A 55,759-nucleotide genomic window follows, 5' to 3' on the forward strand; every position below is an offset into this window, starting at 1 on the left:
GCCATCACCTCCTGCACCAACACGTCCAACCCTTCCGTTCTCATCGCTGCCGGCCTTCTCGCCCGCAACGCGGTTGCCAAGGGTCTGAAGTCCCAGCCGTGGGTGAAGACCTCGCTGGCGCCGGGGTCGCAGGTCGTTGCCGAATATCTCGACAAGTCGGGTCTGCAGAAGGATCTCGATGCGATTGGCTTCAACCTCGTTGGTTTCGGCTGCACCACCTGCATCGGCAACTCCGGCCCGCTGCCCGCACCGATCTCCAAGACGATCAACGACAAGGGCCTGATCACGGCCGGCGTTCTTTCCGGCAACCGCAACTTCGAAGGCCGTATCTCGCCCGATGTTCAGGCGAACTATCTCGCCTCGCCGCCGCTCGTCGTGGCCTACGCGCTTGCCGGCACGGTCCAGAAGGACCTGACGAAGGAGCCGATCGGCGACGACCAGAACGGCAATCCGGTCTATCTCAAGGATATCTGGCCGACCTCGCAGGAAATCCAGGAATTTATCCTGAAATACGTCACCCGCGAACTTTACGAATCGAAGTACGCTGATGTCTTCAAGGGTGACGCGAACTGGCAGGCCGTTCAGGTTCCCCCGGGCCAGACCTATGCCTGGGACGACAAGTCGACCTATGTTCAGAACCCACCTTACTTCGTGGGCATGGGCAAGACCGGTACGGGCCTTACGAACATCAAGGGCGCCCGCGTTCTCGGTCTCTTCGGCGACAAGATCACAACCGACCACATTTCCCCGGCCGGTTCGATCAAGGCTGCTTCGCCCGCCGGCGCCTATCTGACGGAGCACGGCGTGGGCGTTGCCGACTTCAACCAGTACGGTACGCGTCGCGGCAACCATGAAGTCATGATGCGCGGCACCTTCGCCAATATCCGCATCCGCAACCACATGCTCGGCCCGAACGGCAAGGAAGGTGGCTACACCATCCACTATCCGTCGAAGGAAGAGATGTCGATCTACGACGCTGCCATGAAGTACAAGGCGGAGGGCGTTCCGCTCGTCATCTTCGCCGGTGTCGAATATGGCAACGGTTCTTCCCGCGACTGGGCGGCGAAAGGCACCAACCTGCTCGGCGTCAAGGCAGTCATCGCACAGTCCTTCGAGCGTATCCACCGCTCCAATCTCGTCGGCATGGGCGTCGTTCCCTTCGTCTTCGAGGAAGGCACGACCTGGGCGAGCCTTGATCTCAAGGGTGATGAAGTCGTCGAGATCGATGGTCTCGAAGGTGAAATCAAGCCGCGTGAAAAGAAGATCGCCAAGATCACCTACAGCGACGGTTCGGTGAAGGAAGTTCCGCTTCTGTGCCGCATCGATACGCTGGATGAAGTGATCTACATGAACAATGGCGGCATTCTGCAGACGGTTCTTCGCGATCTGGTTGCCTGACAAAGCTCAGACCAACAAAGGACGCCGGGATTTTTCCCGGCGTCTTTGCGTTTCATCATCTCTTTTTTTGTGATTGCCACTCACCCCTTCGTGACTTTCTATTGAAGTGGAATAGACGCTATTTTCCGGTTTGCATCCGGTTGGGTTGATCGCATCAATTCGTCTGGATATCTGCTCCGGACAAAGGTTCTTGTAATGCCGCTGAAATTGCCCCTGTCGATATGTCTTCTCGGCACGTTCCTCGTCACATCCGCGCATGCGCAGGAGGCTGTGAAGGGCGTTGTCGAGTTGTTTACATCGCAGGGATGCGCGTCCTGCCCGCCGGCGGACGAAGCATTGCGCAAGATGATCCAGAAGGGTGATGTGGTCGGCCTCTCCTACCATGTCGACTACTGGAATTATCTTGGCTGGACAGATTCCCTGGCATCGAAGGAAAATACAGAGCGGCAATATGGCTACATGCGCGCTCTCGGCCGCAACGGTGTCTATACGCCTCAAGCCATCCTGAACGGTCGCGACCACGTCAAGGGTGCGGATGTCCGCGGGATTTACGACAGGCTGGATGCTTTCAAGCGCGAGGGTCAGGGGCTGAACGTGCCGGTTGCGTCCAAATTTGCCGGTGACGAGGTGGAGATCGATATTGGCGCCGGTAGCGGCAAGGCCGATGTCGTGGTCGCCTATTTCACGCGCGAGCAGACGGTAGACGTGCAGAAAGGCGAAAACCAGGGGAAGAAAATGTCCTACTGGCACAGCGTCTATGACGTGCAGACCGTCGGCATGTGGGATGGTTCACCGATGACGGTGAAGCTTCCGGCAAGCGTGGTGGCAAAGGTGAAAAAGGGTGGCTGCGCCGTGCTGTTGCAAACGGCAAATGCCAGCGGCGATCCGGCGGCAATCGTCGGTGCAAGTATTTTACTGGGGAATGAAACACCCTGATCGCCTGTCTGGCGATGGAAGATCCGATCCGGGCATTGGGGGCTGGGGGTAAAGGGTCAATGCACCGGATCGGGTCATCTTGGTGCCTAGGCATCAATTGACAATAGGACTATTCCATTCAATTCGGGCCATGGTTTGACCGAAATACGGCAGGCCATGCTAAAATGGCTGCCTAAATGGTTACCTTTTTTACCCCTGCTTTTTTCTAAGGCAGCGTCCTTATGGGCATTGGCGGGTGTCTTTCTGCGTCGCAGACGCCGGGTTTCGCTGTCGTCCTAAGACCGTAAAACCCTCCTCCAAAGTTGCGATCTCATGTTCAATGGCTGTTCGAGACTTGCAATTTTGTCTTCTCCGGCTCACATTAATCGGACGACTTGGGTGGAATCGGAGGTATTGGATGACCGATCAACCGGATGTGCAGCAGGTTCAGACCGCTTCACGCGACAGTTCCACCGTTGTCGATCTCCGCGAGTACAAAAAAGACAAAGACCCTCTGCCAATTACATTCCACCGGCGTGAGCTGGATGCGATCCTGCGCATCTATGGCCGCATGGTGGGAGAGGGCGAGTGGCGTGACTATGCCATCGACCACTTGAGGGAAAAGGCGGTATTTTCAGTGTTTAAACGCTCGGGTGAAATGCCGCTCTACAGGATCGAGAAGAACCCCAAGCTGGCGGCGAAACAGGGCGCCTATTGCGTGGTGAATACGGATGGCCGCATTCTCAAACGTGGCCACGAACTGCCGCAGGTTCTCAAGGTTTTCGACAAGGTCCTGAAGCTCATCGAGTGAGATGGGACGACGGGTTACCCATTCCGCCGCTTGATGCCACAGCGGGTTGGGAGACGGTCAGGTTTCGAATTTCTTGTAAATAAAAAGGCGGCCGAATGGCCGCCTTTTGCATGTTTGTCAGTTGGGTTCCTGCCCTTACTTGTCACGGTTGCCCATGAACTGCAGGAGGAACATGAACAGGTTGATGAAGTCGAGATAGAGCGTCAGCGCGCCCATGATCGCCTTGCGGCCAGCCACGGCAACTTCGTCGCCATCGAAATACATTTCCTTGATCTTCTGCGTGTCATAGGCGGTGAGGCCAGCGAAGATCAGCACGCCAATCGCGGAGATCGCGAACTGCAGCGCGGAAGAGGCGAGGAAGATGTTGACGATGGATGCGATGATCAGGCCGAACAGACCCATGATCAGGAACGAACCCATGCCCGAAAGGTCTTTCTTCGTGGTGTAACCGTAAAGCGAGAGCGCGCCGAACGAGGCAGCGGTCACGAAGAACGTCTGTACGACGCTCTGGCCGGTATAGACCATAAAGATCGAAGACAGGGACACGCCCATCAGCGCCGCATAGACCCAGAAGGTTGTCTGGGCGGCGGAAACGCTCATGTTCTGGATACGGAAGCTAAGGAAGAACACCAGTCCGAGCGGTGCGAGCATGACGACCCAGCGCAGCGGTGACGCAAAAAGCAAAGTGGCAAAAGCTTCGTTCGAAGCTGCAAGCGTATATGTGCCGAACGCTGCGATGCCGGTGATGACCAGAGCCAGCGCCATAAGGTTGTAAACCTTGAGCATGTAGGCGCGAAGACCTTCATCGATCATCGCACCAGTCTGTGCACGGGTCTGGGCCATGCGGTTCTGGTAGTTATTGAAGTCAGCCATTGTTTCCTCTTTTGAGCTCCGTAATTGCTACGGTGTCGGGATACCTCCCGGGCGCCGCTGCGGAGCTTCAGCAAGCCTGCCCAAGAATATGATGGCAGAACGTGTCCGATACAAGGCCTTTCGCAGTCGAAAAGACACCATATGCGCGAAAAGCGCTCACGTTTCAGCGATCATTACAAAGAATTAATCGTTAAAGTTAAGCAGCGCACAACCGAAGATTATTCACCCGCCTGCCGCAAAACCGGAGCGGCCTTCTGCCCGAGAATTCGCCATGTGCCCATGAGGCCGATGCCTACCGTCATGACGAGGGCGACGACGACCGTGCCGATCGCCACATCCGGCAGGAAACTGGAGGGCAGCTTCATGATGCGGGAAATGACGAACCAGGCGGAGACGCCGCCGGCGAAAAGCGCAAAAACGGCGGTGGCGAGACCGAGCATCATATATTCATAGGAGAAGGCGCGGATCAGCAGGCTGCGTGTACCGCCCAGTGTTTTCAGGATGACCGCATCATGGGTGCGGGCACGGTTTCCGGCGGCAAGAGCGCCGGCGAGGACGAGGACGGAGGCTATGAGCGCAACGGCCGCTGCTGCGCGAATTGCGGTGGCAAGCTGGCCGACCAGCCGGTTGACCACATCGAGGGCGTCCTTCACGCGCACGCTTGTTATCGTTGGGTAGGCGTTGGTAACGGCGCGCAATATCTGGCCCTCCTCGCTTGCGGATGCGGAGGGGTCAGCGAGTGTGGCAAGCCAGGCATGTGGTGCGCCACGGAAGGTATTGGGTGAAAACACCATGACGAAATTGATCGACAGCGATTCCCATTCGACATTGCGCAGATTGGCGATCTTTGCCGTGATGCTGCGGCCGAGCACGTTGACGGTAACGGTGTCGCCGATCTTGAGGCCCAGTTCCTGCGCCTCTTTCGCCGCAAAAGAGACCAGCGGCTCGCCGCTATAATCCGGTCCCCACCATGTCCCTTCGGTCAGCTTGGCGTTTTCGGGAGCATCCTGCGAATAGGTTATGCCCCGATCACCGCGCAGCAGCCAGCGCCCGGATGGCGGCACGTCTATCTTCGTCACGTCCTCGCCATTAAGAGCAAGAATGCGGCCGCGCAGCATCGGCACCTCGGTCAGCGTGCCCTGAGGCGCTTCTTGCCTGAGAAGATCGCGGAAGCCCTGCAACTCGGTGCCCTGAATATCCACGAAGAAGAAATTCGGCGCTCGTTCCGGCAGGCTGTCGGTCAGTTCGCGGCGCAGATTGCCGTCGATAAGCGTCAGGGTCACCAGCAGCGTCAGCCCGAGCCCGAGGGAGAGAACGACGGAGGGGGTGAGCGCACCCGGTCGGTGAATATTGCCGATCGCCAGGCGAAGCGCGGCGGAATGAACGCGCGGGCTGCGTTTGGCGATGGCCTTGACGGCTGACGCCACCAGTCGCAGCACCACAAACGCGAAGGCGATGGCAGCAAGGAAAACCGAGGCGATGAAACGTTCTTCTGCCGAAAAGATGGCAAGTATGGCCAGCGCAGCCAACAACAAGCCCGTCACTGCGAGATAAGGCCAGGACGGCCAGCTGCCCTCCTCGAACCCCTGCTCTCGAAAAAGGGCGGTCGCGGGAACTTCGCGCGCCTGGCCGAGTGGCACGATGGCGAAGGCAAGTGTCGTCAAGATGCCGAACAGGGCGGCAAGACCAAGTGCTGCTGGATAAAAGGCAAGCTCTTTCGGCACCGGAAGCACACCCTCCAGAAACCGCATGGCGATCAGCGGGGCGATGGCGCCCACAGCGAGGCCGATGATGATGCCAACGGCGGCAATGAACACGATCTGGAAGAGATAGGTCATGGTGACAACGGAAGCCGGCGCGCCGAGGCATTTCAGCGAGGCGATCGTGGTGCGCTTGGAATCAAGAAAGGCGCGAACGGCGTTCGCAACGCCGACGCCGCCAACGATGAGGGCGGTCAGGCCCACCAGCGTCAGGAATTGCGAGAAGCGGTTGACGTTTTCGGTAAGCGATGGCGCTGCCCGGTCACTCGTGCGGATGGACCAGCCGGCATCGGGAAACGTCTTGTTGGCCGCATCGGTCATCGTGGCCCGCGCTGCAGGATCGTTCAGCATGATCTTGTAGGCGTGTTCGACCAGACTTCCGTTCTGAACGAGGCCTGAGGCGAAAAGCGCATCGCGGCTGACCATCAGCCTTGGGGCAAAACCGAAGCCGTCGGACAGGGCATCCGGCTCGTCGACAACCGTGCCGGTCAGTTTCAGCTTCACATTACCGAGAAGGATGTCGTCGCCGACCTTGATGCCCAGCCGCTCCAGGAGAAGCGGCGCGGCCACGGCGCCATAGGTATCGCCGTTCGCAGCCAGAAGCTCGCTCAGAGGCCGGTTTGGGTCTGCTACGAAGGCGCCGTAAAGCGGATAGGCGCCGTCTACGGCCTTGACTTCCGTCAGCGTCTGTTCGGAACCATCGGCAAGGCGCGCCATGGAGCGCAGCCCGGTGGAAACGGCGATTTTGCCGAGGCCATCGAGGTAGGCCCGTTCCTCTGCGGTTGCCTCCCTGTTGCGCAGCTCGTAGCGCACATCGCCAGCCAGTATCGATTGGCCTTCCGTCGCAATCGCGCTGGTGACGGCGCGTGACACGGAGTTGACAGCGGCAATGGCGCCGGTTCCGAGCGCGATGCAGGCGAGGAAAATATAGAAGCCACGCAAACCGCCGCGAATTTCGCGCCGCGCGAGCCTCAATGCGTTTTTGATGTTGGCAACAGACGGGAGAATGGAGCCGATCATGCCGATACCGCCCTGGCCATATGGGCAGCGGCGCTGTCACCCTCTATCTCGCCGGAGCGCACCTTGATCTGTCTTGAGCAACGGGCGGCCAGTGACGGATCATGGGTGACAAGGATCATCGTCATGCCGCGTTCGGCCTGTTTTAAGAAAAGAAGATCGGCGATCTGCTGGCCCGTATCCGCATCCAGATTGCCGGTCGGTTCGTCTGCGATCAACACGGCGGGGGAGGGTGCAAGCGCGCGGGCGATCGCAACACGCTGCTGTTCGCCACCGGAGAGCTGGCCGGGATAATGGTTGAGGCGTTCGCCGAGACCGACAGCGACGAGTTCCCGTTTGGCGATCTCGAAGGGGTTCGGCACGTTGGCCAGTTCCAGCGGAACGGCTACGTTTTCCAGCGCCGTCATATTGGCGATGAGGTGGAAAGACTGGAAAACGATGCCGATATTCTTGCCGCGGAAATCCGCGAGAGCATCCTCGCCGAGCTTATGCAATTCCGTGCCCGCTATGACGATCTCGCCGCTATCCAGCCTTTCGAGACCGGCAAGTACCATCAGAAGGGTCGATTTTCCCGAACCGGAAGGGCCGACGATGCCCACCGCCTCGCTTTCGCCAATGGCAAGATCGATGCTCTTGAGAACGTGAACGGAGGCGGCGGCGTTGCCGAGCGTGAGGTCGGCCTTCTTAAGCTCTATGATGCTTTTCGTCACAATTCTCGTTCCTATATATGATGAAAACAGTCTGGCGGTGTCGATGCGGACGGTATTTCAGACAATGCAAACCAAGTTAGGAAAGCCGTGATGAGATTTAAAGCTGCCCTGTTTCACTTCATCGTCATTTTCGCAGCCGCCTTTTCCGCCTCGGCGGCCATGGCGCAGGAGCGGACATTGCAACTGGTTGGCCTGGGCGACAGTCTCATGGCGGGTTACCAGTTACCCCCCACCGATGGCTATACGGTACAGCTTGAAGCTGCATTAAAGGCCAAGGGCATCAATGTTACCGTCACCAATGCCGGTGTGTCCGGCGATACCTCTTCAGGCGGTCTGGCGCGGGCGGAGTGGTCGGTTCCCGATGGCACGGACGGGGTCATTCTGGAACTCGGCGCCAATGATGCGTTGCGCGGTATTGCGCCGGAACAGACGGAAAAGAACCTCGACGCCATCATTTCCGGCTTTCAGAAACGCAACATAGCGGTGCTGCTAGTCGGCATTATGGCACCGCCGAACATGGGTGACGATTACGCCAAGCGCTTCAACCCGATCTATCCGAAGCTTGCAGAAAAATACAACCTGCCGCTTTATCCGTTTTTTCTGGATGGCGTGGTGACGGATGATAAGTTGAAGCTGGAGGACAAGATGCATCCCAATACGCAGGGTGTGGCGATGATGGTGGAGAAATCTTTGCCGGCTGTTGAAAGCTTCATCAAGACAATCGGTGCGCAAAAAAAATAAGCACTTGCGCCCGCCTGCATTGCATGATTCGCTATGCTTGTTCTGCCAAGAGATTCGGGGAGCTCGCCATGCCGAGACTGTTTATCGCCCTCGAAATTCCGCGCAATGCGGCTATGAGCCTGTCATTGTTGCGCGGTGGTCTGCCGGGAGCCCGGTGGATCGATGTGGAGAATTATCACATAACCCTGCGTTTTATCGGCGATATCGACGGGAGAACCGCCGATGAGGTCGTTGACAGGCTGGACCGGATCGACAGGCCGGAATTCCAGCTCAGTCTCAACGGGATGGGTTCCTTCGGCTCCAAGAAACCGCATTCGATCTGGGCGGGGGTTTCCCCCTCGCCGGAAATGAATGCGCTTCAGGCGGAGGTCGAAAGAATCTGTCAGAGGATCGGCCTGCCGCCGGATCCGCGCAAGTTCATGCCGCATGTGACGCTGGCGCGGTTGCGCTCTTCACGGCTGGACGATGTGGTGCAGTATCTTTCCGGGCGCGGCAATTTCCGCACATCCGCCTTCACGGTCGGTCGTTTCGTGCTGATGTCGTCCAAGGAATCGGTGGGTGGCGGACCCTACATCGTGGAAGAGGTGTTCCCGCTTCACGAAGCGCGGTCCAGCGCCATCTTCTCGAGCAACGAGCTGCATCCTGCAAAAAGCATGTTGTAGACGGCCAGAAATCCGTCGTCGCCACCGAAGTAGGGATCGGGGACGTTTTCGTTGCGTCCCGAAGCGTAGTCCAGGAACAGGTGGATTTTGTGCTTCCGGTTTTCGGGCGCCTTTCGGAGCAGTTTCGCGAGATTTCCTCCGTCCATGGCAAGGATGAGATCGAAGGTCTCGAAATCGGCCTGGCTGACCTGCCGCGCACGCTGCAGGGAAATATCGATCCCATGCTTGCGGGCGATTGCGATGGATCTGCGATCCGGGGCGGTACCGGTGTGCCAACCGCCGGTGCCGGCGGAATCGACAGTGAGTTGGCGAGACAGGCCTCCGGTTTCGGCAAGGTTTGTCAAAATGCCTTCGGCAAGCGGTGAGCGGCAGATATTGCCCATGCAGACAAAAATAACGGCTGTATGTTTCATTGAATATGCGTCGATCCGGTCGTTGAGGCGTTAATGTTTGTCCGAAACAGCGGATCGCATGTCAAGCGGAGGCAAGATGCATGAAATATCCCAGACTTGAACCGGAAGCCATCCGGCAGGCGCTTTTAAAACTCGAAGGCTGGTCCTTGCGCGAGGACGGGGCGGCAATCGTCCGGTCGTTCAAATTTGCGAGTTTTGCGGAGGCTTTCGGTTTCATGGCGGAGTCCGCACTCGTGGCAGAAAAGCTCAATCATCATCCAGAATGGTCCAACGTCTATTCGCGCGTCAGGGTCTGCCTCACCACCCACGATTCGCAAGGCGTTACCGAGCGGGATTTCCTGCTCGCAGAGGCCATGCAGAAGGCGGCAACGGGCCGTGGGAATTGAACGGCGGGCTTTAACTCCCATATAATAACCGTGACCGGAGGACCGTCGATCATGGATGATGTGAAAATCGGTGAAATTCTTTTGCCCGGGGAAACGGGCAGCGATGGTGAACGCGAACGCGTCGTGCGCGCCAAATTCTGGCCGAAGCTGAAGCGTGTGATGACCAAGGTGCCCTTCGCGCGCGATGCGGCAGCAGCCTATTATTGCGCGATCGACCAGGATACGCCGCTGCGTGCCAAGGGCATCATTCTGGCCGCGCTCGCCTATTTCATCATGCCGTTTGATGCCATACCGGACATGCTGGCGGTCGTTGGTTTTACCGACGACATCGCGGTCATTACGGCCGCGCTTGCGATGATCCGCGCCCACATCAAGATGGAGCATTACGATGCGGCGGATGCCATGCTGAAACGGCAGCAGGAGGCCGAATAACACGTCTGTGATGACGAGGCTCCTCGGAGCCGGGCAGGTGACAAATTGTTGCCTGAATTTGTGTGTCATAGACATGACGGGGAGGGCGTGCCACGCCTTTCTTCTCAGGGTGCGGGCGTAGCCGATCTGTAACACTTCAAGACGTTTTCGGCATTTTATACGTGTTGTTGACGGTTTGGTAACCGCTTCCTGACCACAATGAGAAAAGACGATCCGCACCTGAACGTGGCCGATCCATAAACATGGAGCCCGCCGCTGCTTCGGGCCAATGGAAGACAATAACCCGGCAGGAAATTCTATGTTTGTAAGAAGTGTAGCAACCGCAGTGGCCATTTTGCTGACCAGCGTCGGCGTAGCATCTGCACAGTCGCCCACGCGCATCCAGCAGTTCAATGCATGGGGCGCCTATTCGTACAAATCGGGCAACAGCACCGTCTGCTACGTTCTTTCCATCCCCACTTCCAAGGAACCGGCGAGCGTCGATCACGGCGATATCTTCTTCATCGTGTCGCAGCGTCCGGGCCAGAATATTTCCTACGAGCCGCAGGCCATGGTGGGTTACCCGCTGAAGCAGGGCTCCAAGGTCAATGTCACGATCGACAACAAGAACTTCGTGATGTTCACCAAGGACAAGGCTGCCTGGGTTGAAAATGCTGCCGAAGAACCCGCTCTCGTGGCCGCGATGAAAGGCGGCAAGTCGATGACGGTGAAGGCGGTCTCCGGCCGCGGCACCGCGACTTCCTATTCCTATTCGCTTTCGGGCATTTCGGCTGCTTTCAAGCAGATCGAAAGCTGCAAGTAATCCTGACGCTTCGTCAGCTTTGTGATTGGCCGGTCATCGACCGGCCATTTGCGTTTTTGCTTGTTTGATGCTAAAGGCGCGGCAACATTGACAGGCGGATGCGCGAAAAGTGCTCCGCCTTTGATTTTCTCGACATGCAGACGATTTTCCGCCTTTCCTAAAGGCCGGTCGTGCGATGCATTGGATGATGGGATAGCGTGATGTCCGTATTGCATGCCCCTGCCGGTCTGGCAGTTAAAACTCCCCTGATCGCCAATAGCGATCTCATGTCCGGCAAGCCGTCGCTGATCGGCATGACGCGTGAGGAAATGGGCGAGGCGCTGGCCGAGATCGGCGTGCCGCAGAAGCAGGTGAAGATGCGTGTCAGCCAGTTGTGGAACTGGCTATATGTGCGCGGCGTCTCGGATTTCGACAACATGACCAATGTTGCCAAGGAACTCAGGGAAAAGCTGAAAGCAGCCTTCACCATTGCCCGCCCGGAAATCGTCGAGGAGCAGATTTCCAACGACGGCACCCGCAAATGGCTGATGCGTTTTCCGCCGCGCGGTGCGGGACGCCCTGTCGAGATCGAGACGGTCTATATTCCCGAAGAAGGACGCGGCACGCTTTGCATTTCGAGCCAGGTGGGCTGTTCGCTGACGTGTTCCTTCTGTCACACCGGCACGCAGCGTCTGGTGCGGAACCTGACGGCCGAGGAAATTCTCTCCCAGCTTCTGCTCGCCCGCGACCGGCTCGGCGATTTTCCTGACGGTTCGACGCCGGTCGGCGCCTATGTGCCGAGCGAAGGCCGCAAGGTCTCCAACATCGTGATGATGGGCATGGGCGAACCGCTCTACAATTTCGAACATGTGAAGACCGCACTTCTGATCGCCACCGATGGTGACGGCCTGTCGCTCTCCAAGCGTCGCGTGACCCTGTCCACCTCGGGCGTCGTGCCGGAAATCTTCCGCACGGGCGATGAGATCGGCGTCATGCTGGCGATTTCACTGCATGCGGTGCGCGACGATCTGCGCGACATGCTGGTGCCGATCAACAAGAAATACCCGCTGAAGGAGCTGATCGAGGCTTGCCGCAATTATCCGGGTGTCTCCAACGCCCGCCGCATCACCTTCGAATATGTGATGCTGAAGGATGTGAACGACAGTCTGGAAGACGCCAAGATGCTGGTGCAGCTTCTGAGGGGCGTTCCAGCCAAGATCAATCTCATTCCGTTCAATCCGTGGCCAGGCACGAATTACCAGTGCTCCGAATGGGCGCAGATCGAGAAGTTCGCGGATTTCATCAATCAGGCGGGTTACGCTTCGCCGATCCGTACGCCGCGCGGCCGCGATATTCTCGCTGCCTGCGGCCAGCTGAAATCGGAATCCGAGCGCATGCGCAAAACCGAAAGGCTGGCTTTCGAGGCGATGATGATTGCCAACCACGGTGCGGACGACTGAATCGACGCCAATCGCGGCAGAAAGCTTGGTTCGTTACGGTTCTTTGATTGATTTCGGGCGGTCTTGTTTCTAATAAGACGGCAATAAGAAACCAACTGGAGGATACCTATGCGTGCATTCATTCTGGCGCTCGCAGCCGCGAGCGCCCTCGTTCTGCCGGCCAAGGCTGAAAACGTCACCGTTGCCGTCACCGCCATTGTCGAACATCCGGCGCTTGACGCCGCACGTGACGGCGTCAAGGCAGCGCTTGCCGAAGCCGGTTACAAGGAAGGCGAGAACCTCAAGTTCCTCTACGAGTCCGCGCAGGGTAATCCAGGCACCGCAGCGCAGATTGCGCGTCAGTTCGTGGGCGAAGCCCCCAATGTCATCGTGCCGATCTCCACACCGTCCGCCCAGGCTGTCGTTGCAGCGACGCGCGACATTCCGGTTGTCTTCACGGCTGTTTCCGATCCGGTTGGCGCACAGCTCGTTAAGGACATGCAAAAGCCCGGCCGCAACGTGACCGGACTTTCCGACATGCTGCCGGTTGCTGAGCATCTGGCGCTGATCAAGGAAATTTCGCCCAACGCCAAGTCCATCGGCTTTATCTACAACTCCGCCGAGGCCAACTCCGTCTCGACGCTTGCAGCGCTGAAGGCTGAGGCTGAAAAGGCCGGCCTGAAGGTCGTTGAATCTGTCGCCACAAAATCCGCCGAAGTGCAGGGCGCGACGCGCGCACTGGTCGGCAAGGCCGACGTGATCTACGTGCCGACCGACAATACCATCGTTTCCGCTTTCGAGGCGGCAGCTGGCGTTGCGAGTGAGGCGAAAATTCCGCTTTATGCCGCCGATACGGATTCCGTTGCGCGCGGTGCGGTTGCGGCTCTCGGCTTCAATTATTACGACGTTGGCAAGCAGACCGGTGCTGTCGTTGTTCGCATTCTCAAGGGTGAGAAGCCCGGCGACATTCCGGCAACCGTTGCCGTCGGCACCGATCTGGTGATCAATAAGAAGGCTGCTGAAAAAGCTGGCGTCACCTTCCCCGAAAGTGTGACGAAGCGCGCCACCAAGGTCATCGACTAAACCGGACTTCGGGCGGCGGTCACTCGCCGCCCGTTTTGCGCGGCACGCAATGGTGCCCGTATCCGCCGACGCGGCGGCAATAACAAGGACATTACCGTGAGCCAAATCGCTTTCTGGGGTGCCGTGGAACTGGGACTGGTCTTCGCCTTCGTGGCGATCGGCGTCTATCTCGCTTTCCGGGTACTTGATTTTCCTGATCTGACCGTTGACGGTTCCTTTCCGCTCGGCGCAGCCGTTGCGGCAGTGATGATCATCGCCGGCCTCAATGCCTGGGTCGCGACGGCGATTGCGATGGTTGCCGGCGCCGGTGCTGGCATCGTTACGGCCACGCTCAACGTTCGGTTCAAGATACTCAACCTGCTTGCGTCAATCCTGACGATGATCGCGCTATTTTCGGTGAACCTTCGGGTGATGGGAAAACCGAATGTGGCGCTGCTCAATCAGGATACGATGATCTCGCCGTTCTACGGTCTCGGTCTTTCCGAATATCTCGTGCGGCCACTCTTTATCGGCGTTCTGGTATTGCTCGCTGTCATTCTCGTCTGGCGTTTCCTTGAGAGCGACGCGGGCCTTGCCATGCGGGCGACGGGCGCGAATGCGCGGATGGCGCGCGCCCAAGGGGTGAAGACCGGCAACCAGATCTATCTTGGCATGGCGCTTTCGAATGCACTGGTCGCGCTCGGCGGCGCGCTTTTTGCGCAGACCAATGGCTTTGCCGATGTGACTGCCGGTGTCGGCACCATCGTCGTCGGGCTTGCGGCCGTCATCATCGGCGAAACGCTGTTCGGCTCGCGGGGCATTCTGATTGCGCTCATCGGCTGTGTTTTCGGCTCCATCGCCTACCGCCTTGCCATCCAGCTCGCTTTGTCGAGCGATGTGCTGGGTCTCAAGGCCTCCGATCTCAATTTCGTTACGGCGGTACTGGTAGCCATTGCATTGATCCTGCCTCGACTGCGCCGCGGGGGAGCAACATCGTGATTTCCCTTTCCGACATTCAGGTCATCTTCGGGCGTGGCACACCGCTGCAAAAGCAGGCGCTGGCCAAGATCGATCTTACCATCGAGGATGGTTCCTTCGTTACCGTGATCGGCTCCAACGGTGCCGGCAAATCCACACTTCTCGGCGTTCTCGCGGGCGATGTCCTGCCGACRGCCGGAAAGGTGATGGTTGGTGGCGCCGATGTCACACGCAAAACGACCGCCAGCCGGGCTGGGCGGGTGGCGCGCGTGTTTCAGGACCCATTGGCTGGCAGCTGTGGCGCGCTCACAATTGAGGAGAACCTTGCGCTTGCGGCGTCTCGCGGAGAGCGTCGCGGCTTGTTGCCGGCGCTTGGGCGCGGCAGGCGGGATTTCTTCCGGGAGCGTATCGCTTCGCTCAATCTCGGTCTGGAAAATCGTTTGAAGGACCGCATGGACCTGTTGTCCGGCGGGCAAAGGCAGGCGGTCTCGCTTGTCATGGCAACGCTTTCCGGTTCGGACGTGTTGCTGCTTGACGAACATACGGCAGCACTCGATCCCGGCATGGCGGAGTTCGTGATGGAGCTGACCCGCAAGGTGGTTTCCGAGCGCAAGCTGACGACGCTGATGGTTACCCATTCCATGCGTCAGGCGCTGGACTATGGCGACCGCACGATCATGCTGCACGCCGGTGAGATCGTGCTCGATGTGTCCGGCGAAAGCCGCAAGGGTCTTCAGGTCGAAGATCTTATCGACATGTTCCGCAAGATACGCGGCCAGACGCTTGATGACGATGAGCTATTGATCGGCTGATGAGTTATCCGAAAGGCGCCTGCGGGCGCCTTTTTTATTTGTGCGTCATCGCGTCTGGGTGAGGAAAATCTTGACGGCGAAAAGCGAAAATACACCGGCGATCGTATAATCCAGCCCGCGCAGAACCTTCTTGTTGCGCTGGAGCCAGGCCGACAGCACATCGGCGGCAACGACGATGCCGATGCCGATCGGCAGCGCCACGATGATTGACCAGAGCCCAAGGAAAATAAGCTTGCCGGTTACATGCGGATCGGATGCGCTGACGAATTGCGGCAGGAAGGTCATGAAAAAGATGATGACCTTTGGATTGAGCAGATTGACCCAAATACCGTTCAGCAAGGCGGATTTCAGTGAAGATTGCTGTTTTTCGCCCGTGGTCTTGACCATCACGAAATCCGAGCCCTTGCGGATCGCCTGAATGGCGAGCCAGACAAGATAGGCGGCCCCGCCGGTCTTCAGGATGAGGAAGGCTGTCGGCGATGCGACGATGAGGGCCGCGACGCCGAAGGCAACCAGCATCGTATGCACGGTAATACCGAGATTGGTGCCCACAAGGGTCATGAAACCCGCTGCCCGGCCCTCGCGTATTGACCGGCTGATCCATAGCGTCATGTCAGGACCGGGCGTTACCGCCAGAAGCAGGATGGCGACGGTGAAGGCGGCAAGTGTTGGCAGGCTCGGAACGAAATCCATCGCGGCACCCGTAAAGCTGGAGACTGCCGTTGCTTAACGCGAATTCGCGTTTCTGCCAATGTTTTTGCGCGCCGGGACATTGGTACGAAAACCGGGGATGATCAAAAGTGGATAGCCGCCGCAACTTTCAAAGTGCGGCGGCGTCGGGCGATCAGTTTTTGAGGAAGCTGGTGAAGGCGGCGGAATATTCGGTGTGCCAGCGCGACAGTGGCGGACGATTTTGGACGATGTCTTGAGCGGCCCAAAGAATACGTTTCTCGTCCGTCGGGCGATCCACTTCGCCATCCGGGCAGAGAATGTAGAAATCGCCCCTGGCGATGCTCTCGATCATGAAATCAACGGTCTGCTCGCCGGTCCAGGCTCCTGCTGGTTTTTCCGTCCTGCCATTTGCCGTGAGGCCGGTGAAGACGAAACCGGGGATCAGGAGATGGGCGGAAACCGCGCTGTTCGGAATATTGCGCAGCTCGTGCTGTAGCGCTTCCGTGAAGGCTTTGACGCCGGCCTTCGAGACATTATAGGCCGGATCGCCCGGCGGGGTGGTGATGCCCTGTTTCGAACCGGTATTGATGATGAGCGCGGCCTCGCCATGGGCGACCATGCCCTGCCCAAACACCCGGCTGCCGTTCACGACACCCATCAGGTTGACGTTGATGACTTTTTCCCAGTTGGCCTGAGCGCCGAAGATGGCGCTGCCCGGCTGGATGCCGGCATTGTTCATCAACACATGAACCCGCCCGAAACGCTGGATGACAGCGCGTTCCAGCGCCTCAAGCTCATCGAGTTTCGACACGTCGGTCGGTATTGCGACGATCTGTGCTTCGCCGTCCTTTGCGATGGTCAGAATATCAGCATGCGCTGCGGCAAGCCTGTCACCGTCGAGATCGACGAGGACGACGCTCATGCCGAAACCGGCAAATTTCCGGGCAGCGGCAAGTCCGATACCGGAGGCCGCGCCGGTGATGACGGCGACATTATCTTCCTTGAATGCGGGGTGGATGGTCGTCATAGGTTTTCCTTTCGCGTCGTTTTGTGCTGTTTCCAGCCGTTTGCAACGTTGCCTGCACCCTGAGTGGCTTCATTCACGGTCTTCAAGTTGATCGCGCCGCTTCATGTTAAAGCGCGAAATCGCATAATGCATGTGACAATTCGTTCGTTCCAGTCATGACGCGCTGTTGCGGGGATCTGACCTTTCGCAAATGCCTATTGCCCTTTCGTCCTATTCGTTGTTTTGTCGGGCATCTTTTCCGAAAATCGCTTCACAGTTTTCGGGTTGCACTGTAAAAGTGCCGAAATCCCAAGGAAATGGCGGTACCCCGATGCCGTCATCATGCAGATGGACATCATAATGGCACTCCCGAAAGACGTTAAGAAAGTCGTTCTCGCCTATTCCGGCGGCCTCGACACCTCGATCATCCTGAAGTGGCTTCAGACGGAACTCGGCGCTGAGGTCGTGACCTTCACCGCCGATCTCGGCCAGGGCGAAGAGCTTGAGCCGGCGCGCAAGAAGGCCGAGTTGCTGGGCATCAAGGAAATCTTCGTCGAGGACGTCCGCGAAGAGTTCGTGCGTGATTTCGTTTTTCCGATGTTCCGTGCCAACGCCGTTTATGAAGGTGTCTATCTGCTCGGTACCTCCATCGCCCGCCCGCTGATTTCCAAGCACCTGATCGAGATCGCCAAGAAGACCGGTGCCGATGCCATTGCGCACGGCGCCACCGGCAAGGGCAACGACCAGGTCCGTTTCGAGCTTTCGGCCTATGCGCTGAACCCGGATATCAAGATCATCGCCCCATGGCGCGATTGGACTTTCAAGAGCCGGACCGACCTTCTGGAATTTGCCGAAAAGAACCAGATTCCCGTGGCCAAGGACAAGAAGGGCGAAGCGCCGTTCTCCGTCGACGCCAACCTGCTGCACTCCTCGTCCGAGGGCAAGGTTCTGGAAGACCCGGCTAAGGAAGCCCCGGAATATGTGCACATGCGCACCATTTCCCCGGAAGCGGCGCCTGACAAGGCAACCGTTATCAAGGTCGGTTTCCGCAAGGGTGATGCCTGCTCCATCAACGGTGTGGAAATGTCGCCTGCCACGCTTCTGGCGACGCTCAATAATTATGGTCGCGAAAACGGCATCGGCCGTCTCGATCTGGTCGAGAACCGCTTCGTCGGCATGAAGTCGCGTGGCGTCTACGAAACGCCCGGCGGCACCATCCTGCTGGCTGCGCATCGTGCGATCGAATCCATCACGCTCGACCGGGGTGCCGCGCATCTGAAGGACGATCTGATGCCGCGTTACGCCGAGCTCATCTATTACGGCTTCTGGTTCTCGCCCGAGCGCGAGATGCTGCAGGCCCTGATCGACAAGAGCCAGGAGCATGTGGAAGGCGAAGTGACGCTGAAGCTCTACAAGGGCAATGTCATGGTGACCGGCCGCGAGAGCGCGAAGTCGCTCTATTCCGACGCGCTGGTGACGTTCGAGGACGACCACGGTGCTTATGACCAGAAGGACGCAGCTGGCTTCATCAAGCTCAATGCCCTGCGCCTGCGCACCCTTGCGAAGCGTAATCTCGGCAAGTAATTCTGCTGAAGCATGAATTGGAAAAACCCGCAGGTGGCAACGCCTGCGGGTTTTTTCATGTCTCTCTTCTGGAAACGGCGCGAAAGCCGATGTAGCTGGCAACGGCCACGAATTCCATAACCGGAATGATGATGCCGAAGCTGGTCAGCGGGGAACCAATGAGCGAGGCCATTGCCCCACCCGCAAAGCCAGATCCCATCTGGATGAAACCCATCATGGCCGATGCCGAGCCGGCGATATGCGGGAAGGGGGCGAGGGCCGCCGTGACCATCGAAGGCGTCAACAGCGCGATCCCGACGGTCGCCACTGCGACGGGCCCCATGATGGAGAGGAAGGATGGCGGCACGAGGAAAACCGACAGCATGATGAGAAGACCGCCCGTGCCGGAAAAACAAAGGCCAAGCACGACGGAACGCCGGTCGCCCAGTCTTGGCGCGATGTAACGCAACGCAATCGAACCGAAGAAATAGGCGCCTGTTTGCATCAGCATGCCGACACCGAAGGCCGTGGGAGACATGCCGACTTCGTTGATAAGGATGAAGGTCAGCATGGTGGCTTGCGCATAAAGTGCGCCGATGGAGCCGCCGAGCACGAGGGCGGCCAGAAGAAAACGCGGCTGCTTCAGCAATGTGCCATAGGCCGACAGAAGGTGTCGGGGTCGGATCCTGGTTTTGTCAGGCACCGTCGTTTCACGCAGAAAAAGCACCACCGAAAGGATGGCGATAGCTCCGAGACCGGCCATGAGGAAAAACACCGATTGCCAGCCAAAAGCCGCAAGTGACAGACCACCGATCGTCGGCCCCATCGCAGGGCCGATCGCCAGCATGATGCCGATGAGGTTCATGATGCTGGAGGCTTCCGGGCCGGTGAACTGATCGCGCACCACGGCGCGCGCAACAGTCATGCCAACGGAAGCGCCGATGCCCTGAACGAGGCGCGCGAACAGCAGCACTTCGATGGTTGGGGCCAAGAGGGCGAGCACACCGCCGCCCAGAAAGATCGACAGGAAGACGAGGCTCGCCTTGCGCCGCCCGAAGGCATCGGATGCCGGCCCGGCAAGCAATTGGGCTAAGGCAAAACCGGCAAAATAGAGCGACAGGCTGAGTTTTATGGCGGAGTCGCTGGTTGCGAAAACCCGTGTCAGTTCCGGCATGGCCGGCGTGTAAATCGACATGGAAATGGGCGCCAGCGCTGTCAGCAATGCTCCGAGCAAAGCCGTGCGTTTTCTGGACATGATCGTTTTCGACATTGCGATCAGCCGTTCTGGCCCTGCTGTTCCGGTTGCAGATTGTTGCGAAGCGTCTGCAGGAAGCTACGGAAAAGCGCGACTTCCTCTTCGTTCAGTCCCTGTGTGGCCTGAAGAACGAGCTGGTCGATTTCATGACCGACAGCTTCCAGCATGTCGGCAGAGGTTTTCGTCAGGACGATACGTTTGGAACGCCTGTCCTGCGGGTCCTGCTGGCGTTCTATCAGATTGAGTGACTGCAACTTGTCGAGATAGGCGCAGATCGTCATGGGTTCGATGCCGAGACGGGCGGCGATGTCAGCCTGTTTGCTGCCATCGATAACCGCAACTGTCAGCAATGCTCTTGCCTCGCCGGGGGTAAGGCCCAGTCCGGCTTCCGAGATACGGCGCTCAAATGCACTGTTCAGCAGGCGTGCGCCGCTGTTCAGCAAAAATGCCAATGAATCTTTTTCGCGTGTGCCCATGCTTCGCCTTTTGGTAAGTCAGCCTTACTAAGTTTCGGACGATAAGCAATGGCGCATAAATCATATTATCGAAAATTGCGTAAAGTATTCGTCAGTTTGATTGCGGGCCGTCCAACAACATTGCCTGTCATCGTCACGTCGAAGCAAAAAAAGACAATACGTCCTGCATTTTTTCCACTTCATCCGTTGTGCCAATGGAACGAGCAATCTCGATCCGGTCAGAAAAATACGTCACAAAGTCGAAATCCGTGTCGTCGGTCACGTCGGCAATGTCAATCACCTCGCCATTGGCATTCAGCGTCTGTGCCGGAAGTTCGGACGAAAGCTCAAGCCAGGTATCGTGGCTGATTTTTCCGGTATCGTAATATTCCTGCGCGATTTCCCGCAATTGCCGGGGGCTGACACGGGTGAAATCGATGCCGTCTATCGTTTCTTCAAAGCCGGTGGCCGCGTCGGATGGGGCTGCCTTGCCGAAATCGGGGCTTCCCACGGGTCTGCTGTTTTTGGGATTGTCCCTGAAAAGGAAACTATTGGCAGATCTTAAAGAATAAATCTCCATAATACATATCTCCATCATGGGATATTATTGCGGGAAATCAAAACATGCCGTCGACATGCCAGTCAATACTTGGCGGTGTTGACGATCATGTCTTCCACACCAAATTCCGGCATATTGAATTGGCGGTGGAGGCATGCCCATATGGGCGTAAACCGGAATTGTACAAGGAAGATGAAATGCCATCCACGACCGCGCCCTATCCCGCACTCGTTACCTGGAACGGTCAGAACGGTCTGCCGAAATTCGATGCGGTCAAGGATGAGGATTTTGCTCCGGCCTTTGAAGCCGCCCTTTTGTCCCATGAACAGGAAATCGATGCGATTGCCGGCAATCCGCAGGCGCCGACCTTCGAAAACACCGTGACCGCGCTTGAAATCGCCGGCGACGAACTTTCGCGCATTTCGGCGCTGTTCTGGAACAAGGCGGGTGCCCACACCAACGGCGTCATTCAGGCACTGGAGCGGGAAATCGCGCCGAAAATGTCACGGCACTATTCCAAGATCGGCATGAACGAGGCGCTGTTCAGACGCATCGACACGCTGTGGGAAACGCGCGATTCGCTTTCCCTGACCGGCGAGGAAAAACGCGTTCTCGAACGGCACTGGAAGGGTTTCGTGCGCTCCGGCGCAAAGTTGCAGAAGGACCGTCAGGAGCGTCTTGCGGCCATAAATGAAGAGCTTGCCGGTCTCGGCGCCAAATTCGGGCAGAATGTTCTGGCGGATGAAAAGAGCTGGAAACTTCTGCTTTCTACCGACGACGAGCTTTCCGGCATTCCCGGTTTTCTGCGTGATGCCATGGCGGGTGCCGCGCGCGAACATGGCGAAGACGGCAAATTTGCCGTTACCCTTTCCCGCTCCATCATCGAGCCATTCCTGACCTTCTCCGAACGCCGCGACTTGCGCGAGCAAGCCTTCAAGGCCTGGGTGGCTCGCGGCGAAAATGGTGGCGATACCGACAACCGCGCAACCGTCCGCCGTACGCTGGAACTGCGTGAGGAAAAGGCACAGCTTCTCGGCTACAAGAATTTTGCTGCCTACAAGCTGGACGACACGATGGCAAAAACGCCGGATGCCGTGAACGGTCTTCTGGGCCAGGTCTGGGAAAAGGCCGTGCTGCGCGCAGGTGAGGAGGAGGCTGAGCTTGCCGCCATCATCGCCGCGGAGGGCAAGAACCACGAGGTGATGCCCTGGGACTGGCGCCATTACGCCGAAAAGCTGCGGGCACAGAAATTCAGCTTCTCCGAGACTGAATTGAAGCCGTATCTGCAATTGGAAAAGATCATCGATGCGTGTTTCGATGTGGCCAACCGGCTCTTTGCAATTCGTGCCGTCGAGATCAAGGGTGTCGCCGCCTATCATCCCGATGTGCGGGTTTTTGAAATCCGCGACGACAAGGGCGACCTGAAAGCCATGTTCCTCGGCGATTATTTCGCCCGCCCGTCCAAGCGTTCCGGCGCGTGGATGAGTTCGTTCCAGTCGCAGCACAAGCTGCCTTTGAAGAACGGCACTGTCGGTGAAATACCGATCATCTACAATGTCTGCAATTTTGCAAAACCGGCAGAGGGAAAGCCTGCGCTGCTTTCGCTCGATGATGCGCGCACGCTGTTTCACGAATTCGGCCACGCCCTGCACGGCATGTTATCTGATGTCACCTATCCTTCCGTTTCTGGAACGGGTGTGTCGCGCGATTTCGTCGAGTTGCCGTCGCAGCTTTACGAACACTGGCTGACCGTGCCGGAAATTCTGGAGAAATATGCGCTGCATTATGAAACCGGGGCACCGATGCCAAAGGCGCTGCTGGACAAGGTTCTGGCAGCACAGACCTTCAATGCCGGTTTCAGCACGGTGGAATTCACTTCTTCGGCTATCGTCGATATGGCGTTCCATACCCGTGACAGCGTCGGCGATCCCATGGTCGTACAAGGTGAGGAGCTTTCCGCCCTGAACATGCCGAAGTCCATCGTCATGCGGCATGCGACGCCACATTTCCAGCATGTGTTTTCCGGTGATGGTTATTCGGCCGGTTATTATTCCTACATGTGGTCGGAGGTGCTGGACGCCGACGCGTTTTCTGCCTTCGAGGAAACCGGCAACGCCTTCGATGGTGAAATGGCGCGCAAGCTGAAAGAGAATATCTATTCAGTCGGTGGCTCGATCGATCCGGAGGAGGCCTATCTCGCTTTTCGCGGCAAGATGCCAAGTCCCGATGCCATGCTTTTGAAGCGCGGCCTCGTATAAAAGACTGTCATATTCTTGAGCTAGAACCTGAGCGCAGGGGGCATATGACAATGCCCCCCTTTCGCATTTGCAAAAAAAAGGTTATGAGCGCGCCAAACTAAATTGGCGCATCTCACGACGGTAGCGCCCAACCTCAGAGATTTTGAACAATGGCAATTCGCAACATCGCGATTATCGCGCACGTTGACCATGGAAAAACGACGCTCGTTGACGAGCTTCTGAAGCAGTCCGGCTCGTTCCGCGACAACCAGCGCGTTGCGGAACGCGTGATGGATAGCAACGATCTCGAAAAGGAACGCGGCATCACCATTCTTGCCAAGGCGACTTCGGTGGAGTGGAAGGGTGTTCGCATCAACATCGTCGACACCCCCGGCCACGCCGATTTCGGCGGCGAAGTTGAGCGTATCCTGTCGATGGTGGATGGCGCGATCGTTCTGGTCGATAGTTCCGAAGGCCCGATGCCGCAGACGAAGTTCGTCGTCAGCAAGGCGCTGAAGGTTGGTCTTCGCCCGATCGTCGCGATCAACAAGATCGACCGTCCGGATGGCCGCCATGAAGAGGTCATCAACGAAGTTTTCGACCTTTTCGCAAATCTCGATGCTACCGACGAGCAGCTCGACTTCCCGATCCTTTACGGTTCCGGCCGTGACGGCTGGATGAACGTCAACCCAGAAGGTCCGAAGGATCAGGGTCTTGCACCGTTGCTCGATCTGGTTCTCGAGCATGTTCCGGAGCCTACGGTTGAAGAAGGTCCGTTCCGTCTGATCGGTACGATCCTCGAAGCCAACCCCTTCCTCGGCCGTATCATCACCGGCCGTATCGCTTCCGGTTCGATCAAGCCGAACCAGGCCGTGAAGGTACTTGGCCAGGACGGCAAGACGATCGAAACCGGTCGTATTTCCAAGATCCTCGCATTCCGCGGCATTGAGCGCACGTCCATCGATGAAGCCCATGCAGGTGACATCGTCGCCATCGCTGGTCTTTCCAAGGGCACTGTTGCCGATACCTTCTGTGACCCTTCCGTCACTGAGGCGATGACCGCACAGCCGATCGATCCGCCGACCGTTACCATGTCCTTCATCGTCAACGACAGCCCGCTTGCCGGCACCGAAGGCGACAAGGTCACGAGCCGCGTCATCCGCGACCGTCTGTTCAAGGAAGCCGAAGGCAACGTCGCGCTGAAGATTGAAGAGGCTGAAGGCAAGGACTCGTTCTTCGTTTCCGGGCGTGGCGAATTGCAGCTGGCAGTTCTCATCGAAACGATGCGTCGCGAAGGCTTCGAGCTTGCAGTTTCGCGTCCGCGCGTTGTCATGCACAAGGATGAGAACGGCGCCATGATGGAGCCGATCGAAGAAGTCGTGATCGACGTCGATGAAGAGCATTCCGGCGTCGTCGTTCAGAAGATGTCCGAGCGCAAGGCTGAAATGGCTGAGCTCCGTCCCTCCGGCGGTAATCGCGTTCGTCTGAAGTTCTACGCTCCGACCCGCGGCCTGATCGGCTACCAGTCGGAACTTTTGACCGACACGCGCGGCACGGCGATCATGAACCGCCTGTTCCACGACTATCAGCCGTACAAGGGTGCGATTGCTGGTCGCGTTAACGGCGTTCTTTTGTCGAACGGTTCGGGCGAAGCTGTCGCCTACGCCATGTTCAACCTGGAAGATCGTGGCCCGATGATCATCGAGCCGGGTGAGAAGGTTTATGCCGGCATGATTATCGGCATTCACTCGCGCGATAACGATCTCGAAGTGAACGTGCTGAAGGGCAAGCAGCTGACCAACATTCGCGCCGCCGGCAAGGATGAAGCCGTAAAGCTGACGCCGCCGATCCGCATGACGCTCGACCGCGCGCTTTCCTGGATCCAGGACGACGAGCTGATGGAAGTGACGCCGAAGTCCATCCGTCTGCGCAAGATGTTCCTCGACGCCAACGATCGCAAGCGTTTCGAAAAGGCGAAGCTCGCAGTTTGATTGCGGCTTCCCGTAAAGAATTTGAAAAAACCCGGCTGCGAGCCGGGTTTTTTTATGCGCATGTTTTATTTGTGCATGAGTCGAAAGACCCTTGTGTCAAAGGTTAAGGATGCGTTAATTTTTCTCGGTCGTCCACATGAATAGGCTGTGGGTAAGCTTGCTGTCGTTAACCTTTATGGCTGGCAAGTTTTCATGGTCGGGGCCAGAATCGCGTTATGAAAACGTTATCCATAGATGTTCGCCGAGCCGAACCGCAAGATGCGCGCGCAATAGCCGAAGCGCACCGTCTGTCATGGCAACAGGCCTATGCCGGGCTGATCCCGCACCGACCGCTGACGCAGATGCTGGAGCGCCGCGGCGAAATCTGGTGGAAGAAGGCGACCCGGGGTTCCGCAACCATGCTGGTGGTGGAAGTGAAGGGCGTGGTTGCCGGATATGCCACGCTGGGCTTAAGCCGTGCGCGTGGGCTGCCGCATGACGGCGAGATCTACGAGCTTTATCTGCGGCCGGAATATCAGGGCATCGGGCTTGGCTCGCTGCTGTTCACGGAAGCTCGCCGGCTGCTGACCTCGCTCGGCTGCAACGGTGTTGTGGTCTGGTGCCTCGAAGATAGCGAGGTCGCCAATCGGTTTTTCCGTTCGCATGGCGGCCGGGACATCGCCGAGGGCATGGAAGATTTCGGCGGCAGGTCGCTGCGCAAGATCGGTTTCGTCTGGAACTAAGTACGCAGCCGGGTGATTTCACGCCGGTTTCATTTTTTCCGGTCGGCCATTCACAATCCCGATGCCCTCAAATTCGGCATTCTGCCTTATCCGCCTAAAGCCATGTTGCAATACGGCGACTTTCCCAGTATCGAAAACCAAATCCAACCCCGTCGAATGAGGGAAGCGAATGCGTATCGATGCAATTTCCATTGGCAAGAATCCGCCGGAAGACGTGAATGTTATTGTCGAGGTGCCGGTTGGCGGCCAGCCGATCAAGTACGAGATGGACAAGGACGCCGGTGCGCTGATCGTCGATCGCTTCCTCTACACGCCGATGACCTATCCGGGTAACTATGGCTTCGTGCCGCACACGCTTTCCGACGATGGCGACCCGATCGACGTTCTTATCTGCAATACCCGCCCGCTGGTTCCCGGCTGCGTGATCAATGTGCGCCCCATCGGCGTCATGATCATGGAAGACGACGGCGGCAAGGACGAGAAGATCCTCGCCGTTCCGGTTCCGAAGCTGACGCGCCGTTACGACAAGGTCCACAACTACACCGACCTGCCGGAAATCACGCTGAAGCAAATCGAGCACTTCTTCGAGCACTACAAGGATCTGGAGCCCGGCAAGTGGGTGAAGATGGGCGGTTGGCAGGATGTCGACGTTGCCAAGAAGCTGATCGTCGAAGCCATCGAGCGCTACAAGACGCAGGGCTGATTTCAGCCCGTTGCCTTAGACTTCCAGCTTTCTAAAAAGCTTTTCGAAATCCTCCGGGTCGGTATCGATCCGGAGGATTTTTTTACGCGCTGTTTCACCTGAAATGAAGGTGATGGACGATTTGGGCAGGCCGAATTTTTTCGCCAGCAAAATAACCAGGGCCTTGTTCGCCTTGCCGCCCTCAGGCACTGCACTGACGCGGGCCTTCAGATGGGCATTTCCGTCAGCATCCTGCTCCACGCCGTCAATGGCATCGCGTCCCCCGTTCGGGGTGAGGCGAACGGACAGGCGTATGTGATCGCCGTGTTTTTGCCAGAGGTCGCTCAAGCGACCATGGGATAGAGCGTATTCCACATGAAGGAGCGGATGAAGAAGATGATCAGCAGCAGGATGATCGGCGAAATATCGATGCCGCCGAGATTAGGCAGAATGCTACGGATTGGGCGCAGAACCGGCTCGGTGACGTTGACCAGAAAGCTGCCGATGGCATTCACGAACTGGTTGCGGGAGTTGATGACGTTGAAGGCGTAAAGCCAGGAAAAAATGGCGCTGGCGATCAGCACCCAGGTATAGAGGTTCAAAGCCAGATCGATGGTCTGAAACAGGGCAAGCATCAATATCTCCGTATCTTGATTGCAAGACATTTAGACATTCGCTCGTGAACCGGCAAGTGTTGCGCCTATAGGGCTGGCGATTCTTGTCGTATCGCTCTATTGCAGACTTCTCATATTGTCTCGAGAGCACCCAGCCGATGTCCCTGCCTTCTGCCGAAAACCGCTTCGGTGCATTCCGGCATAGTTCCTATCGCCGTTTTTTCAGCGCCCGGTTTTTTTCGGCCTTCGCAATCCAGATCGTCAGCGTTTCCGTGGGCTGGCAGATGTATGAGGTCACCGGCAATGCCTTTTATCTCGGCTTGATCGGTCTTTTCCAGTTTCTGCCATCGCTGCTTTTGATCCTTGTCACTGGAACGGTGGCTGACAGGCACAATCGCCGGCGCATTATGGCCGTATGCCTTCTGATAGCGGCCGGTTGCGCGGCGGCTCTGCTTGGCCTGACGCTGGCACACAGCTTTTCTCCCTGGCCGGTCTTTACCATTCTCGTCGTGTTCGGCATAGAGCGGGCTTTCATGGGGCCGGCGGTGCAATCGCTGGCTCCCAATCTCGTGCCTGTCGAGGATTTGCCGAACGCCATCGCCTGGAACTCCTCTTCATGGCAGATGGCGTCCATTCTTGGCCCTGTCGCCGGTGGCCTGCTTTATGGTCTCGGCGCTTCCGTGGCCTATAGCGTGGCGCTCGTGCTGTTCATCGTGTCCGCTATGCTGGCGGTGACGATCCGCAAACCGGAGCAACGGGGTCCGGCGAAAGCGATCAGCCTCGAGACCATGCTGGCCGGGTTCAAATTCATCTCGCAGGAAAAAGTGGTTCTCGGCGCCATCTCGCTCGATCTTTTTGCCGTGTTGCTCGGCGGCGCTGTCGCCCTGATGCCGATTTTTGCCAAGGAAGTGCTGACACTCGGGCCTTGGGGGCTTGGGCTTCTGCGCGCGGCACCCGGTATCGGCGCCATAACCGTCGCGGTCATTCTGGCGTTCAGGCCCATCCGCCACCATGCCGGCCTGCTGATGTTCGTCGGTGTCGGGTTTTTCGGCATTTCCACCGTGGTATTCGGACTTTCTCAAACCGCATGGGTGTCCATTGCCGCTTTGGTGGTCATGGGCGCATCGGACATGGTGTCGGTTTATGTGCGGGAAACGTTGATTGCGCTCTGGACGCCGGATGAGGTGCGCGGGCGCGTGAATGCGGTGAACATGGTGTTTGTCGGGGCGTCCAACGAGCTGGGCGAGTTCCGCGCCGGCACCATGGCCCATGTCGTCGGGGCCGTGCCAGCCGTCGTCATCGGCGGGGCGGGCACGCTTGCGGTTGCGGTCATCTGGGCACTCGGCTTTTCGAAGCTGCGCAGGATCGATAATCTCGACGCACCACGCTGACGCGCCTCAGCGCTGCGGTTTGCCTTCGAAAACCAGATCAAGGAAATTGCCAAGCCAGGACCGGAGCGGTGTGTCGAACAACATGCGCCCCTCCAGATGCTGGCTGCCGACCTGTGCATTGGGCATGCCGAAGCGCTGTGCGCCACGCACCACCCAGCTGTGCATCATCGCGCGGGTCAGTTCTGCGTGAAACTGCAGTCCCCAGGCGTTTTTTCCGTATCGGTAAGCCTGGTTGGGATAGGTTTCGCCCGATGCCAGAAGCTCCGCTCCCCGCGGCAAATCGAACCCTTCGCGGTGGAAATGATAAACCATCTTCGGCCAATGCGGCATCAGCAATCGCCCGTGTTCGGTCGCATGAAGCGGATACCAGCCGATTTCCACCTTGCCTTCACGGTCGGCCTCTACCTTACCACCCAGATGTTTGGACAGCATTTGTGCGCCGAGGCAGATGCCGAGAAACGGTTTGTTTTCCTTCAGCGGCACTTTCAGCCAGTCAATTTCGGCTTTGATATAGTCATGCGGGTCGTTGGCGCTCATCGGGCCGCCGAAGATGATGGCGCCCGCATGTTTCTGCAGCGTTTGCGGCAGATCGTCTCCAAGCGCGGGGCGCCTTATATCCAGCCGATAGCCTTTTTCCACCAGCATCTGGCCGACGCGGCCCGGCGTGGAACGTTCCTGATGCAGGATGACGAGCAGCGAAGGTTGTTTTCTCTGTTGCCTGGAGGGGTCAAACAGCATCGTCTTCGTTTTCGCTTTCTTCAGCGGGTCCGGACCTGGTGGCGGCCTGCTGACGTTGCAGAACCCTGTCGCGCACGGAAACACCGAGTAGATCGGCCACGCGCCAGATCACATGATCTTCCATCTCGCTTCGTTCGCCGTCAGCGTAAACAATATCCCAGAGGATGCCAATAAGCTCCACGCGCTGCTCTTCATCGAGATGGCGGCGGATATCGGTGGTGAAGCGATAATAGTCTACCGCTTCCTTGCCTGCCTCCTGGCCGGCGGCAAGAAGCGCGTCCAGCTTGCCGGCATCGAGATGATAATAGTCGTGGAGGATCTCACGAAGGCGATCACGCTCGCTTTTGGAGACCGTGCCGTCCGCTTCCATCACCTGAAAACAGAGGGCGGCCACCGCGACCCTCAGATCATCGGGGCTGAATTCATCCGCATGCTGGCCAACGAGGTTTTGTATAAACGACTGGATCTGGTTGAACATCGATAGCCTGTCAGAAGAGTTTTAGCCGGGTTTTGGGTTCGGCTTCCACGCCGGGTTTCTTGACGCCGGGATCATCCGGTGCACCACCGAAAAATGGCACTGGTTCTGTCTTCGCATCCGCTGGCCTGGCTTCCACCGGAACTTCATTTGTTGCCGGCTTTTTCTCCTTCGGGGCAGACACGTCCGGCTTGACCTCGATGGGTGCGGGTTTCGTCACAACAATGGGCTGAGGTGCCACTTCAACAACGATCGGGGTCGGAGCCTGTTCGGTCCTTGCCGGTGCTGCTGCAATCGCATTTTCGATTGTCAGGTCTTCGACAGGTCCTTCAAGCTGGCCAAAAGGCGCCTTCCACTCGAAGGCGTCGAGACGGCCTGTCACGGGCGAAACCGGAAGCCATTTTTCCGAAGTGACACCATCTGCCACCCAGACGGGATCACGCGGTGCGCGCAGCGCCTGCGCCATCCAGTAACGCACCCGCCCCTGATCGCCGGTTTCGGCTTCCTCGATGTCGGCCATCAGCAGGAAGATGCTTTCGCGCGGCTCGATCCGGGCGGCGGCTTCCGCTTTGGCACGCGCCTTGGCAAATTCCTTGGCGTCGAGAGCTGCCTGCGCCACGGCAAACAGGGATTCGATGTTGTTGGGTTTCAGGCTCTCAAGCCGTTCGGCACGTTTAAGGCGATCGATGGCCGTATCGCCGCTGCGCGCCCGAACATAGAGATCTGCGATCTGCGAGTGGGGATCGTTCTTCCATACCGGTTCCAGAACCGCTGCGGCCTTGCGCAGATTGTCTTCGCGCAGATAGGATTTTGCTGCGATCAATGCTGCGGGCACAAGGCTTTTTGCAAGCTTCAGGGCTTGTTTTGCGTCTTCGCGCGCACCCACCGGGTCGCTCTCCAGTTTTTCACCGGCCTTTGCGGTAAGAAGCACAGCTTTCAGCCGCTCCGCCTCGCCGCGTTGGATGACGCCTGCTGCTTTTTGCTGGTCGAGCAGGCGGATCGCGTCATCCCACTCGCCGTTGCGGCAGCGGGTTTCCAGCGTCGCCTGTGCTGCCCAGGGCAGGTAAGGGGCTTTTTCGGCTGCGTCCTCGGCATATTGCTGGGCTGCTTCATGGGCTCCCTGTCGGCGCGCCTCGATATAAAGGCCGCGAAGGCCAAGTTCGCGGGTTTCAGGATCGCGGGCCATCGCCTCGAATTTGCGCCGCGCCTCGTCATATTTGCCTTCGATGAGGTCGGCCTGCGCATCGAGCAGGTGGATCAGCGGCTCCTGATCAGCACTGAGAAGCCCCTGCGTGCGGGCCGTCATCTTGCGGGCCAGAATGGCGTTGCCGGCGCCGGCGGCGATGAGGCCGGTGGAGAGCGCCTGATAACCACGGTCGCGCTTGCGGGCGCGAAAATAGCGTCGTGCCGCGTTCGGCGATGTCCATATGGCATTGACGACCCACCAGACCAGCATGACGGCCGCAACGAATGCAGCAACGATGGAGGCGGCGACCATCAGGCTCATTTCGATCAGCTGGCCCTGCCAGACGATTGAGAGGACACCGGGCCTGTCCGCCAGCCAGGAGAAACCGAAACCGAGCGCCAGAACGATGAGGACGAAAGTCAGAATTCTGGTCATGCCTTACCCCTGCTTGCCGGTGCTGGTGATGGCGCGGTTTAACGTGCCTCCCACCAGGTTTTCGACCTCGATGCGCACATCCAGAGATTTTTTATAGTCGGCGGATGCTGTCTTGGCGGCCTCCGGAAGCCCATTCCATTCAAGTGCCGCACCCTGCAGATCTCCGTTGCGCAACTTGTTTTCCATGCGCGCGATCGTGGCGTCGGGGGTCTCGCCTTCGATGTTTCCGACGGGGCGGACCTTCACCAGCGAAAAGGCGCTTTCCGTCAGACGTTCCATGATGCCCTGATTGGGGTCGGGCCGATTGATCGCCGAAAGCATCGCATTCGCAACGTCGGGGAATTTCTGCATCAGCTCCGAGCGCGACGGCACGCCGGTTGCGGCGAAAGACTGCAAGGATGCGATTGCCGGATCGTCCGGGGTTACCTTGGACAATGTGTCGAGTTCAGTGAGGAACGGCCCACCGCGATCGATCGCGGCTTTCAGTGCGGCCGAGGCAATGGCGCGGGCGACTTCTATATCGTCGCGCGGTTCATTGATCTTGGTTTCCGCGTCAGTCAGGCGGCGTGTCAGCTCCGCCGTTGCTGAGGCCTGCGCGGAGCGCTCTGACGTGAGCGCGGATTCCAGCGCGGTTATTTTTTCCGAAAGTGCGTCCACCTGCGGGGCTTCGCCCTTTGCGCCCTCAAGAGCGGCGATGCGCTGTTCCAGCGCCGAGGTATCCCCTCCTGCTGCGGGAACATTGGCGAGCTGCTGACGCAGGCTCCCTAGCTCGGTTCTCAATGCGGCAATCTCATCGCTTCCGGTCTTGCTCACATTAAACGAGGGCAGAATGCCGGCATATTGCATGCTGCCAGCAGCTGCGAGCGCCACGAGGCCACCCACGATACCCGCCGCGATCACACCGGAGGTTGCCGCCTGTTTGCGCTCGGGTTGCTGTGGCGTGGATGGCTTGGCAGGTCCGGAGGATGACGCGCCTGTCGATTGCTTTGCACCAGTAGTCGCGCTTCCGGATGCTGCGGACGACGATGTGGAAGCAAAAGTCGCAGGCTTTGCGCCCGCCGCGGAAGCGGAAGCAGCGCTTGCGTCAGTCGCGCTGGTCACCGGTTTCGCTTCGGGTTTCGGCGAAGCTGTCTCGGGCTGGTTGCCGGCAGGTTTTTCCACCTGGGGCTTGCCGGTTGCCGGTTCCGCCTTGTGAACGTTCGGTGCAGGCTCCATGGGTGTTTTATGCGTCTGTTCCCAGACGGGAGCAGGGCTGGACGTTTCGGCTGCTTCTGGCTTGGGAGGAACGTTTGGCTGAGCTGCTGCCGGTGTCGTCTCGCCGGTCTTGTCATCAGTCTTTGCAGCATCCACGTCGGCGGAAATTGCTTTCACGTCTTTTGCGTCCAGGTCGATGGTGACCGGTTCGGCGTTTGACTTGGAGTGGCGTGGCGGCTTTCCCGATACCATGACAACCTCATTTCTGCCTGCAATAGTCTAAACCTAGTCAGTGACGGCGGCAAAGGAAAGAGGCGAGCCTGAATTAGGTTCCAGACTTTCGGTGGAGAAGTTCAAACATGGCTGCCTCGTTTGCCCCTTCGGCGGCTGCGGCGTTCGCGCGGAAGATTTCCGGAACCAGTGAAAGCACATTGCGGCTGATGCAGACGAATTGTGTGGTGGTCAGCGCCGCCACATATTTTTCCGACGATGCGTGGCGGAAAAAGGCCCGTGCGGCTTCCGACGAATAGAGCAGGACCACATCGGCAGCTGTCTTCACAAGTGCTGTTTCGAGCATATCGTCTGAAAGATCTGACGGCTGCATTTCGTAACAATCGACGGTTCGGAAGGAAATTCCCGCGGCGGCAATGCCGTCCTCGAACACGGCGCCTCGCGGCGTGCCGGCAAGATAGAGCAATGGATCTGTGCTCTCCGTTAGGGGGCGATGCTCCGAGACAAGCCCCGCGAGAGCCACCGCATCGCCAGATCCGGTGAGGATGTTTCGGAAGCCGATTTCCCTCGCCGCTTCCGCCGTCGCCTCGCCGACGGCGAAAAGCGGTTTTGAAAGATGGGACGCAAGTCGGTGGCGGAAATCTCTAAGCGCCCGCAAGGCCTCGGCGCTGGTCACGGCGATGGCCGACAGCGGCTCCGATAGCGCTGATATTGCGCGCTCGCCGTGGTGGACGGGATGAAACAGCGGAAGAAGCACCGGCTCGTGACCGAGGGCTTCAAGCTTTGCGGCCGTCTTTTCGCCCGAACGAAGCGGCCGGGTGACGACGATCCGCATCGGCTCAGCTCCAGCCGTCGAAGAAGTTGCTGCCTGCCCTGGCGCGCACGTCTTCACCGGCCTTGCGACCCAAGTCCTCGGCATCCTTGCGAGCACCGGAAATCTCGACGCTGTGGCTCGTCTGTCCGTCCGGTGTGAGAATCAGGCCGGAGAAATGAAGTTCCTCGCCGTGGCAGGTAGCAAAGCCTGCAATCGGGGTGCGACAGGAACCATCGAGGGCGGCCAGAAAGGCGCGCTCGCAGGTAACGGCATCGTAGGTGGGTATGTCGTTGATAGGTGAAAGCAACTCGTCCATGCGTGTGTCGCCAATACGGCTCTCGACGCAGATCGCGCCCTGCGCGGGGGCTGGTGGAAATTCCTTCGGGTCGAGAATGTCCGTCGGGACATTCTCCATGCCCAGCCGTTTCAGGCCGGCAAAGGCGAGAAGCGTAGCATCCGCCTGGCCTTCCTCCAGTTTGCGCAGGCGGGTTTCGACCTGGCCGCGAAAGATGATGACGCTCAGGTCGGGACGCAGGCGGCGGATCAGCGCTTGGCGGCGCAAGGATGCGGAGCCGACAACGGCGCCCTGCGGTAGTTCCAGAAGCTTCGGTGCGGTGCGACCAATGAAGGCGTCGCGCATATCCTCGCGCGGCAGGAAAGCGGAAAGATAAAGGCCCTTCGGCAAAACGGTCGGCATGTCCTTGGAGGAATGCACGGCAATATCGAGCTCGCCGGAAAGAAGCTGGCTCTCCAGTTCTTCCGTGAACAGGCCCTTGCCGCCGATCTCCGACAAAGCGCGGTCGGTTATCCGGTCACCCTTGGTGGAAAGCACGACGATTTCGAACATATCTTCCGGCAGACCGTGTGCCGACATCAGCCGGTTACGGGTCTCGTAAGCCTGTGCGAGCGCCAGAGGGCTGCCGCGCGTGCCGATTCGGAAAGGTTTTGTTTGCATCCGCGTCTATCCATTGTTACCGGAGTTGTCTTAGACCAACTCAGCGCATGATCGCAATGAACGAACAGAATTGATGACCCCCTTTCTTCGTATCCTCGGCATAGAGACAAGCTGTGACGAAACCGCTGCATCCATTGTGGTTCGGCATGCGGACGGACGTGGCGAGATCGTGTCCGACGTCGTTTTGTCGCAGCTTGAGGAACACAGCGCCTATGGCGGCGTGGTGCCCGAAATTGCTGCCCGCGCCCATGTCGAGGCGCTGGACACGCTGGTGGAAGAAGCGCTGGAACAGGCGGGTGTCACCCTTGCCGATGTCGATGCCATCGCGGCCACATCCGGCCCCGGCCTCATTGGCGGTCTGCTGGTGGGCCTGATGACCGGCAAGGCGATTGCGAAGGCTGCAGACAAGCCGCTTTACGCCATCAACCATCTCGAAGGCCATGCGCTGACGGCGCGTCTGACCGACGGTCTTTCCTTCCCCTATCTGATGCTGCTGGTCTCCGGCGGCCACACCCAGCTCGTGCTGGTTCGCGGTGTGGGTGAATACGAGCGCTGGGGTACGACCATTGATGACGCGCTTGGGGAAGCCTTCGACAAGACTGCGAAGCTTCTGGGGTTGCCCTATCCCGGCGGGCCTGCGGTTGAAAAGGCAGCAGCGAAAGGCAACCCTGACCGTTTTGCACTGCCGCGCCCGATGGTCGGCGAGACGAGACTCGATTTTTCCTTCTCCGGTCTGAAGACAGCGGTGCGGCAGGCGGCAACCGCGATCGCTCCGCTTTCGGATCAGGATATTGCCGATATCTGCGCCTCCTTCCAGAAGGCGGTGTCACGCACGCTCAAGGACCGTATCGGTCGTGGCCTTGCCCGCTTTAAGGAAGAGTTTCCGCATCTCGAGACGGAGCCCGCTTTGGTCGTGGCCGGCGGCGTTGCCGCCAATACGGAAATCCGCCAGACCCTCCAGGCGCTTTGTGATGTCCACGGGTTCCGCTTTGTCGCACCGCCGCACCGGCTCTGCACCGACAATGCCGCGATGATTGCCTGGGCCGGGCTGGAGCGGATGGCATGCGGCCGAGAACCCGATGCGCTGGAGATCGCGCCGCGCTCGCGCTGGCCGCTTGATGGCAGCGCGGAGACATTGATCGGTTTCGGCAAAAGGGGAGCCAAGGCCTGATGCAGCGGGAGAAAATCGTCGTCATCGGCGCTGGCGCCTTCGGAACCGCGCTCGCCGTCGTCATCGCGCTGGAGAACCGGCATGACGTGACCCTGCTCGGCCGTGATGCGTCCCTGATGGCCGATCTTAGGGCTGATCGTATTCACGAGGCTGTCCTGCCGGGTGTAGACCTGCCGGATGCGCTGGAATTTTCCGTTGAGCCGGATGTGCTGGCCGATGCAGGCATCGTGTTGTTTGCCATGCCCTCTCAGGCCCATGCCGATGCGGCGCGCCATTACGGTCCTTATCTGGCTAATGATTGTGTCATCGTTACCTGCGCCAAGGGCATCGACCGGGTGTCCGGCCGGCTGCTGACGGAACTTCTGGAAGCGGAACTGCCGCATCATCCAATCGCCGCTCTCTCCGGTCCGGGGTTTGCGGCCGATATCGCGCGCGGACTGCCGACGGCGATGGCGATAGCGGCGGAAGACGCTGTCATCGCCGAGCGGCTGGCGACCACGATTTCCGGCAGAACGTTCAGGCTTTATGCCTCGACCGACCGCACGGGCGTGCAGCTTGGCGGCGCACTGAAGAATGTGCTCGCCATTGCCGCCGGCATCGTTGAAGGTGCGGGCCTCGGCGATTCCGCACGGGCGGCGTTGATTTCGCGGGGGCTTGCCGAGATGTCGCGTCTGGTCGTTGCCATGGGCGGCAAGGCCGATACCGTGCGCGGTCTTTCCGGCCTTGGCGATCTCGTGCTGACCGCCACAAGCCACCAGTCGCGAAACCTGCGTTTCGGCATCGCGCTTGGCCGGGGCGAAGGCAAGGACATGTCCGGCGGGCTGGTGGAGGGCGCCTTTGCGGCAGCCGTTGCCGCCCGGCTCGGCGAACATCACGCTGTCGACATGCCGGTGACCGAGGCGGTTGCGGCCATCATCGACGGCAATCTGGACGTGGCGAGCGCCATGCAACAATTGATGACAAGGCCCATCACCACTGAATGAGTGCGGCCTTCGGATAGTTTTTACGCATGTCCTGGTCCCAAAACCGCTTACACTTTTGGGAGGCATGCGCCAGCGAGGAGACGAAAATGCTGTTTGCCTTTATCTGCAAGGACAAGCCCGGCCATCTGAACGTGCGCATGGACACGCGCCCGGCTCATCTGGAGCACCTGAACAAGTTGAACGCCGAAGGCACGCTGAAGATTGCCGGACCGTTTCTGGATGCCGAAGGCAAGCCGAATGGCAGCCTTGTCATCGTGGAAGCTGCCGACATCGATGCGGCTAAGGCCCTTGCCGATGCCGATCCCTATGCAAAGGCCGGCCTGTTCGAAAGCGTGGATGTGAAGCCCTATAACTGGGTCTTCAACAATCCGGGGGCTTGACCGGCCATGGCGAATTACTGGCTTTACAAGTCTGAGCCGTTCAAATGGTCCTGGGAAATGCAGAAGGCCAAGGGCGAGGCTGGCGAAGAATGGACCGGCGTGCGCAATTATCAGGCCCGCAACAACATGCGCGCCATGAAAATCGGCGACAAGGGTTTTTTCTACCACTCGAATGAAGGGCTTGATGTCGTCGGCATCGTGGAAGTCTGCGCCCTTTCGCACCCGGATTCGACCGCAGAGGGCGATCTGAAGTGGGATTGCGTGGATATCCGCGCCGTTTGCGACATGCCGAAACCGGTTTCGCTGAAGGATGTGAAGGCCAATCCGAAACTCGAAAAGATGTCGCTGGTCACATCCATGCGGCTTTCGGTGCAGCCTGTGACGGAAGAGGAATATCTCGAAGTCTGCCGCATGGGTGGCCTTTCCAATCCACCGAAATCTCCGGACTGAGCTTTCGGTGAGGACCGATCCCGAACGCTTCATTCTCGACAATACCGGCATCATGCATCCACCACATGTGCCGGAATTGCGCCTTCATCTTGCGACCGAAGCGCATGAGCTGTGGCTGAAGACGGAGGAGGAGTTGGAAGAGATCGGCCTGCCGCCGCCATTCTGGGCTTTCGCCTGGGCTGGTGGACAGGGGCTTGCCCGCTACATTCTCGATCATCCTGAAAGTGTCTCCGGCAAGCGTGTGCTGGATTTCGCCAGCGGTTCCGGACTGGTCGCCATTGCCGCCGTAAAGGCGGGCGCCGCGGCTGTTTTAGCCGCCGATATCGATCCGTGGACGGAAACGGCCATTCGGCTGAATGCTGCTCTCAATGGTGTGGCCATCGATTTTACCGGCCGCAATCTGGTTGGGACGCCGGTTGAGGCGGATGTTCTGCTGGCCGGCGACGTGTTTTATGATCGCGCCTTTGCCGATCTCCTCGTGCCTTGGTTTCTGGAACTGGCGGATAGGGGCGTGACCGTGCTCGTCGGCGATCCGGGACGGGCCTACCTGCCCAAACAGCGCCTTTACGCCGAGGCAACCTATCAGGTGCCGGTGACGCGGGCTCTGGAAGACAGTGAAGTCAAAAAAACCACCGTCTGGCGTTTTGTCTGATTATATCAGGGCCTGATGATGCAGACGCCGTGCTGGTAATCGCAGGCGTCGCCTGTCGTTTCGGCGCGGACGTTGATGATTTTCGCCTTCGGTGCCAGCTGCGCGCCCATATTGACGGTTGCGCCTTGTCGCGAAAGCCCACCATTGATCGCGAAATAATTGCCGTTCCCGCGGACCCTCAAGGCGGATATTCCACCCACATAAGTGCCGCCGGAAAGGGTGGAGGGCAGTCCGTCCGTGGAGAAGCTCAACTGTGACTGACGATGCTGATAATGGTGGCGACTATAAAAATCACCTGCCGCAGCAGGAGGCAGTGCCGTGAAAATAATGCCTGCAGTCATCACCGCCAGAGCTGCGATTCGACGCTGTAACATGAGCCTCATTCTCCGGATTTTTTCGGTTAACGAATAGTAAATTACATGATTTCGAAATTACGTAAAGGTAAATATTTTGAAGGCGTAAATCTTGGAAATGCTCGTTTTTTTATTTTCGAGCAAAAAAATTCCAAAAAAAATTCGTGAACCAATCGATTAAATTGGAATCGGTCATGAAATGTGCTTGTCGTGATGCTCCCATGTGATTAAACGTCGCGGTTGGTGCAATGCACATTCTTTCGTCATGTGCTGTTGCTTGGGGGCGCCCGATCTGACGGGTGCACGGGAAAACGCCGCGAGGTTCTGATGGCGAACGTGACAAATAACCGGCCTCTGTCGCCGCATCTTCAAATTTACAAGCCGATTCCGACGATGGTCGCATCCATCGTGCACCGCATCACGGGTGCGGCGCTTTATTTCGGAACGCTTCTTGTCGCCTGGTGGCTTATCGCACTTGCTTCCGGCCCTGCCTATTACGACTGGGTCAGCTGGGCAATGGGTACGATCATCGGCAAGCTTATCCTGATCGGATATACCTGGGCTCTCGTTCACCACATGCTGGGCGGCCTTCGCCACTTCATGTGGGATCTCGGCCATGGCTTCGAGAAGAACTTCAACACGAAACTCGCCAAGGCGACCTTTGTAGCGTCGATCTGTCTGACCGCGCTGATCTGGGTCATCGCCCTGATCGTGCGCTAAGGAGATAGCCTGTCATGGATATGCGTACACCTCTCGGAAAGGTTCGTGGCCTCGGCTCCGCCAAGGAAGGCACCGACCATTTCTGGCGCCAGCGCCTTACGGCCGTCGCCAACGTGCCGTTGCTGATCTTCTTCGTGGTCTTTCTCATCAAATATGCCGGCGCTCCCTATCCGGAAGTTGCGGCGGCGCTTTCCAACCCTCTCGTTGCGGTCATCATGGGTCTGGTGCTGGTTTCCGGCCTCATTCACATGAAGCTCGGCATGCAGGTCATCATCGAAGACTACGTGCACGGCGAGGTTTCGAAGCTCGTTCTTCTGATGCTCAATACGTTTTTCGCGGTTCTCATTGGCGGTCTTTGCATCTTCGCCATTCTGAAAATCGCATTCGCAGGATAAATCGGCCATGGCATCGATCAGTTCACCTTCCCAGAATGGCAAGGCTTACACCTACGTCGATCACTCCTATGACGTGATCGTGGTGGGCGCCGGCGGCGCGGGTCTGCGCGCAACGCTCGGCATGGCGGAACAGGGGTTCCGCACGGCCTGCATCACCAAGGTTTTCCCGACGCGCTCCCACACGGTCGCGGCGCAGGGCGGTATCGCCGCTTCTCTCACCAACATGACGCCCGACTGTTGGCAGTGGCACCTTTACGACACCGTAAAGGGCTCCGACTGGCTGGGCGACGTCGACGCGATGCAATATCTCGCCATGGAAGCGCCAAAGGCGGTCTATGAGCTGGAGCATTACGGCGTGCCCTTCTCGCGTAATGCCGAAGGCAAGATCTACCAGCGCCCGTTTGGCGGCCATATGCAGAACTACGGCGAAGGCCCGCCGGTACAGCGCACCTGCGCCGCTGCCGACCGTACTGGCCACGCCATTCTGCACACGCTTTATGGCCAGTCGCTGCGCAACAATGCGGAATTCTTCATCGAATATTTCGCGCTCGACCTCATTATGGCGCCCGATGGCCGCTGCACCGGCGTCGTGGCGTGGAACCTCGATGACGGCACGATCCATCGCTTCTCCGCCAAGATGGTGGTGCTGGCGACCGGTGGTTACGGCCGCGCCTATTTCTCGGCAACGTCTGCCCATACCTGCACCGGCGACGGCGGCGGTATGATCGCACGTGCCGGCCTGCCGCTTCAGGATATGGAATTCGTTCAGTTCCACCCGACCGGCATTTACGGCGCGGGCTGCCTGATCACCGAAGGCGCGCGCGGCGAGGGCGGTTATCTCGTCAACTCCGAAGGCGAGCGCTTCATGGAGCGTTATGCTCCTTCGGCGAAGGACCTTGCTTCGCGTGACGTGGTGTCTCGCTGCATGACCATGGAAATCCGCGAGGGTCGTGGCGTCGGCAAGAACAAGGACCACATCTTCCTGCATCTCGATCACCTTGATCCGGCGATCCTGCATGAGCGTCTTCCGGGCATCTCCGAAAGCGCCAAGATTTTCGCCGGCGTTGACGTGACGCGCGAGCCGATCCCGGTCTTGCCGACCGTTCACTACAATATGGGCGGCATTCCGACCAACTATTGGGGCGAAGTGCTGAACGCCAACGCCGAGAACCCGGAACGCATCGCTCCCGGCCTGATGGCCGTTGGCGAAGCCGGTTGCGCCTCGGTTCACGGCGCGAACCGCCTCGGCTCCAACTCGCTGATCGACCTTGTGGTCTTCGGCCGCGCTGCCGCCATCCGTGCAGCCCAGGTCATCGACCGCGATGCGCCGGTTCCGGCTCTCGACACGGCTGCCTGCGACAAGATCATGGATCGCTTCGACAGCCTGCGTTATGCCAACGGCTCGACGCCGACGGCGGTGCTGCGTGACAAGATGCAGCGCGCCATGCAGGACGATGCCGCCGTATTCCGCACACAGGAATCGCTGGAAAGCGGTTGCCAGCGCATTTCCGCCATCTGGAAGGAACTGCCTGACGTCAAGGTTACCGACCGGTCGATGGTCTGGAACTCCGATCTGGTGGAAACGCTCGAGCTGCACAATCTGATGGCCAACGCGATCACCACGGTCTACGGCGCGGAAGCGCGCAAGGAAAGCCGCGGTTCGCATGCCCGCGAGGATTTCGTCGATGGTCCGTTCGGCGGTCGCGACGATGTGAACTGGCGCAAGCACACGCTTGCCTGGGTCAGCCATGAAGGTGATGTCAAGCTCGACTACCGCCCTGTTCACACCGACCTGATCGCCGACGGCATCGATCCGAAAAAGATCGAGCCGAAGGCTCGCGTCTACTGATTTGAGGAACTGGATATGGTTGAACTCGCTCTCCCCAAGAATTCCCAGATCAGCGAAGGCAAAGTCTGGCCGAAGCCGGATGGTGCCAAGAACGTTCGCGAATACCGGATCTATCGCTGGAACCCGGATGATGGCCAGAACCCGCGCATCGATACCTATTATATCGATATCGACGATTGCGGGCCGATGGTTCTCGATGCGCTGCTGTACATCAAGAACAATATCGACCCGACGCTGACGCTGCGCCGCTCCTGCCGTGAAGGCATTTGCGGTTCCTGCGCTATGAACATCGACGGCACCAACACGCTCGCCTGCACCAAGGGCATGGAAGAGATCAAGGGAACGGTGAAGGTCTATCCGCTGCCGCATATGCCAGTGGTGAAGGACCTCGTTCCGGACCTGTCGAACTTCTACGCGCAGCACCGCTCCATCGAGCCGTGGCTGAAGACGGTTTCGCCGACGCCTGCCAAGGAATGGAAGCAGAGCCATGAGGACCGCCTGAAGCTAGACGGTCTCTACGAGTGCATTCTGTGCGCCTGCTGCTCCACTTCCTGTCCCAGCTACTGGTGGAACGGCGACCGTTACCTCGGCCCCGCCGTTCTGCTGCAGGCCTATCGCTGGCTGATCGACAGCCGCGACGAAGCAACCGGCGAACGTCTTGATGATCTCGAAGATCCGTTCCGTCTTTATCGCTGCCACACCATCATGAACTGCGCGCAGGCTTGCCCGAAGGGTCTCAATCCGGCCAAGGCGATCGCGGAAATCAAGAAGATGATGGTCGAGCGTCGCGTCTGAAGACGATTCGTTTGGACAGAAAATCTATCGGGCCGCGGTTTGGACTGCGGCCCTTTTTTACAACCGGGCGCGGGAAATTTCGGTAAAAATCGACCGAAATGGTAATTATCCCAGCCATCGCTTGCGCAAGATAAGGCTTTGGTAATAATTCAGCCTTCTTGTTTGATCATGGTCTTTCCGGAAGCGAGAGAATCGGGAGCTTGATATGCAATTCAGATATGTGGTGACGGGTCTTGCGGTTGTAATGAGCCTGGCCGGTTGCCAACGTACCTCCTACGATTACAACAACAACACCAGCAACAATCCCGGTTATACGCCGCCGTTGCAGGCACAGCCGGTTCCCTCCGTTCAGTCTGGCGCCCTGCCGCCACCCGGTGGTGCTTCCGGCAGTCAGTTCCCGTCAGCACCCGCTTCTGCGACGCCTGGCGGCACTGATATGGCGTCTGCCGCTCCGCCGACAACGGCGCTTGATGTCACCAAGGAATCCATGGTCGGCAACTGGCGTGTTTCCAATGGCGGCGCCAATTGCGACATGTTCCTGACGCTTACCAATCTCGGCAGCGGTTCTCGTGGCGGCACGCGTGGCTGCTCCGGCGAACTCACGGCGATGGGGTCATGGGAAGTGTCCGGCAAGATGGTCCTCTTCAAGAACCGTTCCGGCGATACGATCGGCCGCGTCTACAAGAGCGCCGATGCGCGTTTTGACGGCACGACGAATAGCGGCCAGCCGCTGAGCCTCAGCCGATAGAGCATCTCCGGTGCATCCGGATCGCCTCGCCTGTTTCAAGCCATTCCATTCGTCGCGGGCGTCCGTCCGCGACCGGGGCGCTTTTCCATGAAGCCATTGCCTGACTACAACCATAGTGTCGTTGAACAGCTCAACGCATTGACGGCAGCTGGCACCTTGCAGGCGGATGCCGCACAACGCGGCGTTGCGGCCCACCTCGACCGTATCCTTGCCGATTTGAAAGCGCGCAAACCCGCCAGGAAAAAAAGCGCACTCGGCTGGATGTTCGCTCGCAAGGCTGGCCCGGCCGCCTTCGTCAAGGGACTGTATGTCCATGGCAGCGTTGGACGCGGCAAGACGATGCTGATGGACATGTTCTACGAGATGGCGCCCGTCTTCTCCAAACGGCGCTGCCATTTTCACGAATTCATGGCTGATGTCCATAATCGCGTGCACGCGCATCGGCAGAAGCTCAAGAATGGTGAAACCAAGCAGGCCGATCCCATTCCTCCAGTAGCAGCCCAGCTTCTGGCGGAAGCGGAGCTTCTTTGCTTCGATGAGTTCACCGTCACGGATATTGCCGATGCGATGATCCTCGCCCGGCTGTTCAGCGAGCTTTTTGCCAATGGCTGCACATTGGTAACAACGTCCAATGTTGTGCCCGACAATCTTTACAAGGACGGGCTTAATCGCGGCCTGTTTCTGCCCTTTGTCGATTTGCTGAAGAAGCATGTGGAAGTGGTGACGCTGGACAGTCCCACCGATTACCGCATGGAAAAGCTGGAAAGCCTGCCGGTTTATGTCACGCCACTCGACGGTGCGGCGGATCAGGCGATGGATATGGCCTGGCGGCACATGACGGGTGGCCATCTTGTCGCGCCGACTGAAATACCGATGAAGGGCCGCTCCATTCTGGTGCCGCGCGCCAGCGGCCGTGTGGCCCGCTTTTCCTTCTCCGACCTTTGCGAAAAGCCGCTCGGCGCTTCTGATTTTCTCGCGATAGCCAATCGTTTCGATACAGTCTTCATCGACCACATCCCGTTTCTCAATGCCGACAAACGGAACGAAACCAAGCGTTTTATCATTCTCATAGACGCGCTGTACGATCACAGCGTCCGCCTCTTCGCCTCCGCTGCGGCCATGCCCGAAGACCTGCTCGGCAAGCGCAAGGGCACCGAAGGTTTCGAGTTCGATCGCACCGCCTCGCGCCTGTTTGAGATGCGCAGTGCAGATTATCTGGTGCTCCACCATGAAAAACGGCAGAAAGTTTGACACTTTCGTGACGCATTCTCTTACGTTTACGTAAGAAAATAATGATCTAAACGATTGAAAATATTCATGCCAAAAGAATCTGTTGCCAATTTTGGTCAATGGGGCTAATCGAAGTGCGACAATTTGGCTGCCGGTGGCGTGGTGAAATTGAATTGAAGCTCTAGAGGAAGCATTCGATGGCTCGCAAAAAGATTGCACTTATTGGTTCTGGCATGATCGGCGGCACGCTGGCGCATCTCGCCAGCCTGAAGGAACTGGGCGATATCGTCCTCTTCGATATTGCCGACGGCATCCCGCAGGGCAAAGGTCTGGATATTGCCCAGTCCGGACCGGTTGAAGGTTTCAATGCCAAGCTCACTGGCGCGTCCGACTACGCTGCCATCGAAGGCGCTGATGTCTGCATCGTCACCGCAGGCGTCGCCCGCAAGCCCGGCATGAGCCGCGACGATCTTCTCGGCATCAATCTCAAGGTCATGGAGCAGGTCGGCGCCGGCATCAAGAAATATGCCCCGAACGCTTTCGTCATCTGCATCACCAACCCGCTGGACGCCATGGTCTGGGCGCTTCAGAAGTTTTCCGGTCTTCCGAAGAACAAGGTCGTCGGCATGGCCGGCGTTCTCGACAGCGCTCGCTTCCGCCTGTTCCTCGCCGAAGAGTTCAACGTTTCGGTTCAGGACGTAACGGCGTTCGTTCTCGGCGGCCACGGCGATACGATGGTGCCTTTGGCGCGTTACTCCACCGTTGGCGGCATTCCGCTGACCGATCTCGTCAAGATGGGCTGGCTCACCGCCGAGCGTCTCGAAGAGATCATCCAGCGCACCCGCGACGGCGGTGCGGAAATCGTCGGCCTGCTGAAGACCGGCTCGGCCTATTACGCGCCAGCCGCTTCGGCGATCGAAATGGCTGAATCCTACCTCAAGGACAAGAAGCGCGTTCTGCCCGCGGCTGCCCATCTGTCGGGCCAGTACGGCGTGGACGATATGTATGTCGGCGTGCCCACCATCATCGGCGCCGGTGGTATCGAGCGCATCATCGAGATCGAGCTGAACAAGGATGAAGAAGCCGCCTTCCAGAAGTCCGTCGGCGCTGTTGCCGGTCTCTGCGAAGCCTGCATCAACATCGCTCCGTCGCTGAAGTAATAGCCTGACGCATCGGCGCAAAACCGGATTGGATTTTTGCAAGGCACGATGCGTAGATTCAACAGCTTGAAGCGCCCTGCGTCAGATAAGGATGCAGGGCGCTTCAAGCGGCTCCAAACAGGGATTATTCCATGAATATTCACGAATATCAGGCCAAGGCTCTTCTGAAGGGCTATGGTGCGCCGGTCGCTGAAGGCGTCGCCATCCTCAAGGTTGAAGAAGCCGAAGCCGCCGCAAAGCAGCTTCCCGGCCCGCTCTACGTCGTCAAGAGCCAGATTCACGCCGGCGGCCGCGGCAAGGGCAAGTTCAAGGAACTCGGCCCCGACGCCAAGGGTGGCGTTCGTCTCGCAAAGACGATCGAAGAAGTCGTTTCCCACTCCAAGGATATGCTCGGCAACACGCTGGTAACGGCGCAGACGGGCGATGCCGGCAAGCAGGTCAACCGCCTTTACATCGAAGACGGTGCGGATATCGCTCGCGAGCTTTACTGCTCGCTGCTGGTCGATCGCTCGGTCGGTCGCGTTGCTTTCGTGGTTTCCACCGAAGGCGGCATGGATATCGAAGCTGTTGCCCACGACACGCCCGAGAAGATCCACACCATCGCCATCGACCCGGAAAAGGGTGTGAGCGACGCTGACGTTGCCGCGATCTCCAAGGCGCTCGAGCTTGAGGGTGTTGCTGCGGAAGACGCTAAGGCGCTGTTCCCGATCCTCTACAAGGCCTTCAACGAGAAGGACATGGCTCTCCTCGAGGTTAACCCGCTGATCGTCATGGAAAACGGTCATCTGCGCGTTCTCGATGCCAAGATGTCCTTCGACGGCAACGCGCTGTTCCGCCATGACGACGTCAAGGCGCTGCGCGACGAGACCGAAGAAGACGCCAAGGAAATCGAAGCCTCCAAGTGGGACCTCGCTTACGTTGCGCTCGATGGCAACATCGGCTGCATGGTCAATGGTGCCGGTCTCGCCATGGCGACGATGGACATCATCAAGCTTTACGGCAAGGAGCCGGCAAACTTCTGTGACGTCGGCGGCGGCGCCGGCAAGGAGAAGGTTGCTGCAGCTTTCAAGATCATCACTGCTGACCCGAAAGTCGAGGGTATCCTCGTCAACATCTTCGGCGGCATCATGAAGTGCGACGTCATCGCCGAAGGTGTTATCGCCGCGGTGAAGGAAGTCGGGTTGCAGGTTCCGCTCGTTGTTCGCCTCGAAGGCACCAACGTCGAACTTGGCAAGAAGCTCCTGAACGAATCGGGCCTTGCGATTACGGCTGCTGACGACCTGGACGACGCAGCCAAGAAGATCGTCGCGGCGATCAACGGCTAATTGAGGGACCGGAAATAATGTCTATTCTTGTTAATAAAGACACCAAGATCCTCGTTCAGGGTCTGACCGGCAAGACCGGTACCTTCCACACCGAACAGGCGCTTGCTTATTACGGCACGCAGATGGTTGGTGGTATTCACCCGAAGAAGGGTGGCGAAACCTGGACCGGCTCCAAGGGCGAAAGCCTGCCGATCTTCGCAACGGTTGCCGAAGCCAAGGAAAAGACCGGTGCAGACGCATCCGTGATCTATGTTCCGCCGGCAGGTGCAGCCGACGCCATCATCGAAGCCATCGAGGCTGAGATCCCCTTCATCACCTGCATCACCGAAGGTATTCCGGTGATGGACATGGTGCGCGTCAAGGCTCGCCTCGACCGTTCGAACTCGCGCCTGCTCGGCCCCAACTGCCCGGGCATCATGACGCCTGAAGAATGCAAGATCGGCATCATGCCGGGCTCTATCTTCCGCAAGGGTTCGGTCGGTATCGTTTCGCGCTCCGGCACGCTGACCTATGAAGCCGTATTCCAGACATCCAACGAAGGCCTCGGCCAGACGACGGCTGTCGGCATCGGCGGCGACCCGGTCAAGGGCACCGAGTTCATCGACGTGCTGGAAATGTTCCTGGCCGACGAAGCCACGCAGTCGATCATCATGATCGGCGAAATCGGCGGTTCGGCTGAAGAAGATGCGGCACAGTTCCTGATCGACGAAGCCAAGAAGGGCCGCAAGAAGCCGATGGCTGGCTTTATCGCGGGCCGTACGGCTCCGAAGGGCCGCACCATGGGCCACGCCGGCGCTGTCGTTTCCGGCGGCAAGGGCGATGCGGAATCGAAGATCGCGGCAATGGAAGCTGCAGGCATCAAGGTATCGCCTTCCCCGGCGCGCCTCGGCAAGACGCTGGTTGAAGTCCTCAAGGGCTGAGACCACATGAGACCGGTAACGGGCGGTGCGGCTCTAACGCCACGCTGCCCGAAGCCGCAAAGAACGACAGACAGACGGCATACCGCTCCGGCGGCAGACAGCAATAATCAAGCGGCAGGCCGATAAACGGCCCTAACGGCATCGAGGAGGCGGACGGACAAGTCCGCAAGAACACAATGGCAAGGCAAGAAGCGAACGAGCAGTTTCAGATCACGTCGTTTCTGGACGGCGCGAATGCAGCCTATATCGAGCAGCTCTATGCCCGGTACGAAGAGGATCCCTCTTCCGTGTCGCCGGAGTGGCAGAGCTTCTTCAAGGCGTTGTCCGATAATCCGGAAGACGTGAAGAAGGCAGCCAAGGGCGCCTCCTGGAAGCGCGCCAACTGGCCGATCCCGGCAAACGGCGACCTGGTATCCGCGCTTGATGGCAACTGGGCTACGGTCGAGAAGGCCATCGAGAAGAAGGTTCAGGCGAAGGCCGAGGCCAAGAGCGCCGATACCGGCAAGGCCGTCAGCCCAGCCGAAGTGCTTCAGGCGACCCGTGACAGCGTCCGCGCCATCATGATGATCCGCGCCTACCGCATGCGTGGCCATCTGCACGCCAAGCTCGACCCGCTCGGCATCGCCAGCGCCGTTGAGGACTATAACGAGCTTTCGCCGAAATCCTATGGCTTCGAGGAAAGCGACTACGACCGCAAGATTTTCATCGATAACGTCCTCGGTCTCGAATACGCGACCGTGCGCGAAATGGTCGATATTCTCGAGCGCACCTATTGCTCGACGCTCGGCGTCGAATTCATGCATATGTCCAACCCGGAAGAAAAGGGCTGGATCCAGGAACGCATCGAAGGTCCGGACAAGGGTGTGGACTTCACGCCGGAAGGCAAGAAGGCCATTCTGTCCAAGCTCGTCGAAGCCGAAGGCTACGAGCAGTTCCTCGACGTGCGTTTCAAGGGCACCAAGCGTTTCGGCCTCGATGGCGGTGAATCGCTGATCCCGGCACTTGAGCAGATCATCAAGCGCGGCGGCCAGGACGGTCTGGAAGAAGTCGTGCTCGGCATGGCTCACCGCGGCCGCCTGAACGTTTTGACCAACGTGATGGGCAAGCCGCACCGCGCCGTGTTCCACGAGTTCAAGGGCGGTTCGTTCAAGCCTGATGACGTCGAAGGTTCCGGTGACGTGAAGTACCATCTCGGTGCCTCCTCAGACCGCGAATTCGACGGCAACAAGGTTCACCTCTCGCTGACGGCAAACCCGTCGCACCTTGAAATCGTCAACCCTGTCGTCATGGGCAAGGCCCGCGCCAAGCAGGACCAGCTTGCCAAGACATGGGACGGCGACATCATTCCGCTGTCGGAACGCGCAAAGGTGCTGCCGCTCCTGTTGCACGGCGACGCCGCTTTTGCGGGTCAGGGCGTGGTTGCCGAAATTCTCGGCCTCTCCGGCCTGCGCGGTCACCGCGTTGCCGGTACCATGCACTTCATCATCAACAACCAGATCGGCTTCACGACGAACCCGGCCTTCTCGCGCTCGTCGCCCTATCCGTCCGACGTTGCCAAGATGATCGAGGCGCCGATCTTCCACGTTAACGGTGATGATCCGGAAGCGGTGGTTTATGCGGCAAAGGTTGCAACCGAATACCGCATGAAGTTCCACAAGCCTGTCGTCATCGACATGTTCTGTTACCGTCGCTTCGGCCATAACGAAGGCGACGAGCCTGCGTTCACGCAGCCGAAGATGTACAAGGTCATCCGTGGCCACAAGACTGTCGCCCGCATCTATGCTGACCGCCTGATTGCGGAAGGCCTGATCACCGAAGGCGATTTCGAGAAGATCAAGGCCGATTGGCGCGCCCATCTCGAGCAGGAGTTCGAGGCAGGCCAGTCCTACAAGCCGAACAAGGCCGACTGGCTGGATGGTCAGTGGTCCGGTCTGCGCGCCGCCGACAATGCCGATGAGCAGCGTCGTGGCAAGACCGGCGTGCCGATGAAGCAGCTGAAGGAAATCGGCAAGAAGCTGTCGACCATTCCGGAAGGCTTCAGCGCACACCGCACGATCCAGCGCTTCATGGAAAACCGTGCTCAGATGGTCGAGACCGGTGAGGGGCTGGACTGGGCGATGGCTGAGGCTCTGGCCTTCGGTTCGCTGGTCGTAGACGGCCACAAGATCCGTCTGTCCGGTCAGGACTGCGAACGCGGCACCTTCTCGCAGCGCCACTCGGTTCTCTATGATCAGGAGACAGAAGAGCGTTACATCCCGCTTGCCAATCTTTCGCCGACGCAGGCCCGTTACGAAGTCATCAACTCGATGCTTTCGGAAGAAGCGGTTCTCGGTTTCGAATATGGCTATTCGCTTGCCCGCCCGAATGCACTGACGCTCTGGGAAGCCCAGTTCGGCGACTTCGCCAACGGCGCCCAGGTTGTGTTCGACCAGTTCATCTCTTCGGGTGAACGCAAGTGGCTGCGCATGTCCGGTCTCGTCTGCCTCCTGCCGCATGGTTATGAAGGTCAGGGTCCGGAACATTCGTCCGCCCGTCTGGAACGCTGGTTGCAGATGTGCGCGGAGGACAACATGCAGGTTGCCAACGTTACGACGCCGGCTAACTACTTCCATATCCTGCGCCGCCAGATGAAGCGTGACTTCCGCAAGCCGCTCATCCTGATGACGCCGAAGTCCCTGCTGCGTCACAAGCGCGCCACCTCGTCGCTTGCGGAGCTTGCAGGCGAGTCCTCCTTCCACCGTCTCCTGTGGGACGATGCGGAGGTCATCAAGGATGGTCCGATCAAGCTGCAGAAGGATTCGAAGATCCGCCGCGTCGTCATGTGCACGGGCAAGGTCTACTACGATCTGCTCGAGGAGCGTGAAAAGCGCGGTATCGACGACATCTACCTGCTGCGTGTCGAACAGCTCTATCCGTTCCCGGCCAAGGCGCTCATCAACGAGCTTTCCCGTTTCCGTAACGCGGAAATGGTGTGGTGCCAGGAAGAGCCGAAGAACATGGGTGCGTGGTCGTTCATCGATCCCTACCTTGAATGGGTTCTGGCGCATATCGACGCCAAGTACCAGAAGGTCCGTTACACGGGCCGTCCGGCTGCCGCCTCTCCGGCGACCGGCCTGATGTCCAAGCATCTGGCGCAGCTTGCTGCGTTCCTGGAAGACGCGCTGGGAGAGTGAGAACTCTCCCGCATCGCCCCGCAAAAAAGACACCCGAATAACGGAACTAGATCATGGCCACTGAAATCCGCGTACCAACCCTCGGCGAATCCGTCAGCGAAGCGACCGTCGGCACCTGGTTCAAGAAGGTCGGCGATACCGTCAAGGCCGACGAACCTCTCGTTGAACTCGAAACCGACAAGGTTACTGTCGAAGTTCCGGCGCCCGCCTCCGGCGTGCTGACCGAAATCGTCGTGCAGAACGGCGAAACCGTCGGTCTCGACGCCCTTCTCGGCCAGATCGCCGAAGGTGCTGCCGGCGCTGCAACTTCTGCACCCGCGGCAAAGCCTGCTGCGCCTGCTGCTGCACCGGTACCTGCCGCAGCCGTGGCCGCCGCTCCGGCTGGCAGCGCCATGCCGCCGGCACCTGCCGCCGGCAAGCTGCTTGCTGAAAACAACCTTTCCGCCGATCAGGTCGACGGTTCGGGCAAGCGTGGCCAGGTTCTGAAGGGCGACGTTCTCGCCGCTGTTGCCAAGGGTGTTTCGGCACCTGCCGCCGCTCCGGTCGCTGCTGCTGCTCCCCGTCCGGTTTCGGCCGAGCAGGATCAGGTTCGCGAAGAGCGCGTCAAGATGACCCGCCTGCGCCAGACGATCGCACGTCGCCTCAAGGATGCACAGAACACGGCCGCCATGCTGACCACCTATAACGAGGTGGACATGAGCGCCGTCATGGATCTGCGCAACCGCTACAAGGACGTTTTCGAGAAGAAGCACGGCGTCAAACTCGGCTTTATGGGCTTCTTCACCAAGGCCGTGACCCACGCGCTGAAGGAACTGCCCGCCGTCAACGCTGAAATCGACGGCACGGACATCATCTACAAGAACTATTGTCACGTCGGCATGGCTGTCGGCACCGACAAGGGTCTCGTCGTTCCGGTCATTCGCGATGCCGACCAGCTCTCCATCGCTGGTGTCGAAAAGGAACTCGGCCGTCTCGCCAAGGCAGCGCGCGACGGTTCGCTCGGCATGGCCGACATGCAGGGCGGCACCTTCACCATCACCAATGGCGGCGTCTACGGCTCGCTGATGTCCTCGCCGATCCTCAATGCGCCGCAGTCGGGCATCCTCGGCATGCACAAGATCCAGGAGCGTCCGGTCGCCATCGGCGGTCAGGTTGTCATCCGTCCGATGATGTATCTTGCGCTCTCCTACGATCACCGTATCGTTGACGGCAAGGAAGCCGTGACCTTCCTCGTTCGCGTCAAGGAAAGCCTCGAAGATCCGGAACGTCTGGTTCTCGATCTCTGATCGGTCTTGCTTTTCGTTTCAGCGGGGTTTCAAGTCGATCCCGCTGAAATGCCATCAGGAGAGCGAAAGTGCAGCCGACATTTCTTGCCGCGTCACCCTTTTTGCCGCTGATCGGGCTCAGCGTCCTGCTGCTGGCCGCCCACATTGCGCTGCAGGGAATGACGGCAACGCGTGAATTCGGGCTGGACTGGAATGCCGGTCCGCGGGATGCTGAAAAGAAGCCGGAGGGCAGGGTTGCCGGACGCGCCGCGCGTGCCTCGGCGAATTTTCGCGAGACCTATCCCGCTTTCATCGCGCTCGCCTTCGGTGTCATCATGGCTGGCGATCCGTCCGGGCTGGCCTTCACCGGCGCTTTGATCTGGCTGATCTGCCGGGTGGTCTATATTCCACTTTATCTCGCTGGTGTGCCCTATATCCGCTCGCTGGTCTGGCTTGGTTCGATGCTCGGTCTTGGGCTGATGCTTTTCGTGTTGATGTTTTAGAGGTTGATTTTCCCATGCATCAGTATCTGATCGAACTTGCATCCCTGATGGCGATCTTCTTTTTCGCGATCGTTTCTCCCGGCGCCGATCTGGCGATGGTCATGCGTCAGGCCATGGTGCATGGGCGCAAGCAGGCCATCATCACCAGCTTCGGTGTTGGCACATCCCTGATGTTCCACGTCACCTATACGATCCTTGGACTTGGTCTCATCATTTCCCAGTCGATCTATCTCTTCAACATCGTCAAGTGGTTGGGTGTTGCCTATCTGATCTATATCGGCATCAGGGCGCTGCGCGCAGGCAAGACCGAATTGCCGGCTGCGGAAGGCGAAGATGGTGTTCGGGCAAGAAGCGGCCAGACTGCATTGAAGGCGTTCACGCTCGGTTTTGCCGCCAACGCGCTCAACCCCAAACCGGTGTTTTTCTTCCTGTCGATCTTTTCGACGGTGGTTCACGCGCATACGCCTGTTGGCATCAAGTTCGGATATGGGCTCGTCATGGCAAGCTGCCTTATCCTGTGGTTCGTCGGCGTCAGCCTGTTCATGACGACGCCTCGCATGCGCGCAGCTTTTCAGCGCGCCAGCCAATGGATCGACCGCACCAGTGGCGTGGTCTTCATCGCTCTCGGTATAAAACTCGCAACGGAAAAAGCGGCCTGAGTTTCAGGTCAAACGGAAGCAGGGCGGTTAAAAATCCTGCCCGCAATCAATCAGGAACAGAAACATGGCATATGATGTAGTGGTAATCGGTACGGGTCCCGGCGGTTATGTTTGCGCGGTCAAGGCGGCACAGCTTGGCTTGAAGGTCGCAGTGATCGAAAAGCGCGCGACCTATGGCGGCACCTGCCTCAATGTCGGCTGCATTCCTTCCAAGGCATTGCTGCACGCTTCCGAAACCTTCGCGCATGTGGCCCATGGCGTTGATACGCTTGGTATCGAAGTCGCCGCTCCGAAGCTGAACCTCGAGAAGATGATGGGGCACAAGGACAGCGTGGTGAAAGCCAATGTCGACGGCGTTGCCTTCCTGTTCAAGAAGAACAAGATCGATGCCTTCCAGGGCACGGGCAAGGTTGTATCCGCCGGCAAGGTCTCCGTCACCAACGACAAGGGCGAGAGCCAGGAAATCGAAGCCAAGAACATCGTCATCGCCACCGGTTCTGATGTTGCTGGTATTCCCGGCGTCCAGGTGGATATCGATGAAAGCGTCATCGTTTCCTCCACCGGCGCGATTGCGCTCTCCAAGGTTCCGGAAAAGCTCATCGTGGTGGGCGGCGGTGTCATCGGCCTCGAGCTTGGTTCGGTCTGGTCGCGTCTTGGCGCGAAGGTCACCGTCGTCGAATATCTCGACACCATTCTCGGCGGCATGGATAGCGAAGTCTCCAAGCAGGCTCAGCGTCTGCTCGCCAAGCAGGGTCTCGATTTCAAGCTCGGTGCCAAGGTGACGGGCGTTGAAAAGACGGGAACCGGCGCAAAGGTGGTGTTCGAGCCGGTCAAGGGTGGCGCGGCTGAAACGCTGGAAGCCAACGTTGTGCTGATCTCCACCGGTCGCAAGCCCTACACCGAGGGTCTCGGTCTTGCGGAAGCCGGTGTCGTGCTGGACAGCCGCGGCCGTGTCGAAATCGACGGCCACTTCAAGACCAATGTGGATGGCATCTACGCCATCGGCGACGTGGTGAAGGGCCCGATGCTGGCACATAAGGCGGAAGACGAGGGCGTCGCTCTCGCGGAAATTCTCGCCGGCCAGCGCGGCCATGTGAACTACGATGTCATTCCGGCCGTGGTCTATACGCAGCCGGAAGTCGCTTCCGTCGGCAAGACGGAAGAAGAACTGAAGGCCGCTGGCGTCGCCTACAAGGTCGGCAAGTTCCCCTTCACCGCCAATGGTCGCGCCCGCGCCATGCAGGTGACTGATGGGTTCGTGAAGATCCTCGCTGACAAGGAAACCGACCGGGTTCTCGGCGGCCATATCGTTGGTTTGGGCGCTGGCGAAATGATCCACGAGATCACCGTGCTTATGGAATTCGGTGGTTCCTCGGAAGACCTCGGCCGCACCTGCCATGCGCATCCGACCATGTCGGAAGCGGTGAAGGAAGCGGCGCTGGCGACTTTCTTCAAGCCGATCCATATGTGATTGTAGCCAATATTAAATTTCAGCCATGAATGGAACCCCGGCTTGCAATGCAGGCCGGGGTTCAGCATAGTTACGCCATAGCCTGTCTAACCTTTTGATAAAAGGCAATAAATGGCGTCCTCCACTCAAGTTTCCTTCTCCGTTCCGCAGCGTATCCTTCACTGGACGATGGCGCTTCTGATCTTTTTCAACCTTCTGTTTCCAGATGGCATGGCCCATGCGTATCGGTTGATGCGGCGGGGTGAAACGCTGACGCCGGACCAGATCTCCTCGGCCAATATTCACGCGTATGTCGGCTTTGCCGTCCTGTCCCTTGCGGTTCTGCGCCTCTGTCTGCGGTTTTTCCAGGGGGTGCCGCCGCATCCCGCCAATGAACCGCGCGCTTCTCAAATCGCCGCGAAGGTCGCGCATTTCACCTTTTACGCGCTGTTTTTTGCCCTGCCATTGTCGGGCATTGCGGCCTATTATTTCGGCGCGCGAATAGCAGGAGAATTGCATTCCGGGCCGTTCAAGGGGCTTATGTGGGTGTTGATCGCCGGCCACGTCGCCGCAGTTCTGGTTCACCAGTTCTACTGGCGCACCAATGTTCTGAAGCGTATGACGCACGGCTAAAGCACTCCCGCTTTTCCAAAAGCGAAAACGCTCTATCTCTCCCGCTCGAATTGCCATTAGCGGCGGTTTGTCACGTTCCCGGATGATTGGAAATAGTGATGATGAGCCTCGCCACACAAGGGGGCAATGAGGTTATGGGATGCGGGATAGCGAAGACATATTGCCGGGCGCGGACTGGCGGGATTGCTTTGAAGGAGAGATGGTGACGGCCGCATCGAGTTCACTCGATGTGAGCAGACTTCTCCTCGATCATCCTCCGGCATGGATCAGCGACCTTATGGCGCTTCGAAACCGTCTCGTATCGCTTTTCGGTCTCAGAACGGTCGAGCTGGCGGCGGGTACTTCGGCGGGCGGATTTCCCGTGCTGTCGTCTACTGCGGACCGGACCGTGCTCGGCTTTGACGATAACCATCTCGATTTCCGTATCGTCGTCGATGTGGAACAGGAGCCTGGTCGGCAGATCGTGAAGGTCACGACTATCGTCCGGCGCAAGAACCTGTTCGGGCGTCTCTATCTTTTCGTCGTCGGTCCGTTTCATCGTCGCATCGTGCCGGCGACGATGCGGCCGTTTTGCGCCAAT

At 58.7% G+C, this 55,759-nt stretch carries 57 protein-coding genes (2 of these 57 running past the window's edge); 39 read left to right on the forward strand and 18 right to left on the reverse strand.

The genetic code is table 11. The annotated features are described in order from the left end of the window. From acnA to AC1DCP_RS12390, 3 genes are all read left to right on the forward strand, one after another. Nucleotides 1-1,398: the 3' portion of an aconitate hydratase AcnA gene (gene acnA, locus AC1DCP_RS12380; RefSeq protein ID WP_003516634.1), read on the forward strand. The gene continues 1,296 nt to the left of window position 1, outside the view; 1,398 of the gene's 2,694 nt are visible here — the last part of the coding sequence; the start codon falls outside the window, past its left edge; the stop codon is at nt 1,396-1,398. Nucleotides 1,399-1,593: 195 nt separating this feature from the next. Further along, the gene (locus AC1DCP_RS12385) at nt 1,594-2,334 is read left to right on the forward strand and encodes a DUF1223 domain-containing protein (RefSeq protein ID WP_003516643.1); all 741 of its coding nucleotides are present in this window, start codon (nt 1,594-1,596) and stop codon (nt 2,332-2,334) included. A gap of 397 nt (nt 2,335-2,731) precedes the next feature. Next, nucleotides 2,732-3,124, forward strand: coding sequence for a DUF2794 domain-containing protein (locus AC1DCP_RS12390; protein ID WP_003516645.1), 393 nt, complete (start codon nt 2,732-2,734; stop codon nt 3,122-3,124). A 135-nt stretch (nt 3,125-3,259) separates the two neighbouring features. Here the strand turns inward: AC1DCP_RS12390 and AC1DCP_RS12395 are convergent, their stop codons facing one another. From AC1DCP_RS12395 to AC1DCP_RS12405, 3 genes are all read right to left on the reverse strand, one after another. Next, the gene (locus AC1DCP_RS12395) at nt 3,260-3,997 is read right to left on the reverse strand and encodes a Bax inhibitor-1/YccA family protein (protein WP_065659945.1); all 738 of its coding nucleotides are present in this window, start codon (nt 3,995-3,997) and stop codon (nt 3,260-3,262) included. 218 nt (nt 3,998-4,215) lie between these two features. Beyond that, nucleotides 4,216-6,777, reverse strand: a complete 2,562-nt coding sequence (locus AC1DCP_RS12400; RefSeq protein WP_065688685.1) for an ABC transporter permease — start codon at nt 6,775-6,777, stop codon at nt 4,216-4,218. Then, nucleotides 6,774-7,484 carry an ABC transporter ATP-binding protein gene (locus AC1DCP_RS12405; protein ID WP_112153245.1) on the reverse strand — a complete coding sequence of 237 codons (711 nt, stop codon included), beginning with the start codon at nt 7,482-7,484 and terminating at the stop codon, nt 6,774-6,776. Before AC1DCP_RS12405 ends, AC1DCP_RS12400 begins: the two co-directional genes overlap by 4 nt. Before the next feature lie 90 nt (nt 7,485-7,574). Between AC1DCP_RS12405 and AC1DCP_RS12410 the strand changes: the two genes are divergently transcribed. Both AC1DCP_RS12410 and thpR read left to right on the forward strand, forming a co-directional pair. Then, complete coding sequence (locus AC1DCP_RS12410) at nt 7,575-8,225, forward strand: arylesterase (RefSeq protein ID WP_065688684.1); 651 nt, start codon at nt 7,575-7,577, stop codon at nt 8,223-8,225. A 68-nt stretch (nt 8,226-8,293) separates the two neighbouring features. Next, nucleotides 8,294-8,887 carry an RNA 2',3'-cyclic phosphodiesterase gene (gene thpR / locus AC1DCP_RS12415; RefSeq protein WP_003516655.1) on the forward strand — a complete coding sequence of 198 codons (594 nt, stop codon included), beginning with the start codon at nt 8,294-8,296 and terminating at the stop codon, nt 8,885-8,887. On the opposite strand, the gene AC1DCP_RS12420 is transcribed toward thpR, so the two are convergent. Next, entirely contained in the window at nt 8,821-9,300 is a 480-nt protein-coding gene (locus AC1DCP_RS12420) for a low molecular weight protein-tyrosine-phosphatase (protein ID WP_065688683.1), read from the reverse strand. The genes thpR and AC1DCP_RS12420 overlap by 67 nt on opposite strands. 80 nt (nt 9,301-9,380) lie before the next feature. Between AC1DCP_RS12420 and AC1DCP_RS12425 the strand changes: the two genes are divergently transcribed. From AC1DCP_RS12425 to AC1DCP_RS12455, 7 genes are all read left to right on the forward strand, one after another. Then, nucleotides 9,381-9,686: a 4a-hydroxytetrahydrobiopterin dehydratase gene (locus tag AC1DCP_RS12425; RefSeq protein WP_013636908.1), complete on the forward strand. Its 306-nt coding sequence runs from the start codon at nt 9,381-9,383 to the stop codon at nt 9,684-9,686. 51 nt (nt 9,687-9,737) lie between these two features. Continuing rightward, the gene (locus AC1DCP_RS12430; RefSeq protein ID WP_065688682.1) at nt 9,738-10,118 is read left to right on the forward strand and encodes a YkvA family protein; all 381 of its coding nucleotides are present in this window, start codon (nt 9,738-9,740) and stop codon (nt 10,116-10,118) included. 298 nt (nt 10,119-10,416) lie between these two features. Continuing rightward, nucleotides 10,417-10,920 (forward strand): invasion associated locus B family protein, encoded by a 504-nt coding sequence (locus AC1DCP_RS12435; protein WP_003516662.1) that lies wholly within the window; start codon nt 10,417-10,419, stop codon nt 10,918-10,920. A gap of 266 nt (nt 10,921-11,186) precedes the next feature. Next, complete coding sequence (gene rlmN / locus AC1DCP_RS12440) at nt 11,187-12,359, forward strand: dual-specificity RNA methyltransferase RlmN (RefSeq protein WP_075807724.1); 1,173 nt, start codon at nt 11,187-11,189, stop codon at nt 12,357-12,359. A gap of 108 nt (nt 12,360-12,467) precedes the next feature. Next, nucleotides 12,468-13,421, forward strand: coding sequence for an ABC transporter substrate-binding protein (locus tag AC1DCP_RS12445; RefSeq protein ID WP_065688681.1), 954 nt, complete (start codon nt 12,468-12,470; stop codon nt 13,419-13,421). Nucleotides 13,422-13,517: 96 nt separating this feature from the next. Then, entirely contained in the window at nt 13,518-14,399 is an 882-nt protein-coding gene (locus tag AC1DCP_RS12450; protein WP_003516669.1) for an ABC transporter permease, read from the forward strand. Further along, nucleotides 14,396-15,190 (forward strand): ABC transporter ATP-binding protein, encoded by a 795-nt coding sequence (locus AC1DCP_RS12455; RefSeq protein WP_019566037.1) that lies wholly within the window; start codon nt 14,396-14,398, stop codon nt 15,188-15,190. The genes AC1DCP_RS12450 and AC1DCP_RS12455 overlap by 4 nt, the downstream gene beginning before the upstream one ends. A gap of 45 nt (nt 15,191-15,235) precedes the next feature. Here the strand turns inward: AC1DCP_RS12455 and AC1DCP_RS12460 are convergent, their stop codons facing one another. Both AC1DCP_RS12460 and AC1DCP_RS12465 read right to left on the reverse strand, forming a co-directional pair. Beyond that, on the reverse strand, nt 15,236-15,883 hold the full coding sequence (locus AC1DCP_RS12460) for a LysE family translocator (RefSeq protein ID WP_003516674.1): 648 nt from the start codon (nt 15,881-15,883) through the stop codon (nt 15,236-15,238). Between the two features lie 151 nt (nt 15,884-16,034). Continuing rightward, a complete protein-coding gene (locus tag AC1DCP_RS12465) occupies nt 16,035-16,889 on the reverse strand; it encodes an SDR family NAD(P)-dependent oxidoreductase (RefSeq protein WP_003516675.1) in 855 nt (284 codons plus the stop codon). A 339-nt stretch (nt 16,890-17,228) separates the two neighbouring features. Between AC1DCP_RS12465 and AC1DCP_RS12470 the strand changes: the two genes are divergently transcribed. Next, on the forward strand, nt 17,229-18,452 hold the full coding sequence (locus AC1DCP_RS12470) for an argininosuccinate synthase (RefSeq protein ID WP_003516677.1): 1,224 nt from the start codon (nt 17,229-17,231) through the stop codon (nt 18,450-18,452). A 55-nt stretch (nt 18,453-18,507) separates the two neighbouring features. Here AC1DCP_RS12470 and AC1DCP_RS12475 read toward each other — a convergent pair whose 3' ends face one another. The 3 genes from AC1DCP_RS12475 to AC1DCP_RS12485 form a co-directional block, all read right to left on the reverse strand. After that, nucleotides 18,508-19,686, reverse strand: coding sequence for a multidrug effflux MFS transporter (locus AC1DCP_RS12475; protein ID WP_080800730.1), 1,179 nt, complete (start codon nt 19,684-19,686; stop codon nt 18,508-18,510). Between the two features lie 20 nt (nt 19,687-19,706). Next, nucleotides 19,707-20,162: a MarR family winged helix-turn-helix transcriptional regulator gene (locus AC1DCP_RS12480; RefSeq protein ID WP_003516681.1), complete on the reverse strand. Its 456-nt coding sequence runs from the start codon at nt 20,160-20,162 to the stop codon at nt 19,707-19,709. 133 nt (nt 20,163-20,295) lie between these two features. Continuing rightward, on the reverse strand, nt 20,296-20,721 hold the full coding sequence (locus AC1DCP_RS12485) for a hypothetical protein (RefSeq protein ID WP_065688679.1): 426 nt from the start codon (nt 20,719-20,721) through the stop codon (nt 20,296-20,298). A 176-nt stretch (nt 20,722-20,897) separates the two neighbouring features. Here AC1DCP_RS12485 and AC1DCP_RS12490 point away from each other — a divergent pair, with 176 nt between their 5' ends. The 4 genes from AC1DCP_RS12490 to ppa all read left to right on the forward strand — a co-directional run bounded on the left by AC1DCP_RS12490 (nt 20,898) and on the right by ppa (nt 26,353). Beyond that, a complete protein-coding gene (locus AC1DCP_RS12490) occupies nt 20,898-22,958 on the forward strand; it encodes a M3 family metallopeptidase (protein ID WP_065688678.1) in 2,061 nt (686 codons plus the stop codon). A gap of 149 nt (nt 22,959-23,107) precedes the next feature. Beyond that, complete coding sequence (gene typA / locus AC1DCP_RS12495) at nt 23,108-24,928, forward strand: translational GTPase TypA (RefSeq protein ID WP_003516684.1); 1,821 nt, start codon at nt 23,108-23,110, stop codon at nt 24,926-24,928. 215 nt (nt 24,929-25,143) lie between these two features. Continuing rightward, the gene (locus AC1DCP_RS12500; RefSeq protein ID WP_003516685.1) at nt 25,144-25,650 is read left to right on the forward strand and encodes a GNAT family N-acetyltransferase; all 507 of its coding nucleotides are present in this window, start codon (nt 25,144-25,146) and stop codon (nt 25,648-25,650) included. A 169-nt stretch (nt 25,651-25,819) separates the two neighbouring features. Next, the gene (ppa, locus tag AC1DCP_RS12505; RefSeq protein ID WP_003516686.1) at nt 25,820-26,353 is read left to right on the forward strand and encodes an inorganic diphosphatase; all 534 of its coding nucleotides are present in this window, start codon (nt 25,820-25,822) and stop codon (nt 26,351-26,353) included. 15 nt (nt 26,354-26,368) lie between these two features. On the opposite strand, the gene AC1DCP_RS12510 is transcribed toward ppa, so the two are convergent. Both AC1DCP_RS12510 and AC1DCP_RS12515 read right to left on the reverse strand, forming a co-directional pair. Further along, nucleotides 26,369-26,680: a DUF167 domain-containing protein gene (locus AC1DCP_RS12510; RefSeq protein ID WP_025594563.1), complete on the reverse strand. Its 312-nt coding sequence runs from the start codon at nt 26,678-26,680 to the stop codon at nt 26,369-26,371. After that, nucleotides 26,677-26,967 (reverse strand): YggT family protein, encoded by a 291-nt coding sequence (locus AC1DCP_RS12515; RefSeq protein ID WP_003516688.1) that lies wholly within the window; start codon nt 26,965-26,967, stop codon nt 26,677-26,679. Before AC1DCP_RS12515 ends, AC1DCP_RS12510 begins: the two co-directional genes overlap by 4 nt. 137 nt (nt 26,968-27,104) lie before the next feature. Between AC1DCP_RS12515 and AC1DCP_RS12520 the strand changes: the two genes are divergently transcribed. After that, nucleotides 27,105-28,337, forward strand: coding sequence for an MFS transporter (locus tag AC1DCP_RS12520; protein WP_065688677.1), 1,233 nt, complete (start codon nt 27,105-27,107; stop codon nt 28,335-28,337). Nucleotides 28,338-28,343: 6 nt separating this feature from the next. Here the strand turns inward: AC1DCP_RS12520 and AC1DCP_RS12525 are convergent, their stop codons facing one another. The 6 genes from AC1DCP_RS12525 to hemC form a co-directional block, all read right to left on the reverse strand. Further along, nucleotides 28,344-29,075 (reverse strand): glutamine amidotransferase, encoded by a 732-nt coding sequence (locus AC1DCP_RS12525; protein WP_065688676.1) that lies wholly within the window; start codon nt 29,073-29,075, stop codon nt 28,344-28,346. Beyond that, complete coding sequence (locus tag AC1DCP_RS12530) at nt 29,065-29,553, reverse strand: tellurite resistance TerB family protein (RefSeq protein WP_003516699.1); 489 nt, start codon at nt 29,551-29,553, stop codon at nt 29,065-29,067. The genes AC1DCP_RS12525 and AC1DCP_RS12530 overlap by 11 nt, the downstream gene beginning before the upstream one ends. Nucleotides 29,554-29,563: 10 nt before the next feature. After that, the gene (locus tag AC1DCP_RS12535; protein ID WP_019566042.1) at nt 29,564-31,171 is read right to left on the reverse strand and encodes a heme biosynthesis protein HemY; all 1,608 of its coding nucleotides are present in this window, start codon (nt 31,169-31,171) and stop codon (nt 29,564-29,566) included. Nucleotides 31,172-31,174: 3 nt separating this feature from the next. After that, nucleotides 31,175-32,617, reverse strand: coding sequence for a COG4223 family protein (locus AC1DCP_RS12540; RefSeq protein WP_065688675.1), 1,443 nt, complete (start codon nt 32,615-32,617; stop codon nt 31,175-31,177). Between the two features lie 73 nt (nt 32,618-32,690). Continuing rightward, nucleotides 32,691-33,431 (reverse strand): uroporphyrinogen-III synthase, encoded by a 741-nt coding sequence (locus tag AC1DCP_RS12545; RefSeq protein WP_065688674.1) that lies wholly within the window; start codon nt 33,429-33,431, stop codon nt 32,691-32,693. Nucleotides 33,432-33,435: 4 nt separating this feature from the next. After that, nucleotides 33,436-34,365, reverse strand: a complete 930-nt coding sequence (gene hemC, locus AC1DCP_RS12550; RefSeq protein WP_019566045.1) for a hydroxymethylbilane synthase — start codon at nt 34,363-34,365, stop codon at nt 33,436-33,438. A 73-nt stretch (nt 34,366-34,438) separates the two neighbouring features. On the opposite strand from hemC, the gene tsaD reads away from it, so the two are divergent. The 5 genes from tsaD (at nt 34,439) to AC1DCP_RS12575 (ending at nt 38,001) form a co-directional block, all read left to right on the forward strand. Continuing rightward, nucleotides 34,439-35,536: a tRNA (adenosine(37)-N6)-threonylcarbamoyltransferase complex transferase subunit TsaD gene (gene tsaD, locus AC1DCP_RS12555; RefSeq protein ID WP_065688673.1), complete on the forward strand. Its 1,098-nt coding sequence runs from the start codon at nt 34,439-34,441 to the stop codon at nt 35,534-35,536. Then, nucleotides 35,536-36,519, forward strand: coding sequence for an NAD(P)H-dependent glycerol-3-phosphate dehydrogenase (locus AC1DCP_RS12560; protein ID WP_065688672.1), 984 nt, complete (start codon nt 35,536-35,538; stop codon nt 36,517-36,519). Before tsaD ends, AC1DCP_RS12560 begins: the two co-directional genes overlap by 1 nt. An 86-nt stretch (nt 36,520-36,605) precedes the next feature. Next, nucleotides 36,606-36,899: a YciI-like protein gene (locus AC1DCP_RS12565; protein WP_003516711.1), complete on the forward strand. Its 294-nt coding sequence runs from the start codon at nt 36,606-36,608 to the stop codon at nt 36,897-36,899. A gap of 6 nt (nt 36,900-36,905) precedes the next feature. Further along, the gene (locus AC1DCP_RS12570) at nt 36,906-37,349 is read left to right on the forward strand and encodes an EVE domain-containing protein (protein ID WP_003516712.1); all 444 of its coding nucleotides are present in this window, start codon (nt 36,906-36,908) and stop codon (nt 37,347-37,349) included. A 7-nt stretch (nt 37,350-37,356) separates the two neighbouring features. Then, nucleotides 37,357-38,001 carry a class I SAM-dependent methyltransferase gene (locus AC1DCP_RS12575; RefSeq protein WP_065688671.1) on the forward strand — a complete coding sequence of 215 codons (645 nt, stop codon included), beginning with the start codon at nt 37,357-37,359 and terminating at the stop codon, nt 37,999-38,001. A 5-nt stretch (nt 38,002-38,006) separates the two neighbouring features. Here AC1DCP_RS12575 and AC1DCP_RS12580 read toward each other — a convergent pair whose 3' ends face one another. Next, the gene (locus AC1DCP_RS12580; RefSeq protein ID WP_019566047.1) at nt 38,007-38,375 is read right to left on the reverse strand and encodes a hypothetical protein; all 369 of its coding nucleotides are present in this window, start codon (nt 38,373-38,375) and stop codon (nt 38,007-38,009) included. Between the two features lie 306 nt (nt 38,376-38,681). Here AC1DCP_RS12580 and sdhC point away from each other — a divergent pair, with 306 nt between their 5' ends. The 16 genes from sdhC to AC1DCP_RS12660 form a co-directional block, all read left to right on the forward strand. Further along, nucleotides 38,682-39,074, forward strand: a complete 393-nt coding sequence (gene sdhC, locus AC1DCP_RS12585) for a succinate dehydrogenase, cytochrome b556 subunit (RefSeq protein ID WP_013636889.1) — start codon at nt 38,682-38,684, stop codon at nt 39,072-39,074. A gap of 14 nt (nt 39,075-39,088) precedes the next feature. Then, complete coding sequence (gene sdhD, locus AC1DCP_RS12590; protein WP_003516716.1) at nt 39,089-39,469, forward strand: succinate dehydrogenase, hydrophobic membrane anchor protein; 381 nt, start codon at nt 39,089-39,091, stop codon at nt 39,467-39,469. Nucleotides 39,470-39,476: 7 nt separating this feature from the next. Further along, nucleotides 39,477-41,318, forward strand: coding sequence for a succinate dehydrogenase flavoprotein subunit (gene sdhA / locus AC1DCP_RS12595; RefSeq protein ID WP_065688670.1), 1,842 nt, complete (start codon nt 39,477-39,479; stop codon nt 41,316-41,318). A 15-nt stretch (nt 41,319-41,333) separates the two neighbouring features. Further along, nucleotides 41,334-42,113, forward strand: coding sequence for a succinate dehydrogenase iron-sulfur subunit (locus tag AC1DCP_RS12600; RefSeq protein ID WP_003516718.1), 780 nt, complete (start codon nt 41,334-41,336; stop codon nt 42,111-42,113). Between the two features lie 205 nt (nt 42,114-42,318). Next, nucleotides 42,319-42,861 carry a protease inhibitor Inh/omp19 family protein gene (locus tag AC1DCP_RS12605; RefSeq protein ID WP_003516719.1) on the forward strand — a complete coding sequence of 181 codons (543 nt, stop codon included), beginning with the start codon at nt 42,319-42,321 and terminating at the stop codon, nt 42,859-42,861. An 87-nt stretch (nt 42,862-42,948) separates the two neighbouring features. Then, on the forward strand, nt 42,949-44,112 hold the full coding sequence (zapE, locus tag AC1DCP_RS12610; RefSeq protein ID WP_476774300.1) for a cell division protein ZapE: 1,164 nt from the start codon (nt 42,949-42,951) through the stop codon (nt 44,110-44,112). A 176-nt stretch (nt 44,113-44,288) separates the two neighbouring features. Continuing rightward, nucleotides 44,289-45,251, forward strand: a complete 963-nt coding sequence (gene mdh, locus AC1DCP_RS12615) for a malate dehydrogenase (protein WP_003516723.1) — start codon at nt 44,289-44,291, stop codon at nt 45,249-45,251. Nucleotides 45,252-45,382: 131 nt separating this feature from the next. After that, complete coding sequence (gene sucC / locus AC1DCP_RS12620; protein WP_003516725.1) at nt 45,383-46,576, forward strand: ADP-forming succinate--CoA ligase subunit beta; 1,194 nt, start codon at nt 45,383-45,385, stop codon at nt 46,574-46,576. A 17-nt stretch (nt 46,577-46,593) separates the two neighbouring features. Continuing rightward, a complete protein-coding gene (sucD, locus tag AC1DCP_RS12625; RefSeq protein WP_003516727.1) occupies nt 46,594-47,496 on the forward strand; it encodes a succinate--CoA ligase subunit alpha in 903 nt (300 codons plus the stop codon). Between the two features lie 176 nt (nt 47,497-47,672). Further along, entirely contained in the window at nt 47,673-50,669 is a 2,997-nt protein-coding gene (locus AC1DCP_RS12630) for a 2-oxoglutarate dehydrogenase E1 component (protein WP_003516728.1), read from the forward strand. 53 nt (nt 50,670-50,722) lie between these two features. Further along, nucleotides 50,723-51,955, forward strand: coding sequence for a 2-oxoglutarate dehydrogenase complex dihydrolipoyllysine-residue succinyltransferase (odhB, locus tag AC1DCP_RS12635; protein WP_003516729.1), 1,233 nt, complete (start codon nt 50,723-50,725; stop codon nt 51,953-51,955). A gap of 68 nt (nt 51,956-52,023) precedes the next feature. Continuing rightward, nucleotides 52,024-52,437, forward strand: a complete 414-nt coding sequence (locus AC1DCP_RS12640; RefSeq protein WP_003516731.1) for an MAPEG family protein — start codon at nt 52,024-52,026, stop codon at nt 52,435-52,437. A gap of 14 nt (nt 52,438-52,451) precedes the next feature. Then, complete coding sequence (locus tag AC1DCP_RS12645; protein WP_019566053.1) at nt 52,452-53,096, forward strand: LysE family translocator; 645 nt, start codon at nt 52,452-52,454, stop codon at nt 53,094-53,096. Nucleotides 53,097-53,160: 64 nt separating this feature from the next. Then, on the forward strand, nt 53,161-54,567 hold the full coding sequence (gene lpdA / locus AC1DCP_RS12650; RefSeq protein ID WP_065688669.1) for a dihydrolipoyl dehydrogenase: 1,407 nt from the start codon (nt 53,161-53,163) through the stop codon (nt 54,565-54,567). A gap of 111 nt (nt 54,568-54,678) precedes the next feature. After that, nucleotides 54,679-55,179 (forward strand): cytochrome b, encoded by a 501-nt coding sequence (locus AC1DCP_RS12655; protein WP_065688668.1) that lies wholly within the window; start codon nt 54,679-54,681, stop codon nt 55,177-55,179. Nucleotides 55,180-55,318: 139 nt separating this feature from the next. Continuing rightward, nucleotides 55,319-55,759, forward strand: the 5' portion of a protein-coding gene (locus tag AC1DCP_RS12660) for a DUF2867 domain-containing protein (protein ID WP_065688667.1). Its footprint extends 48 nt past the window's final position; 441 of the gene's 489 nt are visible here — the first part of the coding sequence; the start codon lies at nt 55,319-55,321; its stop codon lies beyond the right edge, outside the window.

The sequence above is a fragment of the Agrobacterium sp. 10T429 genome (assembly GCF_056393925.1).

Bases quoted from the DNA above. Each gene is read 5' to 3' on its own strand.
- AC1DCP_RS12385 (WP_003516643.1), top strand. From the start codon at position 1,594: ATGCCGCTGAAATTGCCCCTGTCGATATGTCTTCTCGGCACGTTCCTC.
- AC1DCP_RS12390 (WP_003516645.1), top strand. From the start codon at position 2,732: ATGACCGATCAACCGGATGTGCAGCAGGTTCAGACCGCTTCACGCGAC.
- AC1DCP_RS12395 (WP_065659945.1), bottom strand. From the start codon at position 3,997: ATGGCTGACTTCAATAACTACCAGAACCGCATGGCCCAGACCCGTGCA.
- AC1DCP_RS12400 (WP_065688685.1), bottom strand. From the start codon at position 6,777: ATGATCGGCTCCATTCTCCCGTCTGTTGCCAACATCAAAAACGCATTG.
- AC1DCP_RS12410 (WP_065688684.1), top strand. From the start codon at position 7,575: ATGAGATTTAAAGCTGCCCTGTTTCACTTCATCGTCATTTTCGCAGCC.
- thpR (WP_003516655.1), top strand. From the start codon at position 8,294: ATGCCGAGACTGTTTATCGCCCTCGAAATTCCGCGCAATGCGGCTATG.
- AC1DCP_RS12420 (WP_065688683.1), bottom strand. From the start codon at position 9,300: ATGAAACATACAGCCGTTATTTTTGTCTGCATGGGCAATATCTGCCGC.
- AC1DCP_RS12425 (WP_013636908.1), top strand. From the start codon at position 9,381: ATGAAATATCCCAGACTTGAACCGGAAGCCATCCGGCAGGCGCTTTTA.
- AC1DCP_RS12430 (WP_065688682.1), top strand. From the start codon at position 9,738: ATGGATGATGTGAAAATCGGTGAAATTCTTTTGCCCGGGGAAACGGGC.
- AC1DCP_RS12435 (WP_003516662.1), top strand. From the start codon at position 10,417: ATGTTTGTAAGAAGTGTAGCAACCGCAGTGGCCATTTTGCTGACCAGC.
- rlmN (WP_075807724.1), top strand. From the start codon at position 11,187: ATGTCCGGCAAGCCGTCGCTGATCGGCATGACGCGTGAGGAAATGGGC.
- AC1DCP_RS12445 (WP_065688681.1), top strand. From the start codon at position 12,468: ATGCGTGCATTCATTCTGGCGCTCGCAGCCGCGAGCGCCCTCGTTCTG.
- AC1DCP_RS12460 (WP_003516674.1), bottom strand. From the start codon at position 15,883: ATGGATTTCGTTCCGAGCCTGCCAACACTTGCCGCCTTCACCGTCGCC.
- AC1DCP_RS12465 (WP_003516675.1), bottom strand. From the start codon at position 16,889: ATGACGACCATCCACCCCGCATTCAAGGAAGATAATGTCGCCGTCATC.
- AC1DCP_RS12470 (WP_003516677.1), top strand. From the start codon at position 17,229: ATGGCACTCCCGAAAGACGTTAAGAAAGTCGTTCTCGCCTATTCCGGC.
- AC1DCP_RS12475 (WP_080800730.1), bottom strand. From the start codon at position 19,686: ATGTCCAGAAAACGCACGGCTTTGCTCGGAGCATTGCTGACAGCGCTG.
- AC1DCP_RS12480 (WP_003516681.1), bottom strand. From the start codon at position 20,162: ATGGGCACACGCGAAAAAGATTCATTGGCATTTTTGCTGAACAGCGGC.
- AC1DCP_RS12485 (WP_065688679.1), bottom strand. From the start codon at position 20,721: ATGGAGATTTATTCTTTAAGATCTGCCAATAGTTTCCTTTTCAGGGAC.
- AC1DCP_RS12490 (WP_065688678.1), top strand. From the start codon at position 20,898: ATGCCATCCACGACCGCGCCCTATCCCGCACTCGTTACCTGGAACGGT.
- typA (WP_003516684.1), top strand. From the start codon at position 23,108: ATGGCAATTCGCAACATCGCGATTATCGCGCACGTTGACCATGGAAAA.
- AC1DCP_RS12500 (WP_003516685.1), top strand. From the start codon at position 25,144: ATGAAAACGTTATCCATAGATGTTCGCCGAGCCGAACCGCAAGATGCG.
- ppa (WP_003516686.1), top strand. From the start codon at position 25,820: ATGCGTATCGATGCAATTTCCATTGGCAAGAATCCGCCGGAAGACGTG.
- AC1DCP_RS12515 (WP_003516688.1), bottom strand. From the start codon at position 26,967: ATGCTTGCCCTGTTTCAGACCATCGATCTGGCTTTGAACCTCTATACC.
- AC1DCP_RS12520 (WP_065688677.1), top strand. From the start codon at position 27,105: ATGTCCCTGCCTTCTGCCGAAAACCGCTTCGGTGCATTCCGGCATAGT.
- AC1DCP_RS12525 (WP_065688676.1), bottom strand. From the start codon at position 29,075: ATGCTGTTTGACCCCTCCAGGCAACAGAGAAAACAACCTTCGCTGCTC.
- AC1DCP_RS12530 (WP_003516699.1), bottom strand. From the start codon at position 29,553: ATGTTCAACCAGATCCAGTCGTTTATACAAAACCTCGTTGGCCAGCAT.
- AC1DCP_RS12535 (WP_019566042.1), bottom strand. From the start codon at position 31,171: ATGACCAGAATTCTGACTTTCGTCCTCATCGTTCTGGCGCTCGGTTTC.
- AC1DCP_RS12540 (WP_065688675.1), bottom strand. From the start codon at position 32,617: ATGGTATCGGGAAAGCCGCCACGCCACTCCAAGTCAAACGCCGAACCG.
- AC1DCP_RS12545 (WP_065688674.1), bottom strand. From the start codon at position 33,431: ATGCGGATCGTCGTCACCCGGCCGCTTCGTTCGGGCGAAAAGACGGCC.
- hemC (WP_019566045.1), bottom strand. From the start codon at position 34,365: ATGCAAACAAAACCTTTCCGAATCGGCACGCGCGGCAGCCCTCTGGCG.
- tsaD (WP_065688673.1), top strand. From the start codon at position 34,439: ATGACCCCCTTTCTTCGTATCCTCGGCATAGAGACAAGCTGTGACGAA.
- AC1DCP_RS12560 (WP_065688672.1), top strand. From the start codon at position 35,536: ATGCAGCGGGAGAAAATCGTCGTCATCGGCGCTGGCGCCTTCGGAACC.
- AC1DCP_RS12565 (WP_003516711.1), top strand. From the start codon at position 36,606: ATGCTGTTTGCCTTTATCTGCAAGGACAAGCCCGGCCATCTGAACGTG.
- AC1DCP_RS12570 (WP_003516712.1), top strand. From the start codon at position 36,906: ATGGCGAATTACTGGCTTTACAAGTCTGAGCCGTTCAAATGGTCCTGG.
- AC1DCP_RS12580 (WP_019566047.1), bottom strand. From the start codon at position 38,375: ATGTTACAGCGTCGAATCGCAGCTCTGGCGGTGATGACTGCAGGCATT.
- sdhC (WP_013636889.1), top strand. From the start codon at position 38,682: ATGGCGAACGTGACAAATAACCGGCCTCTGTCGCCGCATCTTCAAATT.
- sdhD (WP_003516716.1), top strand. From the start codon at position 39,089: ATGGATATGCGTACACCTCTCGGAAAGGTTCGTGGCCTCGGCTCCGCC.
- sdhA (WP_065688670.1), top strand. From the start codon at position 39,477: ATGGCATCGATCAGTTCACCTTCCCAGAATGGCAAGGCTTACACCTAC.
- AC1DCP_RS12600 (WP_003516718.1), top strand. From the start codon at position 41,334: ATGGTTGAACTCGCTCTCCCCAAGAATTCCCAGATCAGCGAAGGCAAA.
- AC1DCP_RS12605 (WP_003516719.1), top strand. From the start codon at position 42,319: ATGCAATTCAGATATGTGGTGACGGGTCTTGCGGTTGTAATGAGCCTG.
- zapE (WP_476774300.1), top strand. From the start codon at position 42,949: ATGAAGCCATTGCCTGACTACAACCATAGTGTCGTTGAACAGCTCAAC.
- mdh (WP_003516723.1), top strand. From the start codon at position 44,289: ATGGCTCGCAAAAAGATTGCACTTATTGGTTCTGGCATGATCGGCGGC.
- sucC (WP_003516725.1), top strand. From the start codon at position 45,383: ATGAATATTCACGAATATCAGGCCAAGGCTCTTCTGAAGGGCTATGGT.
- sucD (WP_003516727.1), top strand. From the start codon at position 46,594: ATGTCTATTCTTGTTAATAAAGACACCAAGATCCTCGTTCAGGGTCTG.
- AC1DCP_RS12630 (WP_003516728.1), top strand. From the start codon at position 47,673: ATGGCAAGGCAAGAAGCGAACGAGCAGTTTCAGATCACGTCGTTTCTG.
- odhB (WP_003516729.1), top strand. From the start codon at position 50,723: ATGGCCACTGAAATCCGCGTACCAACCCTCGGCGAATCCGTCAGCGAA.
- AC1DCP_RS12645 (WP_019566053.1), top strand. From the start codon at position 52,452: ATGCATCAGTATCTGATCGAACTTGCATCCCTGATGGCGATCTTCTTT.
- lpdA (WP_065688669.1), top strand. From the start codon at position 53,161: ATGGCATATGATGTAGTGGTAATCGGTACGGGTCCCGGCGGTTATGTT.
- AC1DCP_RS12655 (WP_065688668.1), top strand. From the start codon at position 54,679: ATGGCGTCCTCCACTCAAGTTTCCTTCTCCGTTCCGCAGCGTATCCTT.